Annotated in this window: 50 protein-coding genes and 1 pseudogene (1 of these 51 running past the window's edge); 22 read left to right on the top strand and 29 right to left on the bottom strand. The window is 70.2% G+C overall.

Annotated features, from left to right (window positions below; genetic code table 11):
* Window positions 1-1,055, bottom strand: the 5' portion of a protein-coding gene (locus QSK17_RS12730; RefSeq protein WP_285704870.1) for an RNA polymerase sigma factor. 193 nt of this gene lie to the left of the window's left edge; 1,055 of the gene's 1,248 nt are visible here — the first part of the coding sequence; it begins with the start codon at window positions 1,053-1,055; the stop codon falls past the left edge of the window.
* Window positions 1,052-1,420 carry a YciI family protein gene (locus QSK17_RS12725; protein WP_285704869.1) on the bottom strand — a complete coding sequence of 123 codons (369 nt, stop codon included), beginning with the start codon at window positions 1,418-1,420 and terminating at the stop codon, window positions 1,052-1,054. Before QSK17_RS12725 ends, QSK17_RS12730 begins: the two co-directional genes overlap by 4 nt.
* 357 nt (window positions 1,421-1,777) lie before the next feature.
* Here QSK17_RS12725 and QSK17_RS12720 point away from each other — a divergent pair, with 357 nt between their 5' ends.
* Window positions 1,778-3,454 (top strand): MFS transporter, encoded by a 1,677-nt coding sequence (locus tag QSK17_RS12720; RefSeq protein WP_285704868.1) that lies wholly within the window; start codon window positions 1,778-1,780, stop codon window positions 3,452-3,454.
* A gap of 40 nt (window positions 3,455-3,494) precedes the next feature.
* On the opposite strand, the gene QSK17_RS12715 is transcribed toward QSK17_RS12720, so the two are convergent.
* Together QSK17_RS12715 and QSK17_RS12710 are read right to left on the bottom strand one after the other, a co-directional pair.
* Window positions 3,495-4,451: a LysR family transcriptional regulator gene (locus tag QSK17_RS12715; RefSeq protein WP_285704867.1), complete on the bottom strand. Its 957-nt coding sequence runs from the start codon at window positions 4,449-4,451 to the stop codon at window positions 3,495-3,497.
* A 306-nt stretch (window positions 4,452-4,757) separates the two neighbouring features.
* Entirely contained in the window at window positions 4,758-5,882 is a 1,125-nt protein-coding gene (locus tag QSK17_RS12710; RefSeq protein WP_285704866.1) for a DUF418 domain-containing protein, read from the bottom strand.
* Here QSK17_RS12710 and QSK17_RS36135 point away from each other — a divergent pair.
* Both QSK17_RS36135 and QSK17_RS12700 read left to right on the top strand, forming a co-directional pair.
* A pseudogene (locus QSK17_RS36135) lies at window positions 5,854-6,675 on the top strand (histidine kinase dimerization/phosphoacceptor domain-containing protein); the annotation flags it as partial. The gene QSK17_RS12710 and the pseudogene QSK17_RS36135 overlap by 29 nt on opposite strands.
* 481 nt (window positions 6,676-7,156) lie before the next feature.
* Complete coding sequence (locus tag QSK17_RS12700) at window positions 7,157-7,822, top strand: response regulator (protein ID WP_285704865.1); 666 nt, start codon at window positions 7,157-7,159, stop codon at window positions 7,820-7,822.
* Window positions 7,823-7,891: 69 nt separating this feature from the next.
* Here QSK17_RS12700 and QSK17_RS12695 read toward each other — a convergent pair whose 3' ends face one another.
* A complete protein-coding gene (locus tag QSK17_RS12695; RefSeq protein WP_285704864.1) occupies window positions 7,892-8,359 on the bottom strand; it encodes an NUDIX domain-containing protein in 468 nt (155 codons plus the stop codon).
* A gap of 122 nt (window positions 8,360-8,481) precedes the next feature.
* Window positions 8,482-10,563, bottom strand: a complete 2,082-nt coding sequence (locus QSK17_RS12690; protein ID WP_285704863.1) for a HelD family protein — start codon at window positions 10,561-10,563, stop codon at window positions 8,482-8,484.
* Window positions 10,564-10,627: 64 nt separating this feature from the next.
* On the opposite strand from QSK17_RS12690, the gene QSK17_RS12685 reads away from it, so the two are divergent.
* Window positions 10,628-11,371: a TetR/AcrR family transcriptional regulator gene (locus QSK17_RS12685; protein WP_285704862.1), complete on the top strand. Its 744-nt coding sequence runs from the start codon at window positions 10,628-10,630 to the stop codon at window positions 11,369-11,371.
* Window positions 11,372-11,539: 168 nt separating this feature from the next.
* Here QSK17_RS12685 and QSK17_RS12680 read toward each other — a convergent pair whose 3' ends face one another.
* Together QSK17_RS12680 and QSK17_RS12675 are read right to left on the bottom strand one after the other, a co-directional pair.
* On the bottom strand, window positions 11,540-11,698 hold the full coding sequence (locus QSK17_RS12680) for a rhodanese-like domain-containing protein (protein ID WP_285704861.1): 159 nt from the start codon (window positions 11,696-11,698) through the stop codon (window positions 11,540-11,542).
* 161 nt (window positions 11,699-11,859) lie between these two features.
* Window positions 11,860-13,056, bottom strand: coding sequence for a neutral zinc metallopeptidase (locus tag QSK17_RS12675; protein WP_285704860.1), 1,197 nt, complete (start codon window positions 13,054-13,056; stop codon window positions 11,860-11,862).
* A 200-nt stretch (window positions 13,057-13,256) separates the two neighbouring features.
* Here QSK17_RS12675 and QSK17_RS12670 point away from each other — a divergent pair, with 200 nt between their 5' ends.
* From QSK17_RS12670 to QSK17_RS12660, 3 genes are all read left to right on the top strand, one after another.
* A complete protein-coding gene (locus QSK17_RS12670; RefSeq protein WP_285704859.1) occupies window positions 13,257-14,204 on the top strand; it encodes a helix-turn-helix transcriptional regulator in 948 nt (315 codons plus the stop codon).
* 1,153 nt (window positions 14,205-15,357) lie between these two features.
* Window positions 15,358-17,211 carry a DUF222 domain-containing protein gene (locus QSK17_RS12665; protein ID WP_285704858.1) on the top strand — a complete coding sequence of 618 codons (1,854 nt, stop codon included), beginning with the start codon at window positions 15,358-15,360 and terminating at the stop codon, window positions 17,209-17,211.
* A gap of 116 nt (window positions 17,212-17,327) precedes the next feature.
* Window positions 17,328-18,452 carry an ADP-ribosylglycohydrolase family protein gene (locus tag QSK17_RS12660; protein ID WP_285704857.1) on the top strand — a complete coding sequence of 375 codons (1,125 nt, stop codon included), beginning with the start codon at window positions 17,328-17,330 and terminating at the stop codon, window positions 18,450-18,452.
* Window positions 18,453-18,637: 185 nt separating this feature from the next.
* Here the strand turns inward: QSK17_RS12660 and QSK17_RS12655 are convergent, their stop codons facing one another.
* The 4 genes from QSK17_RS12655 to QSK17_RS12640 form a co-directional block, all read right to left on the bottom strand.
* Window positions 18,638-20,932, bottom strand: a complete 2,295-nt coding sequence (locus QSK17_RS12655; protein ID WP_285704856.1) for a heavy metal translocating P-type ATPase — start codon at window positions 20,930-20,932, stop codon at window positions 18,638-18,640.
* Window positions 20,933-20,961: 29 nt separating this feature from the next.
* Window positions 20,962-21,984, bottom strand: coding sequence for a DUF8832 domain-containing protein (locus QSK17_RS12650; RefSeq protein ID WP_285705047.1), 1,023 nt, complete (start codon window positions 21,982-21,984; stop codon window positions 20,962-20,964).
* A 2-nt stretch (window positions 21,985-21,986) separates the two neighbouring features.
* Window positions 21,987-22,193 (bottom strand): heavy-metal-associated domain-containing protein, encoded by a 207-nt coding sequence (locus QSK17_RS12645; RefSeq protein ID WP_285704855.1) that lies wholly within the window; start codon window positions 22,191-22,193, stop codon window positions 21,987-21,989.
* 135 nt (window positions 22,194-22,328) lie between these two features.
* Window positions 22,329-22,610, bottom strand: a complete 282-nt coding sequence (locus QSK17_RS12640; protein ID WP_285704854.1) for a metal-sensitive transcriptional regulator — start codon at window positions 22,608-22,610, stop codon at window positions 22,329-22,331.
* Between the two features lie 371 nt (window positions 22,611-22,981).
* On the opposite strand from QSK17_RS12640, the gene QSK17_RS12635 reads away from it, so the two are divergent.
* Entirely contained in the window at window positions 22,982-23,857 is an 876-nt protein-coding gene (locus QSK17_RS12635) for a D-alanyl-D-alanine carboxypeptidase family protein (protein ID WP_285704853.1), read from the top strand.
* Between the two features lie 84 nt (window positions 23,858-23,941).
* On the opposite strand, the gene QSK17_RS12630 is transcribed toward QSK17_RS12635, so the two are convergent.
* Window positions 23,942-24,082, bottom strand: coding sequence for an SAM-dependent methyltransferase (locus QSK17_RS12630; protein ID WP_285705046.1), 141 nt, complete (start codon window positions 24,080-24,082; stop codon window positions 23,942-23,944).
* A 168-nt stretch (window positions 24,083-24,250) separates the two neighbouring features.
* On the opposite strand from QSK17_RS12630, the gene QSK17_RS12625 reads away from it, so the two are divergent.
* On the top strand, window positions 24,251-25,234 hold the full coding sequence (locus tag QSK17_RS12625; protein WP_285704852.1) for a BtrH N-terminal domain-containing protein: 984 nt from the start codon (window positions 24,251-24,253) through the stop codon (window positions 25,232-25,234).
* A 117-nt stretch (window positions 25,235-25,351) separates the two neighbouring features.
* Here QSK17_RS12625 and QSK17_RS12620 read toward each other — a convergent pair whose 3' ends face one another.
* Entirely contained in the window at window positions 25,352-28,249 is a 2,898-nt protein-coding gene (locus tag QSK17_RS12620) for an AfsR/SARP family transcriptional regulator (RefSeq protein WP_285704851.1), read from the bottom strand.
* Between the two features lie 204 nt (window positions 28,250-28,453).
* On the opposite strand from QSK17_RS12620, the gene QSK17_RS12615 reads away from it, so the two are divergent.
* Window positions 28,454-29,398 (top strand): M23 family metallopeptidase, encoded by a 945-nt coding sequence (locus QSK17_RS12615; protein ID WP_285704850.1) that lies wholly within the window; start codon window positions 28,454-28,456, stop codon window positions 29,396-29,398.
* A 96-nt stretch (window positions 29,399-29,494) separates the two neighbouring features.
* On the opposite strand, the gene QSK17_RS12610 is transcribed toward QSK17_RS12615, so the two are convergent.
* The 4 genes from QSK17_RS12610 to QSK17_RS12595 form a co-directional block, all read right to left on the bottom strand.
* Window positions 29,495-30,376 carry a carbohydrate ABC transporter permease gene (locus QSK17_RS12610; RefSeq protein ID WP_285704849.1) on the bottom strand — a complete coding sequence of 294 codons (882 nt, stop codon included), beginning with the start codon at window positions 30,374-30,376 and terminating at the stop codon, window positions 29,495-29,497.
* Window positions 30,376-31,281: a carbohydrate ABC transporter permease gene (locus tag QSK17_RS12605; RefSeq protein ID WP_285704848.1), complete on the bottom strand. Its 906-nt coding sequence runs from the start codon at window positions 31,279-31,281 to the stop codon at window positions 30,376-30,378. Before QSK17_RS12605 ends, QSK17_RS12610 begins: the two co-directional genes overlap by 1 nt.
* Window positions 31,282-31,371: 90 nt before the next feature.
* On the bottom strand, window positions 31,372-32,640 hold the full coding sequence (locus tag QSK17_RS12600) for an extracellular solute-binding protein (RefSeq protein WP_285704847.1): 1,269 nt from the start codon (window positions 32,638-32,640) through the stop codon (window positions 31,372-31,374).
* A 559-nt stretch (window positions 32,641-33,199) separates the two neighbouring features.
* Window positions 33,200-33,985, bottom strand: coding sequence for a DeoR/GlpR family DNA-binding transcription regulator (locus tag QSK17_RS12595; protein WP_285704846.1), 786 nt, complete (start codon window positions 33,983-33,985; stop codon window positions 33,200-33,202).
* Window positions 33,986-34,119: 134 nt separating this feature from the next.
* On the opposite strand from QSK17_RS12595, the gene QSK17_RS12590 reads away from it, so the two are divergent.
* From QSK17_RS12590 to QSK17_RS12570, 5 genes are all read left to right on the top strand, one after another.
* Complete coding sequence (locus QSK17_RS12590; protein ID WP_285704845.1) at window positions 34,120-35,043, top strand: 1-phosphofructokinase family hexose kinase; 924 nt, start codon at window positions 34,120-34,122, stop codon at window positions 35,041-35,043.
* A complete protein-coding gene (locus QSK17_RS12585; RefSeq protein ID WP_285704844.1) occupies window positions 35,016-35,846 on the top strand; it encodes a class II fructose-bisphosphate aldolase in 831 nt (276 codons plus the stop codon). Before QSK17_RS12590 ends, QSK17_RS12585 begins: the two co-directional genes overlap by 28 nt.
* 415 nt (window positions 35,847-36,261) lie before the next feature.
* Window positions 36,262-36,438 carry a hypothetical protein gene (locus QSK17_RS12580; RefSeq protein WP_285704843.1) on the top strand — a complete coding sequence of 59 codons (177 nt, stop codon included), beginning with the start codon at window positions 36,262-36,264 and terminating at the stop codon, window positions 36,436-36,438.
* A gap of 190 nt (window positions 36,439-36,628) precedes the next feature.
* A complete protein-coding gene (locus tag QSK17_RS12575) occupies window positions 36,629-38,299 on the top strand; it encodes a flavin monoamine oxidase family protein (protein WP_285704842.1) in 1,671 nt (556 codons plus the stop codon).
* Window positions 38,300-38,414: 115 nt separating this feature from the next.
* Window positions 38,415-39,485: a glycoside hydrolase family 18 protein gene (locus QSK17_RS12570; protein WP_285704841.1), complete on the top strand. Its 1,071-nt coding sequence runs from the start codon at window positions 38,415-38,417 to the stop codon at window positions 39,483-39,485.
* A gap of 79 nt (window positions 39,486-39,564) precedes the next feature.
* Here the strand turns inward: QSK17_RS12570 and aztA are convergent, their stop codons facing one another.
* Window positions 39,565-40,293 (bottom strand): zinc ABC transporter ATP-binding protein AztA, encoded by a 729-nt coding sequence (aztA, locus tag QSK17_RS12565; RefSeq protein ID WP_285704840.1) that lies wholly within the window; start codon window positions 40,291-40,293, stop codon window positions 39,565-39,567.
* A 48-nt stretch (window positions 40,294-40,341) separates the two neighbouring features.
* Between aztA and aztB the strand changes: the two genes are divergently transcribed.
* The 4 genes from aztB (at window position 40,342) to aztD (ending at window position 44,926) form a co-directional block, all read left to right on the top strand.
* The gene (aztB, locus tag QSK17_RS12560) at window positions 40,342-41,247 is read left to right on the top strand and encodes a zinc ABC transporter permease AztB (protein WP_285704839.1); all 906 of its coding nucleotides are present in this window, start codon (window positions 40,342-40,344) and stop codon (window positions 41,245-41,247) included.
* Window positions 41,244-42,506: an ABC transporter gene (locus QSK17_RS12555; RefSeq protein ID WP_285704838.1), complete on the top strand. Its 1,263-nt coding sequence runs from the start codon at window positions 41,244-41,246 to the stop codon at window positions 42,504-42,506. Before aztB ends, QSK17_RS12555 begins: the two co-directional genes overlap by 4 nt.
* Window positions 42,507-42,511: 5 nt before the next feature.
* Window positions 42,512-43,531: a zinc ABC transporter substrate-binding protein AztC gene (gene aztC, locus QSK17_RS12550; protein WP_285704837.1), complete on the top strand. Its 1,020-nt coding sequence runs from the start codon at window positions 42,512-42,514 to the stop codon at window positions 43,529-43,531.
* Between the two features lie 180 nt (window positions 43,532-43,711).
* A complete protein-coding gene (aztD, locus tag QSK17_RS12545) occupies window positions 43,712-44,926 on the top strand; it encodes a zinc metallochaperone AztD (RefSeq protein ID WP_285704836.1) in 1,215 nt (404 codons plus the stop codon).
* 32 nt (window positions 44,927-44,958) lie between these two features.
* Here aztD and QSK17_RS12540 read toward each other — a convergent pair whose 3' ends face one another.
* From QSK17_RS12540 to QSK17_RS12510, 7 genes are all read right to left on the bottom strand, one after another.
* Complete coding sequence (locus tag QSK17_RS12540; RefSeq protein ID WP_285704834.1) at window positions 44,959-45,129, bottom strand: hypothetical protein; 171 nt, start codon at window positions 45,127-45,129, stop codon at window positions 44,959-44,961.
* 33 nt (window positions 45,130-45,162) lie between these two features.
* Window positions 45,163-45,465 (bottom strand): hypothetical protein, encoded by a 303-nt coding sequence (locus QSK17_RS12535; RefSeq protein WP_285704833.1) that lies wholly within the window; start codon window positions 45,463-45,465, stop codon window positions 45,163-45,165.
* Between the two features lie 7 nt (window positions 45,466-45,472).
* Window positions 45,473-45,973 (bottom strand): hypothetical protein, encoded by a 501-nt coding sequence (locus tag QSK17_RS12530; RefSeq protein WP_285704832.1) that lies wholly within the window; start codon window positions 45,971-45,973, stop codon window positions 45,473-45,475.
* 101 nt (window positions 45,974-46,074) lie between these two features.
* On the bottom strand, window positions 46,075-47,973 hold the full coding sequence (locus tag QSK17_RS12525; RefSeq protein WP_285704831.1) for a DUF6571 family protein: 1,899 nt from the start codon (window positions 47,971-47,973) through the stop codon (window positions 46,075-46,077).
* 619 nt (window positions 47,974-48,592) lie between these two features.
* Entirely contained in the window at window positions 48,593-48,739 is a 147-nt protein-coding gene (locus tag QSK17_RS12520; protein ID WP_285704830.1) for a type 1 glutamine amidotransferase family protein, read from the bottom strand.
* 218 nt (window positions 48,740-48,957) lie between these two features.
* Complete coding sequence (locus QSK17_RS12515; RefSeq protein ID WP_285704829.1) at window positions 48,958-49,785, bottom strand: nitroreductase/quinone reductase family protein; 828 nt, start codon at window positions 49,783-49,785, stop codon at window positions 48,958-48,960.
* Between the two features lie 526 nt (window positions 49,786-50,311).
* Entirely contained in the window at window positions 50,312-51,700 is a 1,389-nt protein-coding gene (locus QSK17_RS12510) for a family 2B encapsulin nanocompartment shell protein (RefSeq protein WP_285704828.1), read from the bottom strand.
* Between the two features lie 407 nt (window positions 51,701-52,107).
* On the opposite strand from QSK17_RS12510, the gene QSK17_RS12505 reads away from it, so the two are divergent.
* The 3 genes from QSK17_RS12505 to QSK17_RS12495 all read left to right on the top strand — a co-directional run bounded on the left by QSK17_RS12505 (window position 52,108) and on the right by QSK17_RS12495 (window position 54,299).
* On the top strand, window positions 52,108-53,010 hold the full coding sequence (locus QSK17_RS12505; protein WP_285704827.1) for an IclR family transcriptional regulator: 903 nt from the start codon (window positions 52,108-52,110) through the stop codon (window positions 53,008-53,010).
* 218 nt (window positions 53,011-53,228) lie between these two features.
* On the top strand, window positions 53,229-53,843 hold the full coding sequence (locus QSK17_RS12500) for an HAD-IA family hydrolase (protein ID WP_285704826.1): 615 nt from the start codon (window positions 53,229-53,231) through the stop codon (window positions 53,841-53,843).
* Window positions 53,844-53,957: 114 nt separating this feature from the next.
* Window positions 53,958-54,299, top strand: coding sequence for a hypothetical protein (locus QSK17_RS12495; protein WP_285704825.1), 342 nt, complete (start codon window positions 53,958-53,960; stop codon window positions 54,297-54,299).
* 122 nt (window positions 54,300-54,421) lie between these two features.
* On the opposite strand, the gene QSK17_RS12490 is transcribed toward QSK17_RS12495, so the two are convergent.
* The 3 genes from QSK17_RS12490 to QSK17_RS12480 all read right to left on the bottom strand — a co-directional run bounded on the left by QSK17_RS12490 (window position 54,422) and on the right by QSK17_RS12480 (window position 56,927).
* Window positions 54,422-55,684 carry a cytochrome P450 family protein gene (locus tag QSK17_RS12490; protein WP_502889196.1) on the bottom strand — a complete coding sequence of 421 codons (1,263 nt, stop codon included), beginning with the start codon at window positions 55,682-55,684 and terminating at the stop codon, window positions 54,422-54,424.
* A gap of 20 nt (window positions 55,685-55,704) precedes the next feature.
* A complete protein-coding gene (locus QSK17_RS12485) occupies window positions 55,705-55,848 on the bottom strand; it encodes a hypothetical protein (RefSeq protein ID WP_285704823.1) in 144 nt (47 codons plus the stop codon).
* A 68-nt stretch (window positions 55,849-55,916) separates the two neighbouring features.
* Complete coding sequence (locus tag QSK17_RS12480) at window positions 55,917-56,927, bottom strand: MaoC family dehydratase (RefSeq protein WP_285704822.1); 1,011 nt, start codon at window positions 56,925-56,927, stop codon at window positions 55,917-55,919.
* Between the last annotated feature and the right edge of the window lie 258 nt (window positions 56,928-57,185).

The following is a 57,185-nucleotide window of genomic DNA, read 5'->3' as shown; positions in this document are numbered from 1 at the left end:
AGGTCGAGCCCCGCCTCCGGCCCGGCGGTCATCGCGACGGCGACCGAGCGGTTGAGCGTGACCATCGGGTTGGGCGCCACGCGTTCGAGGATCTTGTAAAGGACGGCGATCTGCCTCCAGTCGGTGTCCTCCGGCTTGGCGGCCTGGACGTGGACGGCCGCGATGGCGGCCTGCAACTGGTACGGCCCGAGCGGGGACCGGGCCATGGCACCGGCGACCAGCGCGGCGCCCTCCTCGATGGACGCGGCGACCCACAGCGCGCGGTCCTGCTCCGCCAGTGGAATCAGGGTGCCGTCGGCCGTGGTGCGGGCCGGGCGCCGCGCGTCGGTGAGCAGCATGAGCGCGAGCAGCCCGGCGACCTCTCCGTCGTCGGGGAGCAGCCGGCGCACCGTTCGGGCCAGCCGGATCGCCTCGCCGGTCAGTTCATGGCGGTGCAGGTCGGGGCCGGAACTGGCGGCGTAACCCTCGTTGAAGATCAGGTAAAGCACGTGCAGCACCACGCGCAGCCGCTCGGCCCGCTCGCCCTCCGGCGGCATCGCGAACGAGGCGCCCGCGGTCCTGATCTGCTTCTTGGCCCGGCTGATGCGCGGCGCCATGGTCGCCTCGGGAACGAGGAAGGCGCGGGCGATCTGCGCGGTGGTCAGGCCGCCGACGGCCCGCAGGGTCAGCGCGACCTGGGAGGCCGGGGTGAGCGCGGGGTGACAGCACAGGAACAGCAGGGTCAGCGTGTCGTCCCCACCATGCGGGAGTTCCTCCTCGGGCCCCGGCACGAGGTGGTCGTCGGAGGGGGTTCGGGCGGCCACGGCGGCCTCCCTGTCCCGGCGCGCCTGCTCCCCGCGCATCTGGTCGATCACCCGCCGGGTGGCGACCGTGGTCAGCCAGGCCTGCGGGTTGCGGGGCCCGCCCTCCTCCGGCCACTGGAGCGACGCGGCGAGCAGCGCCTCCTGGACGGCGTCCTCGCAGGTCTCGAACTGGCCGTACCGGCGGACGAGCAGGCCGAGGACCCGCGGCGCCAGCTCGCGCAGCAGGTCCTCGATCTCCACGCTCGTCGTCACATATCCATCCCGGCCGAGAACATGACCGGCCGTACCTCGATGCCCAGCCCGGGAACCGCGGCGTCCGGGATCATGGCCGCCAGCTCGACCGCGCGTTCCTTGCTCTCGCAGTCGACCAGATAGAAGCCGGCGAGATACTCCTTGGCCTCCAGGTACGGTCCGTCGGTCACGGCGGGGTTCCCATCACGGACGCGGACGACCGCGCTGGTGGACGGGTCGGCCAGCGCCTGGGTGCCGATCATCTCGCCGGACTCCTGGATCGTCTTGATGAACCCGCCGTGGCCGTTCATCACTTCCTGGCGCTCTTCCTCAGTCAGCGCGTCCCAGATCTGGGGGTTCATGTGCATAAGAAGCAGGAACTGCACGTTGTTCTCCTCGTTGTCGCTCGTACGACCTGTCGTGACCTGTCGTGACCTGTCGTGGCATGTCGTGGCGCCCCGGATGGGCGCCCTCGTGAATGAGTCGTGGCGGGCGGCGCGGTTTTGACATCCCCCGCGAAATCTCCCGGCCCATCCTCGTGTTCCTCGCCGCATCCATGGCGGCATCTCTCCGAACGTCCTCGGTACATCTCCCGGAACAGCACCTCTCGCACGTCCTGTGAACCCGCACGTCACACGCCACGCTTCCCGCGACCGCGTGCAAGATCCGGCGTCCCGCTCCGACTCCATACGGGGGACCGCGTAATCCCCCGGACCATTCGAGTCAGCGAGGAAGGACATCTCATGTCCCACGTTCCGAAGGCGGGCCGCCGCGAATGGGCCGGACTGGCGGTGCTGACGCTGCCCACGTTATTGGTGGCGTTGGACATCAACTCGCTGTTCCTGGCCCTGCCGCATCTGAGTGCGGATCTCAGGACCAGCGGCACGGAACAGTTGTGGATCACTGACATATACGGGTTCATGGTCGCCGGTCTCGTGGTCACGATGGGCACCCTCGGAGACCGGATCGGGCGGCGCAGGCTGCTGATGATCGGCGGGGCGGCCTTCTGCCTCACCTCGCTCCTGGCCGCGTTCTCCGTCAGCCCGGCGATGCTGATCGGCGCCCGAGCCCTCCTGGGCGTGGCCGGGGCGACCCTGATGCCCTCGACGTTGGCGCTGATCGGCTCCATGTTCCGGGACGCCCGGCAGCGCGGTACGGCCATCGCGGTGTGGGCGACCTGCCAGTTCGCCGGGGCGGCTCTTGGACCCGTCGTCGGCGGGGTCCTGTTGGAGCACTTCTGGTGGGGATCGGTGTTCCTGCTCGCCGTACCGGTCATGGTCCTGCTGCTGCTGGCCGGGCCCTTCCTGCTGCCCGAGTTCCGCAACCCGGCCGCCGGTCGGCTCGATCTGGCGGGTGTCGTCCTCTCGCTGCTCGCGATCCTGCCGATCGTGTACGGCATCAAGCGGCTCGCGGCCACCGGCGCCGGTCCGTCTGTCGTGCCGCTGACCGCGATCATCATGGGAGCGGCCTTCGCGGTGGCCTTCGGGCGCCGCCAGATGCGGCTGGACGATCCGATCCTGGACCTGCGGCTGTTCGCCCGGCGTTCGTTCCGTCTGGTCCTGGCCGCGCTGGCGCTCGCCGGAGTGGCCATGGCCGGGATCGGCCTGCTGGTGACCCAGTACCTCCAGAGCGTCCAGGGGTTCGCCCCGGCGGAGGCGGCGCTGTGGTTCGCGCCCATGGGGCTGGCCGTGGCGCTGGGCACGACGCTCACGCCGGTCGTCGTCCGTTCGGTCTCCCCGGCCACGGCCATCGCGGGCGGGCTGGCGCTGTCCGCGGCCGGAGCCGGGCTGCTCGCCGTGGTCACCCGGACCGCCGGCGACGGGCAGGGTCCCGTCCTGATCGTGGTGGGCATCGCCGTACTCGCGCTGGGCACCGGTCCGCTGTTCGCGCTCGGCACCGACATCGTGGTCGGGTCGGTGCCGCCCGAGCGGGGCGGTTCGGCGGCGGCGATGTCGGAGACGAGCAACTACCTCGGGGGGACGCTCGGCGTGGCCGTCCTCGGCACCGTCGGCGCCGCGCTCTACCGCGACCGCATGGCCGGAGCCGTCCCCGCGCGGGTCCCGGCCGAGGCGGCACGGCTCGCCCGCGAGACCGTGGCAGGCGCGAACGGCGCGGCCGCGGCACTGCCCCCGGACGACGCGGCCCGGCTCCTGCGCGCCGCGCACGACGCGTTCACCGGCGGGCTCGTCACCGTCGGCCTGATCGGCGCCGTGCTCTTCGCCTTCCTCGCCGCCCTCATGACGCGCCTGCCGCGGCGGCCCGGGCACAACGACGGCGAGCAGGAGGGCGTCGTCCAAGACGGCACGGTTCACGACAGCACGGTTCACAACAGCACGGGTCACGACAGCACTGCGTACGGTGCGCCGCGCGAGCCCGCTCCGGCTACCGGGCGGGGACGGGGCGCACGCCGGGACGCTTGACGGCCCGGCCGACGATCATTTGGAGGTGCCGGGGCCGGTGTCACAGCAGCGGATGCACCTCGGGGTGCGCGCGCCACCAGCGTCCGAAGTCGGGATTGTCGTCCACATGGTCGGTGAAGGCGGCGGCCAGGCCGCGATAGAGGGCCCCGGCGGTCGCGTCGCCCAGGCGGTCCCTGCGCCACGCGACGAGCAGCCGGCCGACCTGCGGCTCTCCGGCGAGGGGCCGTACGGCGGTCCCCTCCGGCGCGGGCCAGGAGGGATCGACCAGGCGCACGCCGTACCCGTCCGCGATCAGGGGCCGGGCGGCGCCACTCGGGGCCTCGAAGCGCACGTCGGGCTCGAAGCCGGCCGCCCGGCACGCGGCCCGCAGCGCGGCGAGGGAACCGTCGTCGGCGCCGGGCGGGCTGATCCAGGACTCGTCCTTGAGGTCAGCAAGCCGGATCTCGTCGTCACGCGCCAGCGGGTGCTCCGCCGACAGCGCGACGAATATCGGATATCGGGGAACCAGCGTGCGGCTGACGACCGGTGCCGCCAGCGTGACGTCGAACCCCTCGATGACGCCGAGCAGCGCCGCGTCGAGCCGGCCGTGCGTGAGCGCCTCGGCGAGCAACACCGCGGAGGGCTCGATGCGCAGTGAGATCTCGTGTCCAGGAAGCACGTCGCCGACTCGGTTGACGATGCTCCCCACGCAGGCCACGTGCACCGAGCCCAGCCGGAGCGAGCCGCCTGTGCCGGAGGGCCCGCGCAGGTCACCGAACAGCGCGTCGACCTCCGACAGGACGATCCGGGCGCGGGCGATGACCTGGTTGCCCAGCGGCGTCGGCTCCACGCCGGAGCGGCTGCGGACGAACAGCTGGCCCCCTACGAGATCCTCGACCCGGCGCAGCAGGTTCGTCATGGCCGGCTGGGAGAGCCCCACCTGGGCCGCCGCCCTGGTCAGGCTGCCCGACTCCGCTATCGCACAGATCATACGGAGATGCCGGATATCGAGATCCATAACGAGGAATTATGCGACAAGTAATAGCTGGCGGCCTGATTCTCGGGACAAACTTCCGGCTGTCTCTCCCTTTGCCCGCCACTTGCCCGCCACCGTTTCGCCCCGCCCCACTCCCGGCCCGCCGATTCCGGCCCCGGCGGGGGTCGCCCGGAGATGTGGGCCTACCGGCTGCTCGACGGCGCGGCCGTCCGGCTTCCCGCCTCGGACGTGATCGAGGTCGTCGAGCGGACCGTCCGGCACACCGAGGAACGCGCGACGGTCTGCTCCCTGTGACCTGCTCCCTGTGACAGGCCCGCCGCGTGCCCCCTACGAAAGGGCACGCAGGGGCGGGCGGCGACCCCAGGTGGCCCAGCGCCAGAGCCACTCAAGGGGGCCGAAGCGATACCGGCGCAGCCAGAGGGTGGACCACACCCACTGGAGCGCGAGGATGACGCCCGCGGTCAGGAACATCGCGGTCCACGACCGGCCGACCGGCACGCCGAACAGCCGCGCGGCCACCAGGACGAGGACCGTGGCGGTCAGGTAGTTGGTCAGCGCCATCCGGCCGAGCGGCGCGAAGACGACCTGCAGCGCGGCCCGCAGCGGCGTCCGGAGCAGGACGAGGATCGCGCACACGTACAGGCCCGCGAGCAGCGTCCCGGACACGGAGAGGGCGGAGGACCACAGGCCGCGCGTGCCGTCGGTCCGCGACGTGATCTGCCACCAGAGGGCGGGCGCCGCCGCGACAGCGAAGACCAGGCCGAGCGCGGCGGGCACCCGGGTCGACCGCTCGATCCGGTCGACCACCCCGTACCGGGTCAGCGCCGAGCCCACCAGGAACAGCCCCGCGATCAGCAGGAATCGGTCGCCGTGCATGACCCACGACGCCGCGAAGAACACGGGAGAAAGGGCGGCCACGGCCCATCGGGGCAACCAGGTCGAGGGCAGCAGCACCAGCAGGCCCATCACGGCGTAGGTGCTCAGGATGTCGCCCCGCCACAGCAGCAGGAAGTGCGCCACGCCCATCGCGAGCAGGATCAGGAGCCGGCGCAGCAGGAGCCGGCGCGGATGGGCGACGCGGCCCCCGGCCGACTCCAGTAGCAGCGAGAACCCGATCCCGAACAGCAGGGAGAAGATCGGGAAGAAGCGCTGCTCGACGAGTAGGCCCATCCACTCCTCCGCCAGGCCGCCCGCCGACCCGGGCGCGGCGAGGTCGACGACGCTCGCGATCGGCTGAACGTTGGCGAGCAGGATCCCGCACAGGGCGACCCCGCGCACGACGTCGAGCGCGGCGATGCGGGGACGCCCGGGAGAAGCACCGGGAGAGGCGCCGGGAGGGGCGGGCGCGGGGCCGTCCTGTGCGCCGGCTCGGGCGGGGTCCGCCGGACGCCCGCCGCTGTGAGCGCCGCTACCTTCGATCCGGATGCTCGAAGAACGATCTACATGGGACATGGCGCTCATCCTGGGCGCGCCGGACCGGCGGCGGCACCGGCCGAAAGGGCGGTTCTCGGCCCCGGGATCGTACTTTCGGCCGGTACGGCCGACCGATGATCATCTCGTAGCCTCGACGCTTGTGAACGTTCCCGAGTGTCTGGCCAAGCGGGCCAGGAACGCGTCCGATATCGGGCTCGCGGTCGTCTTCGCCGCGGTGCTCGCGTTCTGGGCGTCCCGGATCGCGGAGAGCTGGGGAAGCGGCTACTGGCAGTTCAGCTGCGTCGCCGGGGCGGTGGTGTGCCTGATCGCGCTGCTGCGCCGGCGTGAGCGGGCGTGGGCGGCGATCGCCGGGCTGGCCGTGGCGGCGGTCGCGATCCCGGCCGCCCTCTTCGGCGGGCTGCCCGCCGAACCCGGCCCCGCCATGGCCCTCGGCCTGTGCGTGCTCGTCGGTTCCGCAGTCAAAACGCTCCCGGCCCGCTCGGCGGGCGCGATCGCGGCGGGCGGGCTGGCGGTGGTCGCCGCGAGCGTGTTCAACGCTCGTACGCTCGCCTTCGGCGTCCCGGCGGTCACGATGCTGAACGGCGCGGGATGGCTCGCCGCGGTCGCGGCCGGGCTGGCGCCGCGGCTGCTCGCCGCCCGCCGGAGAGCGGCGGCGGACAAGGTGCGCCGCGACGAGCGCCTGGCGCTGGCCAGGGAACTGCACGACGTGGTCGCCCACCACGTCACCGGCATCGTGCTCCAGGCGCAGGCGGCCCAGCTCGTGGCGCGCAAGCGCCCCGAGAAGGTGGACGCGTCGCTCGCGGGCATCGAGGCGGCCGGCTCCGAGGCGCTCGCCGCGATGCGCCGCGCGGTCGGCCTGCTGCGGGACGCCGACGGCGCGGCCCCCGCGACGCGCTCCCCCGAGCGCCTGGAGGATCTCGTCGAACGCTTCGGCGGCGACGGCCGGACGGTGCGCCTGCGACTGCCGGACGACGACGAGGCGGCGGCGTGGCCGCCCGAGGTGGCGAGCACCGTCTACCGGGTCGTACGGGAGTCGCTGACCAACATCGCCCGCCACGCCCCGCAGTCCCGCACCGTCACGGTCGGCGTCGCGCGGGATCGGGACGCCGTGACCGTCGAGGTCACCGACGACGCGCCGCGTCCGTCCGCCCGGTCCCCCCGTCGCCGCGGGTACGGCTCGTCGGGATGCGGGAGCGCCTCGAGGCGCTCGGCGGGACGCTGCGCGCCGGACCGCGCGAGGACGCCGGCTGGTCCGTACGCGCCACCCTGCCCGTCCCGGCGCGGGAGCGGCGATGACCATCAGGGTCCTGCTGGCGGACGACCAGGCGATGGTCCGCGGCGGCCTGCGGCTCATCCTGGAGGACCAGCCCGACATCAGCGTGGTCGCGGAAGCCGCGGACGGCGCCGAGGCGGTCGAGCTGGCCCGGCGGCTGCGCCCCGACGTGTGCCTGGTGGACATACGGATGCCCCGTCTGGACGGCATCGACGTCACCCGCGCGCTGGCCGGCCCCGGCGTCGCCGACCCGCTCCGGGTCGTCGTGGTCACCACCTTCGACCTCGACGAGTACGTCTACGGCGCGCTGCGCGGCGGCGCGGCCGGCTTCCTCCTGAAGGACGCGGGCCCCGCGCTGCTGGTCGAGGCCGTACGGGCGGCGCACGCCGGCGACGCCCTGGTCTCCCCGTCGGTCACCGTCCGGCTGCTGCGCCATCTGACCGCCGGCCCGGCCCCCGGAGCGGTGAGATCGGCCGCGCCCGACCGGCCACTGTCCGACCGGGAGATCGAGGTCGTCCGGGCGATCGCCCGGGGCCGGACGAACCAGGAGATCGCCGCCGAACTGTTCATCTCGCTGAGCACGGTCAAGAGCCACGTGTCCGCCATCCAGGCCAAGCTCACGGTGCGCAACCGGGTCGAGATCGCCGCCTGGGCCTGGGAGCACCGCCTGATCGGCCCGAAATAGCGCCGGGACGTACGCCGCGGGGCCGGGCGGCGACCCCCTGGAACGGGCCATACCGATCGGTCCCGGCCCTCACGGCGTGGCGGGCCGGGCGGTCTCCCCCCTGATCAGCAGGCGGTGCCCCTCCTGCAGCTCTTCCGGGAGGTCGTCGGGCGAGAACCACCCGGCCTCCAGGATCTCGAAGCCGTCGGTCCTGAGCGTGCCGCCGACGAACTCGGCTTCGTAAGCCACCTCCACCCGCAGCCGGAAGCCGCTGCGGAGACGGACGAGCCGGTTCGCGCGGACGACCAGTCCGGTCTCCTCGCGCACCTCGCGGGCGACCGTCTCCTCGAAGGTCTCCGACCGCTTCGCGTAGCCCGAGGGCAACCCCCACTGGCGGCCCTCAGGCCACAGGCGGTGCTTCAGCAGGAGCACCCGCCCCTCGGAGTCGCGTACGACACCGGTGACACCGACCATGAACGTGGCATGGACCAGCCACAGCAGGCGCCATTGCATCGGGCCGCGGATGGCCCGCCACAGGCGGGCGATGATCCTCTTCACGACGTACACCTCAGGTGGTCCGGACGATCACGGGCGCGTCCACGATGGCGTAAGCGCCGCGCGTTTTCCACTCGGCGCTTACGGAGCCGTGAGCCGGACGACCTCCTGATCCCCAGGTCGCGTCAGGCGTCCACCGATCGGGGGAACCCCGCCGGCAGCGGGCGGGAGTGCAGCACGTCGAGCCGGGACACCGCCCGGGTCAGCACCACATAGAGCCGGTTGAGCCCGCGCTCCTCCGCTTCGACGATGTCCGCGGGCTCGGCCACGATCACGTGGTCGTACTCCAGGCCCTTGGCCAGCGACGCGGGCAGCACGGTGACCCGGGCATGACCGTCCGCCGCGTCGGCGGGTCCCGCTACACCGGCGGGATCGGTCGTACCCGGCGGGCCGGGCGCGGCACCGTCGCCCGTCAGCGCGGTCGTCAGCGCGGTCGTCAGCGCAGTCGTCAGCAGGCCCACCAACGCGGTGGGGGCGATCACGGCGATCGATCCGTCATGGTGCAGTGCGTCACGCACCGCGGCGACGGTCGCGTCCGGAAGATCGGACACGCGGGTGACGCGGACACGGCCGTCCGTCCGGAAGGAACGCGTCGGCGGCACGTCCGCCTCCAGCGCGTCCAGCAGGTAGTTGGCGAGCCGGGCCACCGCTGCGGGCACGCGGAAGCCGGTCGTCAGCGCGATGACCCGCGCCTTCGGCTTGCCCAGGTGCGCGAGCAGGTCGTGCCAGTCGCGGGCGGCCCACGGCGTCGTGCCCTGCGCCAGGTCGCCGAGCACGGTGATCGAGCCGTACTCACTCCTGCGTGCGATGACCCGGCACTGCATCGCCGACAGGTCCTGCGCCTCATCCACGATCACGTGGCCATAGCCCTGCGTGCGCTGGAGCAGTCCGGCGACCTCGTCGATGAGCACCGCGTCGGCGGTGGACCATCGGGCGCTCTTGAACGTGCGCGGCGGCCTCGTCCGGCGGATCGCCGCCTGCTCGTCCGGGGTCAGGACGCCGTCGGCGGCCCGCATCAGAACGGCGGGGTCGCCGAGGACCTCCGCCACGACCTCCTCCGGCCGTACGGCGGGCCACACCGCGTCGACGGACGGCTCGGCGGCGCGGGACATCCGGCGCGTCCAGGCCGCGTTGAGGTTCTGGCCCCGGGCCTCGGCCTGCCGTCCCAGCACGGAGACGACCCGAGACAGCACCCGCTCGCGTCCCACGGCGTACGGCGTGGCCTCGCGCCGGGTGTCGTCCACGATGCGACGGAACTCCTCCACGGTCACCCGCCAGCGGTATGAGCCGTCGGGAACGGTGACCGGCTCGACCGGCTTGCGCACGCGGCCGTAGAGCGCCCGGCGCAGCACGGCCGCCATCCGGACGTCGTGCTTGACGGCGGCCGCCGCCGCGCTGTCGTCGGCCCGCGCCGGGCTCCCCGCGAGCAGGTGCTCCAAGGTGGTCTGCTCGACGTCCACCTCGCCGAGCACGGGCAGCACGGCCGAGATGTACCGCAGAAACGCCGGGTTGGGACCCAGCACCAGGACTCCCGAGCGGGAGAGCCGCTGCCGATGGGCGTACAGCAGGTACGCGGCGCGGTGCAGGCCGACGGCGGTCTTCCCCGTGCCGGGAGCGCCCTGCACGCAGATCGACTCCTCCAGTTCGGCGCGTACCAGATCGTCCTGCTCGGGCTGGATGGTGGCCACGATGTCGCGCATGGGACCGACGCGGGGGCGCTCGATCTCCGTCGCGACGATCCGGCTCGCGCCCGCCAGGTCCTCGCCCTGGTCGAGGTGCTCGTCCTCGTATCCGGTCAGCTCGTCCTCCGCCCAGCCGAACCGGCGGCGTACGGCGATGCCCTGCGTGGAGCGTGCGCCGGCCCGGTAGAACGAGCGGGCGACCGGGGCGCGCCAGTCGATCACCATCGGCTGCTCGCCGACGCCGCCGGAGATGTGGCGGCGGCCCATGTAGTAGCGCCGGCCTCGATGATCGCCCGCGTCCGCGCCGGCGCCGAAGTCCATCCGGCCGAAGAACGGCGGCCCTCCGGTGTCCTCGGCGAGCTCCTTGGCCAGGCTTTTGAGGTGGCGTCCGAGCCGCTCCGCGCTGTACCGGTCGCCCGCCACCTGCTCACCGATGACGACGTTCAGCCGGGCACCGTCCAGCATCGCGCGCAACGCGGTCCCGCATCGCGCCGCGTAGGCCCTCTCCTTTTCGAGTTCGCTCATCAGGCCAGCTTAAGTTAACTCAGTTAATACATTAACCGGGTTAATAGTTTGGTATGCTGGGTGGGTGACAGGACTTCGTCGGCTCAAGCGACAGCGCATCCATGAGGCGATCTCCGCGGCGGCGATATCGCTGTTCCTTGAGCGGGGCTTCGACGAGGTGTCCGTCGCCGAGGTCGCGGCGGCGGCGGAGGTCTCCAAGCCCACGCTGTTCAAATACTTCGCGACCAAGGAAGACCTCGTCCTGCACCGGATCGCCGACCACCAGGGCGAGGCCGCGCGCGTCGTACGGCAGCGCGCTTCCGGGGTGGACCCGCTGACCGCGCTGCATCATCACTTCCTGGACGGGCTGGCGCGACGCGATCCCGTCACCGGCCTCAACGACCACGAGGAGGTGATCGGCTATCACCGGATGGTCTTCTCGACTCCCAGCCTGGCGGCCCGGCTGTTCCACCACATGTCCATGGACGAAGAAGCGCTCGCCGACGCGCTCCGCGAGGCCACGGACGATCTCACCGCGCGTGTCCTCGCCGGTCAGGTGATCGCGGTCCAGCGGGTGCTGGCACGCCGCAACTGGTCGGCGATCGCGGAAGGAACGAGTACGGAGAAGCCAAGCACGGGGGAAACGAGCACAGGGGTAGTGAGCACAGGGGTAGTGAGCACAGGGGAAACGGGCGCCGAGGGGACCGGCACGGAGCGAGCAAGCGCGGGAACAACGAGCGCGGATGAGGTGTACCCGTCGGCCGTCGCCGCCGCCGACCGCGCGTTCGCCCTGCTGCGTGACGGGATCAAGGACGTCGTGTGGACGTGACCGCACTCAGGCGGGCGCCCGACGACATCTTCGGCTACGTGGCCGACCGGCGGGCTGACCTGTAGGCGCGGTGACCGACTCGGGGACCCGCGGCCCGGCACATGTCAGCGGCGGGTCTGAGACCGGGCCGTGTGACCGCCGGTTATCGGCCGGTGGTCGGCGGGGCGATCAGCCGACGTCGCGTGCCGCGCGGGCGGCAACAAGGTCGGGGACGCCCGCGCCGTCGAGCACGACGGGGCGGTAGCCCTCGCGGGCCAGGAGCGTGGCGGCGATGGAGGACCGGCGACCTGAGCCGCAGGCGACCAGTAGCGGCCGGTCTTTGTCCAATCCGGCGGGGACGCCGTCGGTGACGAGCTCCGTCTCGGTGGGGCTGGCGCTGCTGGTCGTGCTGGAGTCCCTTACCCCTGCCGAACGACTGGCCTTCGTGCGGCGCGTCTCCTGACATGAAAGGGGGCCGGCCCGGCGACCGGCCCCCGATGTCGGCAGTGCTAGTGAGCGTCCGGCTTGACGATGATCGGCAGCTGGGCGTCGAACAGGTTGGCGAAGGTCATCGAGGGCATGATGTGGCCCTGCTTCCGCTCGTCCTGCGCCAGGTCGACGGCCCACGACGAGCTGGCCAGCCGCTGGTTCGGCGTGCCGTGGTGACCGTCGCTGGAGAAGGAGCAGTCGCCCACCTCGAAGAAGGACTGGACCGCGGGAAGCAGGCGCTTGGCGTTGAGTGTTCCGCCGCGCTTGTGGGTGAGGAAGTACCCGGCGAAGGCGTCGGCCATGAGCTCGGTGCGGCGGGTGGCCTCGGGGCCGGTGAGCGGGCTGTCGAAGAGGCCGTCCTCGAACTGGACGTGGTGCCCGAACTCGTGGCCCAGGATGGACTTGGTGGCCACCTCGCCCAGGCCGATCCCGTCCATGCCCTTCATGATGCCGTCACCCATGACGATCTTGTCGGGGATGCCTTGCACGATCGGGTCCGGGTCGCCCTCGGCGGTGAAGGCGAAGGCGTTGAACGTGAAGATCGGGTTGTCGGCGTTGAGCACCGGGTCGGCGGCCAGCACCTCGATCAGCAGGTCGGCCAGGTCCTTGCCCTCACCGGCGGGCAGTCCCCACAGCACCTCGAGGACGCGGGCGGTGCGGTCGGCGTCCTTGAGCACGTCGCCGTGCATCGCGACGCCGCGGATGTCGTCGGACTTGATGTCCCAGAACTTCTTCAGATCGCGCAGCTCGTGCGTGACGGTAGTGGTGTATTCACCGTTCTCGCCGTAGCTCTGCGGGGTGTCGCCCGAGTTGAAGAGCAACGCGTCGTACGCGGGGATGTCCAGGCCGCCGAGTATCACCACGATCAGGATCGTGAAGAAGTCCGCGCCCTCGAGCCGCTCGTCGAGCCACGCGCTCAGCCTGGTGTCCGCGCACTTGTAGTCGTTCGGATCGATGGCGCTGAGCGCCAGCTCGTTCCAGGCAGAGCCGGTGACGCCCAGCCCGGCCTTGAACCGGGCGGCCCGCTCCTGCCAGTCGGCCGGCAGAGCCTTGATGGTCTCGAGGTAGCGCGCCTTGGTGGCGTCGTCGACGTGCAGAGAGTTGATCGCGCTCTCGAGCGCGGAGGTGGGGGATGTCGCCTGCGCCGAGGCCGGGGCGCCGATCGTGAGGGCGGCGGCGACGGCGGCGGCGGCCAGCAGGGCCAAGGGCTTACGCAAAAGGGCTCCTTCGACGTGAAAGCACTTGGCGAAAGTCTCCAGACTATTGACATCGATTGTGAACGGTCCTGACGTGTCATGATCCGGCATGTCCGGAATATGACAGAAAACGGAAAGACGAACCCACCAGGGAGCGCCCTCGGTTGCGTCCGCGATCTCCTCGGGGCTCCTCGGGGCTCCTCGGGAAGGTGAGCGACACGGTGAAGCCCTTACAGGCGCTCGGCCTCTCGCCGACGGCCGAAGCGATCTACTTCTCCTTGGCCCAAGCCGGCCAGAGCCCCGTGGAGGCCCTGCCCGCGCTGCGTGAAGACCTCGAGCGGGCGCTGGCCGAGCTGGAGGCACTGGGGCTGGTCACCGTGGCCGACGGCCACGTGTCCCCGCTGCCCCCGCTCAGCGCCCTGGAGTCCTACGCCGAGCGCCGCGCACGCGAGGCGCTGCTGGCCAGGCAGAGCGCCGCCGTACTGGCCAGGATCTGGCAGGATCACCAGCGGTCGGCGAGCTACCTCGAAAGCGTGGCCACCGCGGACGGCACGGCGGCGATGGAGCGCCGGCTGCTCGACCAGGCGGAGCGCGAGGTACGAGCGCTGGTTCTCGGACCGGTCGAGCGTCCCGAGGAGACCCCGCGGGTGGCGGCGGGCACCCTCGAGGCGCTGGCCCGCGGTGTCGTCATCCGTGCGGTCTACGGAGCCGAGATCCTGCGCCGGCCCGCCGCGCTCGCCGCCCTGCGCGCCTGCGTCGAGGCCGGCGAGCAGGCCCGTGTGTTCCCCGACATATCCCTCCACATGCTCGTCGGCGACGACCGCGAAGCACTGCTGATCTTCCGGGGAGACGGCGAGACGCGCCACGCCATCGCGGTCCAGCCGTCGGGCCTCCTGACAGGACTCGCCGGGATATTCGAGTCGTTCTGGAAAATGGCGGTGCCGCTCGCCGCCACCGTGGAGGCCGACGACCTCGACGCCGGTCCCACCGCCGGGGAACGCAGGCTGCTCAGCTACCTCAGCGCCGGGCTCACCGACGAGTCCATCGCCCGCGAGCTCGGGGTCAGCGAGCGCACCGTCGCCCGCAGGATCGCCAGGCTGCAGGAGGTCCTCGGCGCCCAGACGCGCTTCCAGCTCGGCGTACAGGCCTCCCGGCAGGGCTGGATCTAGGGAGTGTTTCGTGGATCTTTGCCGTAGCGAGGATGCCGCCGAACAGGAAAAGGGGCTGCGCCAAAGGGGCAAACCCCCCAAGACGACAAAGATGGGGACGAGGACCGAGGCGAACGGCGGCGATTACGACTGCGACGCCGGATCTGGCTGACGGCAGCCAAGCCGGGCCGCTCGCGGGGTGGGCCGACCAGCAAGGTCCACCTGTCCGCCGATCGGCGATGTCGTCCACTGCCCTTCGTCCTCATCCCCGCATCCGGCACTGCGGACGCATCCGGGGCGCCACGGACGCGGCTCTCGCACCGCCGAAGGCTGGCGACCGACTGCTCGTAGCTTCGCCCAGGGATCCCGCGAGAACCTCGCGGACGGACACGCTGAAGATAACGCCCGATATTTCCCGACATAGGATATCGATATTCACTTCGAAATTATTTGCGAATTCGACTTGCCTGCGACAGGCATTCCTGACATCATTCATACAGGCGTTCTAATTATTGATCGGGGGTGGAGCGTGGCCAAGCTCTTTGGACCTTCCGGGTTCTTTTCGGACGAGCCACCAGCCCGCTCGGAGTCCGGCCCCTGTAATTCCGACTGGTGGGATCGAGTGACCATACCCGGAGCAGCCGAAATTTCCGGAATGCCCCACTGGAGTACAGGCCTCGCAATTGACGACTTTCTTCCTCATGTTCGCGACATCGACCATTCGATCCCGCCCAGATCAGTCGCGCCCGAAATATCGCTTTCCCTCCCTGGACGGCCAAGGGAAAAGCCAAACTCTTCGGACCGGAACGTCGCGCCCCTATCACCCGAGTCAGGTGCCACGACGTCGCGCATGAGCGATTCCACCCTTAGTGGGGCAGAATTCGCCGCCACCCCGGGCGTTTCCCTCACGAACGACAGCACCACAAAGGATCACAGCGAGCGCGGTCGCTCCCAGATGAGCGGCGCTGCCGATTACCGACGCAAGCCCCGCATGTCACGCAGCACCGCCAACAGCACCGGTGAGCCCGACACTTCGGACCCGAGCGACACCGCCAGTGATCGCAATGAGCGCGATGCCACTGCCATGGGCGAGGTTCCCGGTGCCGGAAATGCGCCAGGTGCGGGGAACCCGTCTGACGGGCCGTCACCCTCCTCTTCCTCCAGCACGGGTCGGGTGTCGTGGCCGTTGGTGGCCTCGGTCCGGGAGACGGCCTCTGCGCTGGCATTGGCGGTGGTGCCTGACTCGCCGGGGGTGTGTCTGGCCGAGGCGGAAGACCTGCTGTTTGCGCGGGATCGGCTCATCTCCGCGATCGCGGCGCGGGTGGAGCGGGTGCATGCCGCCGGTGAGGCCAAGGCGTGCGGGCATGCCTCCACCAAGTCCTGGCTGCGTACCGCTGCCGGGATGAGTGTCGCGGGCGCGGGCCGGATGCTGGCGCTCGCGGTGGAGCTGGCCCGCCTACCCACGGTGCGGGCCCGGTTCGCCGACGGCAGCCTGGCGGAGGGGTATGTGACGGCGATCTGCGCGGCGACCGGCCGGTTGACCGATGAGCAGGCCGCGCTGGCCGAGCCGATCCTCCTCACGCTCGCCGAGCAGGCGACTCCGGCGGAGATCGCCCGGGCCGGCCGCTACCTGCACGCGGTGCTGAACCCTGATGGGGAGGCCGATGACGCCGAGGCCGACTACCGGCAGCGTTTCCTGCTCGTGCGGGAAAGCTCCACCGGCGGCCTGGAGGGGGAGTTCCGGCTGCCCCGGGAGGCGGGCGCGCGACTGCGCGCACTGCTGGATGCCTACGCCAAGCCCAAAGCCGAGGGTGATGACCGGCCGCTGCGGGTGCGGAACGCAGACACGCTGATCGCCCTGCTGGAACACCAGATCGGCACCGAGTTGCTGGTTCTGATCAACGCCGAGTCCCTCCCCGACGACCCCCCAGCCGCCCCCGGCAACGACACCCCGGCCCGGCGCACCGACACGCAAGAGGCGGCCACGCACGACATGGCAGCCCCGGACAGTGCCGACCACGACAGCATCGGCTCCGAGGAGGCTGCCCGCGACTCGGCTGCCGATGACACCCAGACGCATCACACGGCTGCTCACCTCAGCGACGCAACCACCACGGCCGCGAGTGCGGCTGGCGCCAGGACCGAGAGCGGACCTCCCGCTACAGCCTCGACATCAGACACAGATGAGCCGCCCACAACACGACAAGAGCCGGTCAAACCACGGCGCGAACGGGAGCCGTCCACAAGCGGGCGGAACACGCCCGGACAGGAACGCAGGCCGTCCCGCAAGGGTCGTGGCACGACCCGGGATGAAGCGCGCGCGACAGCGGACGAACGAGACCGGACGCAAGCCACGGGCGGCCCATCGCGAGTTACAGCGAGTACGTCACGGGACAGGCGAAGCACACCGCAAAACGCAGGCGGCGCGCCGCGGGATAGGCGAAGCACGTCACAAGACGCAGGCGGCCCATCGCGGAATACAGCGAGTACATCGCGGGACAGGCGAAGCACGTCACGGGATACGGCGAGTGGGCCGCACAGTAGGCGGAGCACGTCGCGGACGGGGCGGGTGTCTGACTGGGTGACCCCTGGCGGGCTGATCTCGGGCCGGACGCTGCCCGGCCTACTGCTGGCCACCGGACAGTTCCTCCCCATCACCGACATCCACCGCCTGGCATCAACCTCCAGCCTCACCCGCCTGGTCATGAACGCCGAAGGACGGGTCCTGGACGTCGGACGCACCGTCCGCCGCGCCACCAGAACACAGCGGCGAGCCATCCTCGCCCGCTACACCACCTGCATGGTCGACGACTGCCACCTACCCGCCCACCTCTGCCAGATCGACCACGTCCAAAACTGGAGCGACGCAGGAGCCACCGACCTCGACAACCTCGGACCCACCTGCCAATTCCACAACCGCGACCGCTACCAACACCCCGACCGCTACCAACTCCACCGCGTCGGCGACAACCGATGGGCATTCACCTACATCGGCCCCCGCCCCGGACGCGTATCACGCGCCAACTGATCACAGCGGCCCGGCCGCGCCGACGACTGGCAGGCGTTCCTCCGGCCGGAGGCTCGCGCCAGACATGTCATCTTTCGCTACGGTCGGAGCAAGCCGTGTGAGAGGAGATCACCGCTGTGGCCGACAGCGCGACGACGGATACCGGAACGGGCGAGCTGTCCTTCGGGGGCAGGGTACGCGGCTGCCTTCTGGGCGGGGCGATCGGCGACGCGCTCGGCGCGCCGGTGGAGTTCGACTCGATCGCTGCCATCCGGCGCGTCCACGGTGACGCCGGACTGACCGACCTCGTCCACGACTGGCGCGGCGCCGTCGGTCTGATCACCGACGACACCCAGATGACGCTGTTCACCGTGGAAGGGCTGATCCGCGCACGCCTGCGCGCTCGGAACAAAGGCATCGGCGGTGCCGAGGTGACGATTGTCCGCAACGCCTATCTGCGCTGGCTGGACACCCAGAACCACCGCCTGCCGCCACCTGGAGACGATCTCGTGCGCACCGGCCGGCTTCGTGAGGAGGCGTGGCTGTACTCCCGCCGCGCTCCCGGCAACGCCTGTCTGTCCGGTCTGCGTACCGAGATGGGTCCTCTGGCCGCGCCTGGAATGCCGGGACCGGTCAACCCCGATTCCAAGGGCTGCGGCACCGTCATGCGGTCAGCGCCGTTCGGTCTGGCCGCTTCCGACGCACGTCACGCCTTCCGGCTGGCGGCGGAGTGCGCCCAGATCACTCATGGGCATCCCACCGGTTACCTCGCCGCCGGAGCGTTCGCTGCGCTCGTCTTCTTCCTCCTGCGGGGTGCACCACTGGAGCGAGCCGTACAGGACACCGTGGACCTGCTCGCCGAGCAGCCCGCACACGAGGAGACCACCACCGCGATACGGGCGGCCGTCGCGCTGGCGGCCAAGGGGAACCCGTCGCCCGAGGCGGTGGAGTCGCTCGGTGGCGCGTGGATCGCCGAGGAGGCGCTCGCGATCGCCGTCTACTGCGCTCTGCTCGCCGGAGACTTCGCCGCCGGGGACGACGTGGAGCGTTCGCTGCTGCTGGCCGTCAACCACTCCGGTGACAGCGACTCCACCGGAGCGGTCTGTGGCAACATCCTCGGCGCGCGGTACGGCGAAGCCGCCCTGCCTCGACGATGGCTGTCGCGGCTCGAAGGCAGGGAGGCCATCTCCCGGCTCGCCGACGATTTCGTCACTGCGTTCACCGGCGGCGACCTCCCGTCTGACGCGTACCCCGGCTGCTGACACCGCCCACCGCACTGAAGACCCGGGACCCCTGGGAACCCTGCAGGCCCTCGGGGCCTCGGGGCCTCGGGGCCTCGGGGCCTCGGGGCTGAGGATCGTCAGAAGCACGAACGACGGCCCTCGGAACACTCCGAAGGCCGTCGTTCACTTGCTGCCTCGTATCGCTCCCGACCGGTGGGCAGATTTTACTTGAAGCCGCGCAGCCGGAGGCTGTTGCTGACCACGAAGACCGAGGAGAACGCCATGGCGGCGCCCGCGATCATCGGGTTGAGCAGCCCGGCGGCGGCCAGCGGCAGAGCGGCCACGTTGTAGGCGAACGCCCAGAACAGGTTGCCCTTGATGGTGCGCAGGGTCCGCCGCGACAGCCTGATCGCGTCGCCCGCAGCCCGCAGGTCACCACGGACCAGGGTGAGGTCGGACGCCTCGATCGCCGCGTCGGTGCCGGTGCCCATGGCCAGGCCGAGGTCGGCCTGCGCGAGCGCCGCGGCGTCGTTGACGCCGTCGCCGACCATGGCGACCGTACGGCCTTCGGACTGCAGGCGCTTGACCACGCCCACCTTGTCGGCGGGCAGCACCTCGGCGATGACCTCGTCGATGCCGACCTCGGCGGCGACCGTACGGGCGACGGCCTCGTTGTCGCCGGTGAGCAGCACCGGGGTCAGTCCGAGCGCGCGCAGCTCGCGGATGGCCTCGGCCGAGGTGGCCTTGACCGTGTCGGCGACGACGAGCACGGCACGGGCCGCGCCGTCCCAGCCGACCGCGACAGCCGTACGGCCGGTGGCCTGGGCCGCAGTGAACGCCCGCTCCAGCTCGACCGGCAGGTGCTGAGACCACTCGGCCAGCAGCTTCGGCCGTCCGACCAGCACCGCGTGGCCGTCGACGACCCCCTGGACACCGAGTCCCTCGACGTTGGCGAAGTCCTCGGGCGTCGGGAGCGTGCCGACCCGCTCGGCCGCGCCCCTGGCGACGGCCTGCGCGATCGGGTGCTCGGAGGCGTGCTCCAGCGCTCCGGCGAGCCGGAGCACCTCGGCCTCGGCCTCGCCCTCGGCGGTGTGCACCTCGACGAGGGTCATCCTGCCCTCGGTGACCGTGCCGGTCTTGTCCAGGACGACCGTGTCGATCTTCCTGGTGGACTCCAGCACCTCGGGTCCCTTGATCAGGATGCCGAGCTGGGCTCCCCTGCCGGTCCCGACCAGAAGCGCGGTGGGCGTCGCCAGGCCGAGGGCGCACGGGCAGGCGATGATCAGTACGGCGACCGCCGCGGTGAACGCCGCCCCCACGCCGTCCCCGGTGCCGAGCCAGAAGCCGAGCGTACCGAGGGCCAGAGCGATCACGACCGGGACGAAGATCCCGGAGATCCGGTCGGCCAGCCGCTGGACCTGCGCCTTGCCGGTCTGTGCCTCCTCGACCAGCTTGGCCATCTGGGCGAGCTGGGTGTCGGCCCCGACCCGGGTGGCGCGGACCACCAGGCGGCCGCCCGCGTTGACGGTCGCGCCGGTCACCGCGTCGCCGGGCCGTACCTCGACGGGTACGGACTCGCCGGTCAGCATCGAGGCGTCGACCGCGGAGGTGCCCTCCTCGATCACGCCGTCGGTGGCGATCTTCTCACCGGGCCGGACCACAAACCGGTCCCCGACCACGAGCTGGTCACTCGGGATCCGGACCTCGCCGCCGCCCCGCAGCACCGCCACGTCCTTGGCGCCCAGTTCGAGCAGGGCCCGTAGCGCGGCGCCGGCACGGCGCTTGGACCGCGCCTCGAAGTAGCGCCCGGCGAGGATGAACGCGGTCACCCCGGCGGCGGCCTCCAGGTAGATGTTTCCGGAGCCGTCACTGCGCTGGATCGTGAAGTCGAACGGGTGCGTCATGCCGGGGGTGCCGGCGGTGCCGAAGAACAGCGCCCACAGCGACCATCCGAGCGCGGCGATCGTGCCGAGCGACACCAGCGTGTCCATGGTCGCCGCGCCGTGGCGCAGGTTGGTCCAGGCCGCCTTGTGGAACGGCCAGCCCGCGTACACCACGACCGGCGCGGCCAGCGTCAGCGACAACCACTGCCAGTTGGTGAACTGCAGCGGGGGGATCATCGCCATTGCGATCACCGGAACCGCCAGAACCAGGGCGGTGATCAGCCGGGTGCGCAACGGCTGGAGCTCGTCGTCCGGCTCCTCCTGCCCGCCGCCGCTCTCGTCCTCCTCGCGGGGCGGTGCGGGCAGCGCCGCGGTGTAGCCGGCCTTCTCCACCTCGGCGATCAGGTCCTGCGGGAGGATCCCGTCGGCGAAGGTGACCTTCGCCTTCTCGGTGGCGTAGTTCACCGTCGCGGTCACGCCGTCCATCTTGTTGAGCCTGCGCTCGATCCGGTTGGCGCAGGACGCGCAGGTCATGCCGCCGATCGAGAGCTCGACCGAACTGTGGACCCGGTCGTCGGTGATGGAAGACCCGGTGGTGGAAGACCCGGTGACGGAAGACCCGGTGACGGAAGACATCGTCTCTCCTTTCTCGCGTCGCGCCCGCGTCAGTGCGTGTGCTCGCCGTGCCCGCCGGACCCCGACTGGGACTCATCGTGGTCACCGGAGTGGCCGCCGGGCCGCTCACCGGACGCCGGGGCGTCGTTCGCGTGGACGGTGAAGTCGGTGGTGCGCACCTCGCCGTCGTGCTGGAAGTCGAGGAAGAACCGGTAGTCGCCGCGGCTGGGGACCTCCGCGTAGAAGACGATCTCCGGGCCGGGCCGGGTCTCGCCGTCGCCCGGCTCTCCGTCGGGGTGCACGTGCAGATAGGCGAGGTCGCCGCCGCGCAGCGCCACCAGGTGGCCGTACGCGCCGAGGTAGGGCTGGAGGTCGGTGACGGGCTTGCCGTCCTTGCTGATCGTCAGGGTGACGCGGCTCGCCCGGCCGGGGACCAGGTCGCCGTCGAGGGTGACCGTGTATCCGTCCACCGTCGCCGTACGGCCTGCGCTCGGCAGGGCCTTCGGAGCGTACTCGCCCGCGGCGTACAGGTCGGCGCCGAGGGTCATGCCCTTGCCGCCTTCGGGGGCGAAGTCGGCAAACATCCGGTACGCGCCGGCTGAGGGAAGGGTCAGCGGAACCGACCACACGCCGTCCCCGGCCTCGACCGGGTGCAGGTGCTGGAAGTGCGCGAGATCCCTGGAGACGAGGATGAAGTGGAGCTTCTTGTCGTGCTGCACCTGGTAGCCGGTGACCGGCTTGCCGTCGGGCCCGGTCACCGTGAACCGGAAGTCCACGCTCGTGCCCGGCTCGACCGTCGTGGTGAGCGGAGTGAGCGTGTAGCCGTTCTGGGACACCTGAAGCCCTCCCGGGATGGACGCGCCGGCCGGGGTCGCCTGCGCGGAGGGGGTAGGGGAGCCGCCGGAGTCTGAGCCGCCGGAGTGACCAGCGGCACCGGTTTCGCCGTGGGCGGTGTGCTTCTTCGCGACCGGCGGGGTGCCGACTCCGCCCACGGCGGTGCCGACGCCGAAGGTCGCGCCGAAGACCACGGCGAGGCCGAGGGCATAGGCTCCGAGCTTGGCGGGGGTGTTCATCATCAATCCACCACTTCGTATCCGGCCTCTTCGACGGCGGCCGCGATCGTCGCCGCATCGATGGGGCCGTCGCTGTCGACAGTCACCAGGCCGGTGGCCAGGTCCACCTCGACGTTCTTGACGCCGGCGACCTCTCCGACCTCCTCCTTGACCGAGCTGACGCAGTGACCGCAGGTCATGCCCTTGACGGTGTACGTGGTGGTGGTCATATCGATCACTCCTGTCATCAGAGATCCATGTGGAACGTTGTTCTGTTAGAACTGTGCGATTAGAACTGTGCTGGCAGGCCTGTGCCGACGTGACCGCTCCGCCGAGGCCGACGCGTCGCGGAGAAGTGACACGGATCAGGAACGGACGAGGCGGGCGACGGCCTGGGAGGCTTCCTTGATCTTGGCTTCCGCCTCAGCGCCGCCCTTGGCCGTCGCTTCGGCCACGCAGTGTGCCATGTGCTCGTCGAGGAGGGCGAGGGCGAAGGACTGCAGGGCTCGGCTGGCCGCCGACACCTGGGTGAGGATATCGATGCAGTATTTGTCCTCTTCGACCATCCGTTGCAGGCCACGGACCTGCCCCTCGATTCGGCGCAGCCGCCGGAGGTGCTCCTGCCTGGTGTCGCTGTATCCGGCCATCTCTCCACCCCTCTCACTCGCACTGCACCGACTATAACACCATACCCCCCTATGGTATTTCCGCGGGTGTCGGAGCCTGTGCCTTTTCCGCCGCACTGGGCCGGCGCGAACACGGCGAGGGCAATGCCGACGCAACATACCCCCTGGGGGTTTACAAGCGGCAGCCGATCAGAGCTCGATCGCCCAAAGGTCTCCACTCTGGGCCCGGCCGTCGCCGTAGCCGCGCCAGTCGCGACCGACCTCCGATACGACACCTGGCGACACCTGGCCGAAGTGGGCGCCACGGCCCCTTTCCAGCCGGCGGCAAAGTTTTACCAATAGGGACACGCTTTTCGTCAAAGGCACTGTCAAATGCATGGCAACCTGGGGAAATGCACAACGGGAAAGTTCGACTCACCGTCTGCGCAGCCCTCCTCACCTTCGCCGGCGGGCTCGCCACGCCCGCGGTCGCGCAGGCCACTCCGACACGGATTCCGGTCACCGAGACCGCGTACAACGCTCCCGCCGTCTACGGACGCGCGGCATATCTGATCGACGCCACGACCGGCAAGGTCCAGCTCAGCAAGCAGGCCTCCAAGCGCATGCCGGTGGCGAGCCTCACCAAGGTGATGACGGCATTCGTCGTCCTCAAGGAAGCCAAGCTGACGGACACCGTCACGATCACCTCCGCCGACGTCGAGCACGCCGATGACAACGGCGCCACGAGCGCCGACCTGCGGCCCGGCGACAAGGTCGCGGTCAAGGACCTGCTGTACGGCCTGATGCTTCCCTCGGGCGCCGACGCGGCTCACGCGCTGGCCCGCACGTACGGCCCCGGGCTCGACGGGTTCGTCGCCAAGATGAACGCCACCGCGCACCGGCTCGGCTTGAAGGACACCCGGTACGTCAACGCCGACGGGCTGCCCATGTCCGGCGGCGACGGCTACTCCACCGCGCGGGACCAGGCGCGGCTCGCGGAGGTGGCTCTCCGCGACGCGACCTTCACGGCCGTCACCTCCTCCCGGAGGCACCACGTCCCGAGCACCGCGGATCACCGTTCCTACACGTGGATCAACACCAACAAGATGCTCGACACGCCGGGCGCACTCGGCGTGAAGACCGGTTTCACCCAGGCGGCGGGCTTCTGCCTGACCTTCGCCGCCGACCGCGACGGGCACCGGCTGGTCGGCGTCATCCTCGGCGAGTCCGTCTCCAACCGGCGGTTCGAAACCGCTGCAAACCTGCTCGACTGGGCCAGGACGGCATAGCCGGGAGTTCCAGCACCACGGTCGACGAAAGGCGTCGTCGGGGCCCCGTTACGGGGCTGCCCCGGCGACGCCTTTTGTACGCGATCACAGGAGGCGGGCGACGCCTCCGAGTACAGTGGGCCTGCTCAGATCGACCTCGGCGTCCCTGCCCCGGCCCGGCCGCCAGGCGCCCACCGGCACGAGGCCGGGTTCGAGCAGGTCCATGCCGTCGAGGTAGGTGGCGATCCCCGTTCAAACCAGCTCCCGAAGCCGCCGCTGCCCTGTCGTGCGGCTGGACTCTCCCACTGTGGGAGGCCTCATGCTACTCCCAGCGGTCCCCAATGGTTGATCATGAAGGTATCTGGGACGGGGACGGCGTGACCGTTTGCCACGTCAGCATGAGGAGAGCGACGCATGACCATCGTGAAGGACATCGAGGCTCGCGGTATGCACCACTGCGAGACGACGGCGCTGGGGGTGCTGTTACGGCATGAGGGACTTGATCTGTCCGAGCCCATGCTGTTCGGGCTGGGCTCGGGCCTGTCCTTCATCTATTGGGACAGCAAGAGCATGGCGTTCCCCTTTCTCGGAGGCCGCGTCAAGCCTTTCGACCTCACCAGGAACCTGGCCGCCAGGCTGGGGCTGACGTTAATGGTCGAGGAGACCACCTCGCCGCGCAAGGCGTGGGAGAACGTGGCCGCCCCCATCGATGCCGGTCGGCCGGTCGGCCTCCAGCTCGACTGCTATCACCTGGACTATTTCCGGTCCAAGGTGCACTTCGGCGGCCATGTCGTCGCCATGTACGGCTACGACGAGCACGACGTCTACCTCGTGGACACCGACCAGCAGGGAGGAGCGGTGCGCACCAGCCGGGCCGGCCTCGCCATGGCACGGGCCGAACGCGGCCCGATGACCGCCAGGAACCGATCCTTCACCATCACCCTGCCAGCTCACCCGCTTTCCTGGCAGGACCAGATCATCCCCGCCATCAAAGACTGCGCCGACGCCTTCCTCGCCGCTCCCATCGCGAACCTGGGCCACCGCGGCATCGAGAAAGCCGGCAAGCAGGTGCCCAGATGGCTGCTACGCGCCGGCGAGCCGCAGCAGGACCTGCCGCAGGCCGCCCTCCTCATGGAGAAGGGCGGCACCGGCGGTGCCCTGTTTCGCTCCCTCTATCGCGACTTCCTCGACGAGTGCACCCGGCTGATCGACGACGGCAACCTCCGCGCCGGTCACAGGCTGTACGCCGAGGCCGCCGTCCTGTGGACGGACGTGTCCACCTTGATCACGAAGGCTGGAGAGAGCGGCGACGCGGGGTACCTGGAGCAGGCCGGCGTCATCCTCCACGATCTTTCGCGCCTCGAGAAGGACGCCATGCAGGCGCTGCGTCAGTTGTAGAAGCCGTTCTGCTGCCGCAGGTCGTCCCGCATGTCGATTTCGCCGGGGTACGCCGCCGTTACGAGGGCGAGGCACAGCTCGGCCGGGTACGGCGGGCATAGGAACGCGCGGCCACGATCAGCCAGATGCCGTTCCCGCTCCGGCGCGGAGGCCGCGGCGTAGGCAGACGGCCCGGTCGAGGTAGTCCCTGGCCAGGCCGGTACGGCCCGCCGAGCGGTGCAGCTCGCCGAGCATCTGGCTGCTCGCGGCGGCGCCGCTCAGATCGCCGAGCTGCTGGAAGATCGTCAACGAGCGTTCGAGCTGGATGGAGGCGTGCCGGAAGTCGCCCCGTGCCGCCTGGATGCCGCCGACTCCCTGCATCGCGTAGGCCCCGCAGTGCCGGTCGCCGAGACGCTCGAAGATGTCCAGCGCCCGCCCGTGGAAGCGCATCGCCGCGTCCGCGTCTGCGGAGAGATCGTGCAGCCGTCCGACCTGCATGGAGACGCACCCCTCGCGGTGGGCGTCACCCATGTCCCTGGCCAGCCGCATCGCGCCGTCCAGCCATTCCGCCGCCTGCGCGAGATCGCCGGACCTCAGCAGGACACGGCCGACGGCCTGGCGGGCGTACGCCTCGCCCTGCCGGTCGTCCAGACGGAGGAACATCGCGAGGGCCTGCTGGAAGTAGCGGAACGCGGTGGCGTGGTCGTTGCGGAACTGGGTGACCGCGCCCAGCCCGCAGATGGAGATCGCCTCGCCTCGGGTGTCTCCCACCTGCCGGAACATTGCGCGGGAGCGCCGGAACATCTCGGCCGACTCACGGTAGCGGTCCTGGTAGAGGCACACCTGCGCGAGCCCGCGGAGCATTGCCGCCTCACCGTGCCGATCCCCGGCGGCGCGGGCGGCGTCGAGGGCCGCCTGGTGCGTGCGCTGCCACGCGTCGAGGTGGCAACGCAGGTCGAAGAACGGCACGAGGACCGCGGCGAGTCCCCAGGCTGACCCGGCCAGCCCGGCCTCGGCGGCCAGCTCGACCGCCCGCAACAGGGCGTCCTGTTCCTGGTCGAACCAGGAGAGCGGGTCCTCCGCGAGCCGCCCGAGCGCGTCATCGGCCGGGGTCCAGCGCGCCGCCGCGGTGGGCGTGACACTGAACAGGGTGGTGGGCAGTCCCGCCGCGGCCTGCTCCGCCGCCACCAGCCAGGCGCCGACGACACGGGCCAGGGCGTGCGGCTCCGGATCGCGTTCCGCCCGTTCCCTGGCGTCGCAGCGGACCAGGTCGTGCAGCCGGTACCGCGGCCGGCCGAGCGTGTCGACGCCGACCGGCCGCAGCAGGCTCTCGTCGACGAGGACGTCCGTCACGTCGTCCGCGTGATGCCGGTCGAGAATCGCGTCCACCACCCAGGCGGGGAGGGGGTGCGAGCCGAGCGTCCCGAGCGCCCGCAGGGCCCGCGCGGCGTCGGCGGGCAACAGGCGGTAGCTCCGGTCGAGGCTCTCCCGTACCTCAAGATCCCCCACGCACAGCTCGCCCAGCCGGGTGGACTCGTCCGCCAGGCGCTGTTCGAGCACGCGCAGCGGCCGGCCGGGTCGTCCGGCCAGCCGTGCCCCGGCGATCCTGACGGCGAGGGGAAGGCACCCGCAGGCCTGCACGATGGCCGTGGCCGACTCCGGCTCGGCGCCGACCCGGTCGGCGCCGGCGATCCTGCCGAGCAGTTCCACGGCTTCGGAGCGGGGCAGCGCGTCCAGCTCCACCAGCACCGCACCGGGGATCTCGGTGATCCGCCGCCTGCTCGTCACGAGTACGGCCGAGCCGGTGCCGGGCAGCAGGTGCCGGACCTGGGCGCCTCCGGCGGCGTCGTCGAGCAGCACGAGCATGGGACGCTCGGCCAGCAGCGACCGGTAGAGCGCCGCCCGCTCGTGCAGTCCGTACGGCAGGGCCGCCCCGGCGGCCCCGAGCGCCCGCAACGCCTCGGCGAGCAGGTCGGCGGGCTCCGCGGGCGCGCCGGACACGCCGCCGAGGCACAGGTAGAGCTGCCCGTGGGGGAACCGGTCGCGTACAGCCTGCGCGCAGTGGACGGCGAGCGCCGACTTGCCCACGCCGGGCGGTCCGACGATCACGGCGATCGCCGGAGGCCCGTCCGGGGACTGCGGCGGGGGCGCGAGAGTGAGCGCGTCCAGGAGGGCGGCGACGGCCTCCGCGCGGCCGGTGAAGTCCGGCACGTCCGGAGGAAGCTGGCGCGGAGCGAGTACGGCGACCGCATTGTTTGATGAGGCGTCTGATGAGGCGGAGGCGGGTTCCGGGAGGGCGGTCGTGTTTCCGGACAGGATCGCCAGGTGGACCCGCCGCAGCTCAGGGCCCGGTTCGACGCCGAGCTCGGCGACCAGCTGCCGCCGGATCTCGCCGTAGCAGCGCAGCGCTTCGGCCTGCCGGCCGCTCCAGTGCAGCGCGAGCATGAGCCGCTGCCAGAGGTCCTCCCGGAACGGATGCTCGGCGAGCAGGCCGCGTAGCTCGGCGATCGCCGCCGGGTACTCCCGTGCCGCCAGCCGCCACGCGACCGAATCCTCGGAGGCGCGGAGCCGCGTCTCGGAGATCTCCTGGATGCGGCGGTCCCACAGGGGGCTGCCCGGCAGGTCGGAGAGGACGGGGCCGCGCCACAGCGCGAGCGCGCGGCGCAGGTGGGCCGGTGCGTCCGCCGGGTCCCGCCCGGCCCGCGCGACCAGCTCTTCGAAGATCAGGAGGTCGAGGTCCCCGGGAGGCACCTCGATGGCGTAGCCCCCGGGCCGGGCCTGGACGACGGCGCCGGTCGGGCCGAGAGCGGCGCGGAGCGCGCTCGCGTAGGTGCGCAGGTTCGCGACGGCCGAACGCGGGCGGGACCTGGGCCACAGAACGTCGACGAGCAGCTCCGTGCCGACCGTCCGGTTGGCGTCGAGCAGCAATGTGGCGAGCAGCGTCCGCGGTTTCGGGCCACCGATCCGGAGGGGCCGCCCCGCCGGTCGGACGTCCAGTGAGCCGAGGACTCTGTGCGTTGGCTGATCAAGCGTCATGATCGCCTGCTCCTCTGACAGAGGCACTGCCACCATTTATCGCCTTATGTCAGATCTTCGCTAGCCCCTTGTATGGATTTTGGACGTTCCATGTGCGGCCAATCCTGACCCTTGATTCCCATCAGCACCTTTCAGGTGGGCTCCACAGTCAGTTCGCGGCCTCCGTCAGGAGAATCCGGCGGTCGTCCGCGAGGAAGGATCCGCGTGAGACTCACATCCATCGTCAAGGCGGGGCTGGCACTGCTGCTCGGCATCACCGCCGGCTCCTCGACCGGCTTCGCCGCCGCCACCGCAGCCTCAGCCGCCACCTCCGCGACCGCTGGCGCCTCCGTCGCGGCGGTCATGGCTGAGCCCTTCTTCCAGCTGCCCTTCCCCTGCGGCCAGACCTGGACCGGCGACTCCAATGCGAGCAGCGCCCACCAGTCGTGGGAGATCGACTTCAACCGGGGCAGCACGCCCGACGCCGACCTGGGCGACCCCGTGGTCGCCGCCGCCTCCGGCACGGTCGTGATCTCCGCGCACCAGGGCTCGGCGAACGGCTTCGGCAACCTGATCAAGATCGACCACGGCGGCGGCTGGTACACCTACTACGCCCACCTGCGCATCCGCTCGGTGAGCGCGGGCGCCACCGTCAGCCAGGGCCAGAAGATCGGCGAGGTCGGCAACACCAGCAAGCCGGGCAACAACATCTCACCGCACCTGCACTACGAGGTGCGCACCGACGCCACCACCTACCCGGCGAACATCCAGAAGGCCAAGTTCAACGGGGTCACGTTCGGTTACCCGGTCCAGACCGTGACGTCCAAGAACTGCGGCGGCAGCACCAACCCGTACACGCCCGAGCAGGTGTGCGGCAGCGGCTACAGCGTGATCGACTCCGCCGCCCTCGGCTCCGCCGGAACCGTCTACCTCCTCTACAACACCTCCAACGGCTACAACTGCGTCACCACTCTCAAGAAGACCTCCCTGGGCACCGCGACCGCCACCAGCGCCTACCTCGAGGTCCAGGGCAAGAGCCGCATCACCGACTCGGGCAACTTCGGCTACTACGCCGGCCCCGTACGGGCCTCCGCCGCCGGCACCTGCGTCAAGTGGGGCGGCAGCGCGGGCGGCAACAGCTACAACAGCCCCTTCGAACACTGCGGATAGCCGCTGGTCCCCCGCGAGGCCGAACCGCACGCGTGCCGCGGGGCCCGTTCCCTGCCGGGAGCGGGCCCCGTGGCGTGCGCCGGGGCCGTACGCGGGCTACTTGATGGATCCGGCGGTGAGGCCGGAGACGACCTTCCGCTCGATCAGCGCGAACAGGATGATGACCGGGATGGTGGCGATCACCGAGCCCGCGAACAGGTTCTGCCAGTCGACCTGGTACTGCCCGATGAAGGAGTTCAGCCGCACGGTCAGCGGCTGCCGCTCGGGCGAGGTGGTCAGGGTGAGCGCGACCACGAACTCGTTCCAGGCGGCAATGAACGTGAAGATCAGCGCGGTGACCACACCCGGCGCGGCCAGCGGAAGCGTGATCCGGAACAGCGCCCCGAACCGGCCCGTCCCGTCGATGAACGCCGCCTCCTCCAGCTCGCGCGGGATCGAGGAGAAGTACGCGTTGAGGATCCACACCGCGAAGGCCAGGTTGAACCCGCCGTTGACCAGGATCAGCGACCAGATCGTGTCGGCCAGCCCGAGCTGGGTGAACTCGCGGTGGATCCCAACGAGCATCGCGGTCGGCTGGAACATCTGGGTGACCAGCACCAGGACCAGGAACGCCGTGCGGCCGCGGAAGCGGTGCCGGGCCGTGTAGTACGCGGCGGGCATGGCCACCAGCAGCACCAGGATCGTCGATCCGGCCGCGACCTGCAGGGTGACCAGCAGGTTCCCGGACAACCCGCCCGACCAGAAGTTGACGAAGTTCTCCCAGGCGAACTCCGTCGGCAGGTAGGCCGGCTCGCGCAGCTCCCGCTGGGGTCGCAGCGCGGTCAGGATCATCACCAGGTATGGGAACAGGAAGAGGAACGCGATCAGGTACGCGGCGGCGGCGACGACCACCGTCCTGGTCCGCGGCAGCCGCCGGGCGGGACCGGCGCTCGCGGCGCGCGACGGCGCGGCGACCGGAGAGGTCTCGGTGGCGGTCATCACGACACCTCGTTCTTCCACTTGCTGACCTTGAGGAAGATCGCCACCAGGACGATCACCATGCCGAAGTTCACGACGGACATCGCGGCGGACTCGCCGATGTCGGAGCGCTTGAGGATGAACATGAAGATCGTGGACGTGGCCGTCGAGTAGCCGGGCTGCCCGTGCGTCATCACCCAGATGATCGGGAAGTTGTTGAAGACGTTCATCACGTTGATGAGCGTCGCCACGGTCAGCGCGGGCCGCAGCAGCGGCAGCGTGATCGACCAGTACGTGCGCAGCCGGGAGGCGCCGTCCGTCTTGGCCGCCTCGTAGACCTCCGCCGGGATCGTCGACAGCCCCGCGAGTAGCGCGTACGTCGTGAACGGCAGGGAGACGAAGACGGCGACGGCGATCAGCCAGGGCATGGCGGTGGCCGCCTGGCCGAGCTGGTCGGCGTCGGCGCCGCCGAGGGCGTCGATCAGGCCGAGGTCGCGCCGCACCATGTTGAGGAGGCCGACCTCGGGGTCGAGCATCCACCTGAAGATGATGCCGGTCATCAGCACCGACGCCGCCCACGGCGCGATCATCGCCCAGCGGGCGAGGCGGCGGCCCGGGAAGCGCTGGTTGAAGAGCTGGGCGAGGGCGAGCGAGAGCAGGATCGTGATGGCGACGACCGCCACCACCCAGATCACGCTGCGCGCCATGACCCCTGGGAAGTCGGGCTCCTCGAACAGCTTGGTGTAGTTGGCCGTGCCGTTCGAGCCCTGGACCACGCCGGACCGGTTGATCTTCAGGAACGACGACTGGATCATCGCGACGACGGGCCACACGACCACGACGGCGATCAGCACAATGGCTGGGCCGATCCATGGGAGCGGCGCCAGCGCGCGGGCCGTCCGCTTCAGGGGGGAGGTCTGCTGCATTACTCCTGCTTCCTGCGAAGAGGTACGGCCGAAGCCATACGGCCGCAGCGGTACGGCCCGCGCCTCCGGGGCGCGGGCCGTACCACCGGATCATCCGGCCGTGGCGACCTTCTGGATCGCGCCGAGGACCTTCGCGGGGTCACCCGTGACGGCGCCGCCGATCGTCTGCTTGATCTGCGTGTTCACCTCCGACCACTTCGGGTCGGTGAAGGGGTAGAAGGTGGCGTTCGGCAGGGCGTCGAGGAACGGCTTGAGCTTCTCGTCGCTGGACAGCTTCTCGATGCCCGACTTCGTCACCGGGAGCAGCTTGTAGGTGTCGCTGATCTTCTGCGCGGCGGACGAGGCATAGAAGAAGTCGAAGAACTTCTTGATCTCCTCCTGGTGGCCGTTCTTGTTGAAGGCCATGATCCAGTCCTCGACGCCGAGGGTGGTCTCGAGCGGGCCGCTCTTGCCGGGGATCGGGGCGACGCCGTAGTTGGTCAGGCCGCCCTTCTCGAAGATCGGCATCGACATGGGACCGCCGTTGGCCATGCCGACCTTGCCGGCCGCGAAGTCCTCCCAGACCGTCTTGCGGTCCTTGGTGCCGGGGTTCGGCGTGGTGAGGCCGGCCGCGGTCAGCTCCTTGAGGAACGTGAAGGTCTCGACGTTCTGCGGGGAATCGATCGCCCACGTGCCCGAGGCGTCCTTGTAGCCGCCGCCGTTGCCCATGAACCACAGGAACGACTCGCCCTGGGCCTCCTCCTGTCCGAGCGGCAGGCCGAACGGCTGGGAGACTCCGGCCTTCTTCAGCTTCTCCGCGTCGGCCTTCAGCTCGTCCCAGGTCTTGGGCGGCTCGCTGATGCCGGCCTTGGCGAACAGGTCCTTGTTGTAGAACAGCGCGCGGGCGGAGGAGACGAACGGGATGCCGTACGCCGCGCCGTCCACCTTGCCGAACTCGGCGAACTTCTCCAGCAGGTCGGACTGGGTGTTCGGCGAGAGCACCTCGTCGACCTTGTACAGCAGGCCGTCCTTGACGAAGCCCGAGTAGTCGCCCGTCTGCAGGATGTCGGGCATCTGCCCGTTCTGCACCATGGTGGCGACCTGGGTGTCGATGTCGTTCCAGTTGATGACCTGGACGTCGACCTTGATGGACGGGTTGGCGGACTGGAACTCGTCGACGACGCCCTTCCAGAACTTGTCGCCGCTGTTGTCCGCGGTGGGGCCGTCGCCGTAGTCGGCGGCGACGAGCTTCAGCGTCACCGAGCCGCCCGCGGCCTTGTCGCCTCCGGCACTGTCGCCGCCGCCCGACTCGCCGCAGGCGGACAGGGCCAGCGTGGCGGCCACGCCGAGGGTGACCACCCCGGCGATCCTCTTGCTCATCACGAATACCACCTTGCTTTGGGGATGACTGGTCTGTACCGGTTGAGAGCCGAACAGCGGATAAGCCGCGTACATGCGACTTGGGAGCCAAGGGTAAACAGGAGGCAAAGGGCCGGTCTATACCGGCAAATATCGGATTTACAACGAAGGGACTTCGGGAAAACGGCGGCGGTCTATACCGGGCAGGCCGCACTCGGAGGCGGCGGCGCCCCGGCCGGACACATCCACCGGGCACCACCCCGGAGCCGCCCCCGCCCCCATTCGAGGGAAATGCGCACAGCGACCGCACCATGACCACACAGTGACCGCATCATGGCCGCACGGCAGCCACAGGTGGCCCAACAGCGGGCACCGCGATGCGCAATGTTGCGCACACTAGCCCCATATTGCTCGTATATGAGCTATCAGGCTATGCCAAAAGCACACATACAGTCACGCGCCACGATCCAGGATCGCGCGATCACGTGAAGCGAGAGGCGTGCGGTGACCCCACTGGGACCCCACTGTGACCCCGCTGTGACCCCGCTGCGACCCCGCATCAGGCGGCGCGGGGTGCGGATCAGGCCTGGACCACCTCGACGCCGGCGTCCCGGAACCGCTGGACCATGTCGGCGGGGGCGTCCCGGTCGGTGACCAGGGTGTCGATGGCGGAGCACGGGCAGATCCGCGCGAATGCCCGGACGCCGAGCTTCGAGGAGTCGGCGACGACGATCACCCGTCCGGCCCGCGAGGCCATGAGCCGGTTGATGCCCGCCTCGCCCTCGTGATGGGCGAACGCGCCGCCCTCCGGGTCGAGCGCGTCCACGCCAAGGATCGCGAAGTCGAGTGAGATCTCGCGCAGGACACCGTCCGCGAGCGGACCGATCAGCTCGTACGACGCGGGCAGCGCGACGCCTCCGATCACCACGATCTTGACGTGCCTGCGGACCACGAGCTCGTTGGCGATGTTGAGCGCGTTCGTCACCACGGTGACGCTCGGCTCGCCGCCCTGCCGGTCGAGGTCCGCGCGGCTGGCGAGGGACCGGGCGACCTCGGTGGTGGTGGTCCCGCCATTCAGCCCCACGATCGATCCGGGCGGGAGCAGCGCCGCCGCGGCCGTGGCGATGCGATGCTTCTCCGGGGCGTGCCGGGCCGCCTTGTACTGCAGCGGAAGGTCGTAGGAGATCGCTCCGGCGACGGCGCCGCCCCGGGTCCGCGTCAGCATCTGCTGGCGGCTCAGGTGGTCGAGGTCGCGCCTGATGGTGGCGGCCGACACGCCGAGCTCGACGGCCACGGCGTCCACCTCGACCTTGCCGTCCCTGGCCAGGATCGCGAGCAGCGCGTTCCACCGTTCATGGCTCGACATGGGGGTCTCCTCGCCTCTTCGCCGCTTCCGCCGTTCTCGCTCCGCGAAGCGTATCCGACCTCCGGCTTGCGCATATTTGATTGCTAATGGCATATTGTGCACAGAAATACGCATCAGGAGGCCGGGTTCGCGACATGATCCTCACCGTCACCCTCAACACCGCTCTGGACGTGACGTACGAGGTGGACGAGCTGGTGCCGAACTCCAGCCACCGGGTCACCGCCGTCCACCAGCGAGCCGGAGGAAAGGGCGTCAACGTGGCCCGCGTGCTCGCTTCCCTCGGCGCCGACGTCCTCGTCACCGGGCTGGTCGGCGGCGGCACCGGAGCCGAGATCGCGGACGATCTCTCCCGGGCCGGGATCGCGGCCCGCTTCGGCGCGATCGCGGGCACGTCCCGGCGGACCGTCACGGTGGTGTCCGGCGACGCCACGGTGTTCAACGAGCCCGGCCCCGCCGTCACCCCACGGGAGTGGCGGCGGTTCCGCGCCCTGTTCCACGAGCTGTGCCGGGACGCCGCGGTCGTCGTGCTGTCCGGCAGCCTGCCGCCGGGGATCGGCGCGGACGCCTACGCCGAGCTCACCGCGGACGCCCGGGCCCGCGGCGCGCGAGTCCTGCTCGACGCCGACCACGAGGCGCTCCGGCTCGGGCTCGCGGCGCGGCCCGACATCGCCAAGCCGAACGCCGCCGAGCTGGCCCGGGTGGCCGGGCCCGGCCCCGCCGAGGATGCCGCGCGGCGGCTGCTCGCCGCCGGGCCCGCCGCCGTGGTCGTCTCCCGGGGCGCGGACGGCCTGCTCGGCGTCACCCCCGACGGAACCTGGGCCGTACATCCGCCGCGGCGCCTGTCGGGCAACCCCACCGGAGCGGGGGACGCGGTGGCCGCCGCACTGGCCCGAGCGCTGCTGTCGCCCGGACCGCTCGACTGGCCCCGCGCCCTCGCCGACGCGGCCGCGATGTCGGCCGCCGCCGTCCTCTCCCCCGTCGCCGGGGACATCGACCCGACCGCCTACCGCGACTTCCTGCAGGAGATCACATGCCCCTCGCCACGACCGCCTCGATAGTCGCGACCGCCCCCGGCGGAGTGTGCGCGTTCAACATCATCACCCTGGAGCACGCCGAGGCCGTCGCGGCGGCGGCCGAGCGGGTGGGCGCTCCGGTGATCCTGCAGGTCAGCGAGAACGCCGTCCGGTTCCGGCTCGGCCGGCTTCACCCGCTCGCCGCCGCGGCGAGCGCCATCGCCGCCGCCTCCGCCGTGCCGGTCGCTCTCCACCTCGACCACGTGACCGACGACGCGCTGATGTACCAGGCCGCCGACACCGGGTTCAGCTCCGTGATGTACGACGCGTCGCGGGATCCGTACGAGGTGAACGTCGCCAGGACGAAGGCCGCCGCGGAGTGGGCGCACGAGAACGGCCTGTGGCTGGAGGCCGAGCTCGGCGAGGTGGGCGGGAAGGACGGGGCGCACGCGCCCGGGGTCCGCACGGACCCCGTCGAGGCCGCCGCGTTCGTCTCCGCCACCGGCGTGGACGCCCTCGCGGTCGCGGTCGGCAGCTCACACGCCATGACCTCCCGCGTCGCGCGGCTGGACCACGAGCTGATCGCGGCTCTGCGCGCGGCGCTGCCGGTGCCGCTGGTGCTGCACGGCTCCTCGGGCGTGCCCGACGACGAGCTGCGCCAGGCCGTCGCGGCCGGCATGAAGAAGATCAACATCGGTACCGCGCTGAACGTGGCCTTCACCGAGGCGATCAGCGGGTCGTTCGCGGAGAACCCGTCCGGCGCGGACCCCCGGCCCCGCCTCGCGGCCGCCAGGGACGGCATGATCGACGCGACCGCCCACCTGCTCCGCACGGTCTGCGGGGTCTAGACCCGACGGCGCCGAGCCCGACGTCGGCCGCGATCCCGGCCCGCCCGGCCGGCCACTCCCGAACATTCACGCGGTTGAGGCTACGAGAGCTCCACCCGCACGCGGAGCCGGCCGAAAGGACGAATCCCGATCCGGGAAGCCGGCCCCATCTGGGGAACCCCGACCGAGGCGAGGTGGTCTGGACCAGTCGCGCGAGCATCCCGCCCGGCGCCGGCCGGTCGATCTGGACGCGCCCCGGACGCGCTGCGGACGCGCACGTGTCCGGCCGTACGCGGGGGAACCGCGTTTGACCTGGGCGAACGGGGGCAGCGGCGGGCACGACGGAGAAGGCCCCGGCCTGCCCGTTCCCGGCCTGCCCGTACGGCACGGGCCGGGTTCGCGGCCGGGTCCGACCGAGCGCTGTTTGGGGGAAGCAATGACGAACATCTGGGTACCGGGTAGCCGGCCCCCGCGTGGCGGGGATCTGGACTGGCTGCCTCCGCTGGCCCAGTCCCCGGACGCCGAAGGCGATCCCGAGGACGGCCCGTGGCAGGGCTGGTACGTGCCGGGCGCGGACGCCTCCGACGACGTGGAGGAGCCCACCCCGGAATAGGCCGGGGTTGGTAGCGGCCAGGGGCTACGTCGGGGTGCTCTCGCCTCGCGCGCTTATCACATCGCCGACTGCGAGGCGCGCTCCGTCATGTCAATTGATTCCTGTGATCAGCTACAGGTTGCCAGCTTCTCGCGACGACTCCGGATCTCCAGGCTGGGCTGCGGCAAAATGATCAGGAGGAACACCCCCCATGGCCCGAACCTCTTCACTGCGTGCGCTCCAGCGACTGGCGTCTGAACACGCCGACGCCCGCAGGTTGGGCATCCCCGTCGACGAACTGCGCGGCCTGCGCGCCGAAGCCGCGGCCGAGCCGCGGGGCATCGCCCGGCGCGAGTTGCTCCGGCGCGCCGCCGTCGTGGGTCTCGGCGCGGCCGCGTTCGCCGCGCTGCCACGGCCGGCCCGCGCCGACGACGTCCTCGCCGCAGCAGCCAAGCCGCCCCGGCCCGCCAGGGTCGCCGTGATCGGCGCGGGCATCGCCGGCCTGACCGCCGCGCTGACCCTGCGCGACGCCGGGGCCACGCCGATCGTCTATGAGGCGAACCCGTCGCGGGTCGGTGGCCGCATGTACTCGCAGCGATCGCTGTGGACGGGGGGACAGATCTCCGAGATCGGCGGCGAGCTGATCGACCAGGGACACAAGAAGACCCTCGGACTGTGCCGCCGATTCGGCCTGTCCACGGTCGACTTCGCCGGATCCGGGCCCAACAGCTCCGCGGAGATCCTGCGCTTCGACGGCGGCTACTACCCGCGTGCCCAGGCTGACGCGGACTTCAAGGAGATCTACCAGACCCTCCACCGCGACCTCATGGCGGCCGGTGAGGTGAAGTGGAACCGCACCACGCCCGAGGGCACCGCGCTGGACAACATGTCCCTGTACGAATGGATCGAGTCCCGCGTGCCGGGCGGGCATTCCTCCAACCTGGGCCGTTTCCTCGACGTCGCCTACAACGTGGAGTACGGCGCCGACACCGTGGACCAGTCATCGCTCGCCCTCATCCTGCTGCTCGGCTACCAGCCCAACCCCGGGCACTTCAACGTTTGGGGCCTCTCTGACGAGCGCTACCGCATTGTCGGCGGCAACGACCAGCTTCCCAACGCCATCGCCGCCTCGCTGCCCGCGGGGTCGATCCAGATGGGCTGGAAGCTGCTGGCGGTGCGGGCCAACGCCGACGGCACGCAGACCCTCACCTTCGACAACGGAGGCACCACCAAGACCGTCACCGCCGACCACACGATCATCACCGTGCCGCTTCCCATCCTGCAGGGTCTCGACCTGTCCAGAGCGGGGTTCGACACCCGGATGACCAGCCTGCTGCGCGACGCCCGCATGGGGCACTGCACGAAGCTCAACATGCAGTTCTCCAGTCGCCCGTGGGTCGGCACAGGTCCCTGGCCCGGTGTGTCGGCGGGCGACTGCTTCACCGACATGCCCTTCCAGCAGTGCTGGGACACCACCAAGGGGCAGGCGGGATCGTCCGGCATCCTCATCCAGTACGGCGGCGGCAGGCTGGCCCGCGCGCTCGAACCGTCGTCCCCGTTCGCGACCGCGGACGACCCCTATGTCCGCTCGCTGGTGGCCTCGACGCTCACCCAGGTCGACCAGGTCTTCCCCGGCACCAAGGCCGCCTGGACAGGACGCGCGCAGCTTTCGGCGTGGCACAAGAACCCCTACTCGCTGGGCGCCTACGCGTGCTGGCCCGTCGGCTACGTGCACAGGTACGGGGGCTACGAGGGCACCGCCCAGGGCAACGTGCACCTCTCCGGAGAGCACACGTCCTACGACTTCCAGGGCTACATGGACGGCGGCGCGACCGAGGGTGCGCGCGCCGCCCAGGAGGTGCTCGCCGCACTGCGCGCCTGACCGGGCTCCCGGCCCCTCCGGGGGCCGGGAGAAGGCTGTGTCCTCGCGGCCAGGGACGGCACGCCCATCTTAAGTTAACCTTCTTTCCAATTTCTCCGCGTACGGAGGTATTGGCATGCGTCGTCTGGCCGCACTCCTCTGTCTGCTCCTGCCCCTTCTCCTCCCCGCCCCCGCCGGGGCCGCGGCGACCCCGCTCCAGGTGTACGGCGCCTGGCACTGCGGGGACGACGCCTGCGTCTGGGGCGCCGTCCGCGACACCGCCGAGTTCGACTCCAAGAACCACTGGCTGATCGACCGCGGCGACGGCCGCCCGTCGGTCAACGTCGTGGTGCTGAGCTTCGTCCACCCCGTCAAGCTGCTGCGCAAGACCACCGACGCCCAGACCCTCGACGGCGTACCACGAGGCATGACCCCCGGAATCGTGAGCTACTTCGCGAGCCGCGGCATCCGGGTGATGCTCTCCATCGGCGGCATCACGTACACCGACGCCTGGAACACCGCGCTGGCCGAGAACGCCGCGCAACTGGGCCGCAACGCGGCCGAGGTCGCCCGGCGGCTCGGCGTCGGCATCGAGATCGACTACGAGGAGAACAGCGGGCCGAACCTCACCGGACTCCAGTCCTTCATAGACGCCTACCGCGCCGTCCTGCCGTACGACGCGAGCGGCGCCGACCAAGCGGCCCGGCTCACCATCGACCTCGCCGCCGGCGCCCGCTGGCTCATCGCCATCGGCCGGAAGGCGACCGCGGACTGGCTGCGCACCGACACCCCGGTCCTGGACTACGCCAACGCGATGGTGCCCGCCCGCCAGCCCAGCATCTCCGGAGCCGTCGCCAACTGGCAGGAGCACATCGACGGAAAGCCCACGTACGCGCCGCCTATCCCGCCGCTGGCCCCGGCCAAGTTCACCGGGTCGCTCTACATCGCCGAGGGCAACAAGGTCCGGACCGAGTGCACGGACTTCGCCGCCTCCCTGCAGAACTCCACCGGATCGTTCGTCCGGTCGGCCGCGCCGAACGGCGCCGGCACGACCCCGGGCCTGCTCGGGTACATGTTCTGGGCTGCCGAACGCCCGTCCACCCGTGGCGTGACCACCGCGCCCCCGAACTCCTGCGAGGGCGGAGTGGGCGCCGGTGCCACGGCCTACGCCGTCCCCATCCCGATGCCCGCCCTGCGGCAGAGCTGACCTTCGCGGGCTGACCTTCGCGCGCTGACCTTCGCGCGGGGCCGGAGCTCCCGGCCCCGCGCGGCGCGCCGTGCCTTCCTCAGGGGGCGAGCGCGTTCCCGGGGGTCGGCCCCCAGAGGTGTCCGAGGGTCTCCGAGGTCAGGATCTGGCCGGGCGAACCTTCCGCGACGAGCCGGCCGTCATCGAGCAGCAGGCAGTGGTCCGCACGCCTCGCCGCGGCGAGATCGTGCGTCGCGTGGACCACTGTGACGCCGCACGCCGTCATGTCGTCGAGCACGTCGGAGACGTACCGCCGCGCTTCGAGGTCGAGCCCTGTCGTCGGCTCGTCCAGCAGGAGGAGGTCGGGCTCCTGGGCGAGCCCCTGCGCGACGAGGGCGCGCTGGCGCTGGCCTCCCGAGAGGGCGCCCAACTGGCGCGCGGCCAGGTCGAGAACGCCGAGGCGTGCCATGCAGTCGTCGACGACCGCCTGGTCCCGCGCGGACAGCCGCCGCCACGGACCGCGATGAGCCCATCGCCCCATCGCGACCGCCTCCCTGACCGTGATCGGCAGGCTGTCGGAGACCGCGCTGCGCTGCACGACGAAGCCGGGACGTCGTGTGCTCGCCCGTTCGACGGAGCCGGACACCGGGCGGATGACGCCGGCGAGCACGCCCAGGAGCGTGGACTTCCCCGAGCCGTTCGGGCCGACCACCGCGGTCACGCGACAGCGCGGGATGCGGGCCGTGATCTCGCGCAGGGCCGTCCGCCGCGAGTATCCCGCGCTGACGCCGTGAATCGCGACCGCCGCGTCCTCGTCGTTCCGCACCACGACACCTCCATTGAAAATGGTAACCGTTTTCATTGTAGAGTGTTGACCATGCAATGGTTGCTCAGCCCCTTCGAGGTGTCGTTCGTACGGCAGGCGTTGTGGGGCGGGATCCTCGTGTCCCTGATCTGCGCCCTGGCCGGGACCTGGGTCGTCCTGCGCGGCCTGGCCTTCCTCGGCGACGCGATGTCTCACGGGATGCTTCCCGGGGTGGCCCTCGCCTCGCTTTTCGGCGGCGACATCCTGCTCGGCGCTGCGGTCAGCGCGGGCACGATGGCCCTCGGCGTGACGGCGCTCGGCAGGTCACCCCGGTTGTCGCACGACACGAGCGTCGGCCTCCTCTTCGCCGGGATGCTCTCCATCGGGGTGATCGTCGTCTCGCACTCCCAGTCGTTCGCGGTTGACCTGACCGGGTTCCTCTTCGGCGACGTGCTCGCGGTCCGCCCGCGTGACCTGCTCTGGCTCGTCGCCGCCCTGGTGGTCGCCGCCGTGGTCGCGATGCTCGGCCACCGGTCCTTCGTCGCCCTCGCCTTCGACCCGCGCAAGGCGCACACCCTCGGGTTGCGGCCCGGCACGGCTCACGCCGTGCTGCTGGGGCTCGTCACCCTCGCCGTCGTCTCCTCGTTCCACGTTGTCGGAACCCTGCTCGTCTTCGCCCTCCTCGTCGCCCCACCGGCGGCCGCGGCGCTGTGGGCCCGGCGCATTCCGACGATCATGCTGGGGGCGGCCCTGCTCGGCGTCGGCTCGACGGTGACCGGCCTGATCGTGTCGTGGCATCTGGGCACGGCCGCGGGCGCGACGATCGCCGCCGTCTCCGTGTCCCTGTTCTTCATGTCGGCGGCATGCCTGCGGGCGTTCGCGTCGGCCCCGGCGGGCTCGCCGCGGCTCCGCCGTACCGGATCGGACCCGTCCGCCGCCGTCGCCCACCCCCGTACGGAAGCCGAGCACCCGTCATGACCTGGAACAGGAAGGCGAACGCGGCGCTCGCCGCGACCGTGTCCGCCGCGATGCTGCTGGCCGGATGCGCCAGTGTGAACACGGCCGATGTGAACGCCGCCGGAACGCCTGTGCAGCGGGACGAGGCGACCCCCCATGGATACGTCGAAGGCGCCGAGGAGACCGCGGAGCCGCAGGCCCGGCTCGTCATCGCCGACGGCGACACGGGGTCGGCCTATGTCCTCGACCCGAGCACCGGAAAGGTCGCCGCCGTGGGCGGCGCGGGGAGCGCGGACGGCGGTGCCGTGGGCGCGGACGGCCGGTTCGCCTATCTGACCGCTCCCGGCGGCAGGGCGACCCGCGTCATAGACAGCGGCGCCTGGACCGTGGACCACGGTGACCACTCCCACTACTACCGTGCCGACGCGCGCGAGGTCGGGATCGTGACGGGAGGGCGCCCGCGAACCGTCTTCGGAGACGCCGGCGCCATCGCCCTGACCTTCGACGACGGCACGGCGAAGGTCCTCGACCGCGTCGCGCTCGACCGGGGCGACGTCGTCGAGACCGCCGCGCTCGTCGTCGGCGGGCGCTACGGCGCCGTCGTGCCGTACGGAGGGCATCTGCTCGTGCCCGGCACTGGTCCCGGCGGCGGGGCGGCGGATCGTGTGGAGGTGCGCGGCAGGGACGGCGGCCCCGTGGCCGGGATCGGCGAGCCGTGCCCGGAACCCCGCGGCGCGGCCGTGACACGGCGAGGTGCCGTGTTCGGATGCGCCGACGGCGCGCTGCTTGTCACCGAGCGCGGCGGCGTGTTCTCGGGAGAGAAGCTCCGCTATCCCGGGAATCCGTCCGAGGACGACCGCGTCCGGGAGTTCGCCCACCGCCCAGGGAGTACGACGCTGGCGGGGCGGACCGGTGACAGGGGCATCTGGGTGCTCGACCTCTCCGCCAGGAAGTGGACGCTTCTGAAAACCGGCCCCGCGGTGGCCGTGACCGCCATCGGCGACGGAGCACCGGTCCTCTCCCTGACCGCGGACGGCGTGCTGCACTCGTACGACGCCGGATCCGGTGAGGAGATCGCGACGGCCAAGCTGCTCGCCGCACCGTCGTCCGGATCCGACGAGCCGCCGGCGCCGACCATCCAGGTGGATGCCAGCCGGGCCTACGTCAACGACCCGGTCGCGAAGGCGGTCCACGAGATCGACTACAACGACGACCTGCGGCGCGCTCGCACGTTCCGGCTCGGGTTCACGCCCACGTCCATGGTGGAGACGGGACGGTGACCACAATGACGGCTCGACATCGGGCGGCGTCGCGGCGCGCCGCCTCCTTTCTCATCGCGATCGTCCTCGGGACGTGCGTCACGCTGGCCGGGTGCGCGGGCACCGGCGAGCACCGTCCGGCCGTGGTCGTCACCACGAACATCCTCGGAGACGTCACCCGCCGCGTCATCGGCGACGAGGCCGAGGTGACCGTGCTGATGAAGCCGGACTCCGATCCGCACTCGTTCGCGATCTCGGCCCGCGAGGCGGCCGGGATCGAGAAGGCCGCGCTGGTCGTGTACAACGGCCTCGGCCTGGAGGAGGGAGTCCTGCGCCACGTCCAGGCCGCACGGGACGCCGGGGTTCCGGCCCTGGCCGTCGGCGACGGGATCGACCCGATCCGCTACACGGCCGGCCGTTCCGAGAGCGAGACCGATGCCGACGCCCGGAACGCCGGTGCCGACACCGGGAGCCCTGGAAATGCCGGGAACGACATGGCGGGGCGGCCGGACCCGCACTTCTGGACCGATCCGCGCCGGATGGCCAGGGCCGTCGATCTGATCGCCGAACGGATCGTCGCCGAGGTTGACGGCGTCAACGCCGCGGTGATCCGGGCGAACGCCGCACGCTGTCGCGCGGCGATCGAGGAGCTCGACGCGTGGATGGAGGCGCGGTTCGCGGCCATCCCACCCGGCAGGCGCAACCTGGTGACCAACCACCACGTCTTCGGCTACCTCGCCTTGCGGTACGAATTCAGGGTCGTCGGCGCGGTGATCCCCAGCGGAACGACGCTGGCCTCCCCCAGCGCGTCCGATCTGAAATCACTCGCCGACGCGATACGCGCGGCCGGAGTGTCGGCGATCTTCGCCGACTCCTCCCAGCCTGACCGGCTCGCCCAGGTCCTGGCCTCAGAGGCTGGGCTGGAGGTCCGGGTCATCCCGCTGTTCTCGGAGTCGCTGAGCACGGTGAGGAAGGGCGCGTCCAGCTACGTAGAGATGATGCGCTCCAACACCGAGGCCCTGGTCAGCGGCCTGAGCGAGGGATGACGCCCGTTCCCCGCGCGCCCAATTCCCGAAGCACCTATCTACATCTCCACCCCATCCATCTCCACCGCATCCATCCCCACCGCGCCGGACTCCCCGCGCCCCTATCCCCCAACCCGCGCCATCCTCCGGCGCGGATCCCCGACCGGAAACACAGATACGCACAGAAAGGTGCACAACAACATGAATGCCTGGCCCCGTACCAGAGTGGCGGCGCTCCCCGCGCTACTCGTCGCGGGACTTCTTCTCAGCGCCTGCACCTCGCGACAGGCCGCAACCCAGACGGCGGCCGAATCGGCGCAGAACGCGGCGTCTCCGGCGGCGTCTCCGGCGGCGTCCGCGGCGACATCCGTGGCGAATCCCCTCGTCACGACGTGCGACGGCGGACTGTACGTCCTCGACGGTGAGACCCTCCAGATCGCCGGCGACATCCCGCTCCCCGGCTTCAACCGGGTCAACCCTGCGGGCGATGACCACCACGTGCTGGTCTCCACCTCCACCGGGTTCCGCGTGCTCGACGCGATCTCGGCCACGCTGAAGTCCGACGAGTTCGCGGGGGCCAAGCCCGGCCACGTCGTACGGCACGCCGGCAAGACCGTGCTCTTCTCCGACGGGACGGGCGTGGTCACCGTCTTCGACCCGAAGGATCTCGCGGCCGGCCTGCCCAAGGGCGAGACCTACACGTCCGCGGCGCCCCACCACGGAGTCGCGATCGAACTGGCGAACGGCGAACTGTTGACCACCCTCGGCACCGAGGAGAAGCGGCTCGGCATCCTGGTGCTCGACCGGGAGCGCAAGGAGATCGCCCGCAGCGAGAAGTGCCCGGGCGTCCACGGCGAGGCCGCTGCCAAGGACGAGGCCGTCGTGATCGGATGCGAGGACGGCGTCCTGCTCTACAAGAACGGGACGATCAGCAAGATCGACAGCCCGGACCCGTATGGGCGGGTCGGCAACCAGGCCGGCTCCGAGGCGTCGGCGATCGTTCTCGGCGACTACAAGACGGACCCGGATGCCGAGCGGGAATACCCCGAGCGGGTCTCGCTCATCGACACGGAGTCCGGTTCCATGCGGCTGGTGGACCTCGGCACGAGCTACACCTTCCGTTCCCTCGCGCGCGGGCCGCGCGGAGAGGCCCTCGTGTTGGGGACCGACGGCAGGCTCCACGTGATCGACCCCGAGAAGGGGAAGGTCGTGGACCGCATCGAGATCATGGCCGAATGGCGGGAACCGCTGGAATGGCAGCAGCCCCGCCCGACCCTCTTCGTCCGCGGCCATACGGCGTACGTGACCGATCCGAGCAGGAAGGAGCTGCACGCGATCGACATCGAGTCGAGGAAGAAGCTGCGGACCGTGACACTGCCGCAGGCCCCGAACGAGCTCAGCGGAGTCAGCGGCTGACGGACTGACGGGCCACCAGGATCACCCGAGGATCAACGCGGGCGGAGGTAGTCGCCGATCGCCGCCCGCGCCTCGGGCGAGGCGATGACGTCGACCTGGTTGGCGATCTCCGCCTCCAGAGCCTCCGCCCGGCCGGCGTCCCAGGCCGCTCCGTGCAGGGTCGTCCTCGACCTCGCATTCGCCGGGAGACGCTTTCCCCCCATTGCCCGCCCGCGTTCCTCGCCAACGGAGGGAACTCAGGGCAGGCCGTACCTGATCTTGATCGTCCGGGCTTGCTCCTCGGTCACCTCGCGCGGGGTGCGAGCCAGTGTCTGGCGGAGGTCGAAGACGATCCTGTCCCCCGAGTTGCGGACACGCGTGCGGTGGTGGGCGAGCTGGGCGTCAAAACGTTTGGCGGCCGGCCCCGTCCACACCTTGCCGGAGTGGAAGTCCTGGTAGGGCGCTTCGATGCCCTGCTCTATCTCCTGGACCATCGGCTCCACCGTCCGGAGGGCGTCCCCCAACGCCTCGTACAACGGATTGGGCACCAGCTCAGCCATGACCTGATCAACCCTTCGTCGGAGAGGGCGACTCCATCTTCGGTGACGGGCTCCCCGACGGAGCACTGGCATCCGTGATGAGCTTCGGCGCGATCAGCTTCATCAACGCCGCCACATCAGCCGCGTTGTCCCGCCCAGAAGCACCGATCTGTAACTGAATGCTTATTGTGGCCTCACCACGTACGAGCACCGCAGATGCGGAGTTGCTCTTCCCGTCGGCGCCCTTGAAATACGATCCCTTGGCCCCGGGGATGATCTCCGGCAATGGGGAGGCCCCAAGCCTGATGTTTTCCTCGACCATCTCCGTATAGCCTCTCGGCATGAGATCAATCTGCAACACCTTCTGCCGATCACCGTCTTGTCGATAGGCCGCACAGTCGCCGATTCCGAGCCCATCAGAGGTCGTGAGATCAAAATAGCCACGAGCTAGCGGGTCATATACCCCTGTCATCAACGCCACCGCTTTCAGCGGAATATATCCGCAAATGTACGGAGGGGCGGCCACCACGGGTAACGGAGTGCGGTCGCTTGGCGTATTGCCACTATGACAAGCCGTTGACAGGACCAGAGCGCACGTTAGGGCAGCCACGCGGGCGACGGCCATCCCCATCATGACGAGAACTGACTGAAGCCATTGCTGAACCCTATGTCCAGAGGGTTCTCCACATTGCTCCAAGCCTTTCCTGACGGCCCTTGGTGGAGCCATTGCCGATAGGCCAAGAGCCTTCGGTATTTATCAGCGGGGTCAGTGGCCATTTTGTCGATCATCTCGTCCTTGGTCATCAGCGTTCGGCCATCTTCCTTGAGAAAATTGTTGGGATTGTCGCGGGGATCGTCTCCCTTCTTCAAGCCTTCCAGTGAGGCCCAGGGGTGGGTTGCGGCGGCAGGCTCGACCGTACCGAACAGGCCATGCTTGAGCATTGCCTGAGCAGTGAGATCATGCACGAGGTCCTGGGTCTGTCTGACGACGGAATCAGCTTTGCTGCGGGCTTCGGTCTCCGCGTTGCCCTTGGCAGCGTCCTCGATCAGCCACGTCCACGACCCCACCATGCCGGCGCTGATCGCCCCCGCAGCCTTCTGCGGGACAGCAAGGCCCATACCGACCAGGGCCGTGAGAACCTTCATGTTCCGCTCCTGCTTTTCGTCTAATTCCTTTCCTTTCTCGATCTTCGCCAGACCTGCCGCATCTGTGATCATGCCGAAGCTTCGACCTATCTGTTTAGCATTCGTCATGAGCGTGTTGTCGCCCCGCCCGGCGGACATCTCTGCGGCACCATAATCGAGAAGCTGACTCGTAAACACCGTCTGGGCCGCAAGTACGGTAGTGAAGGCGGTGGAATCCTCGAACGCCTCCTTCATGACCTGACGCAGTTGATGAGTATCAAACAACGCACCCCAGTTCTCTACGCCAGGCAGACTGGGATCGTTGTTTCCTCGAACTCCCGATTCAATGATATTGGCGTCGAACTGCGCGGTGAAGTTCACGTCGCCGACGTACCCGGCGAGGATGCGGCCTGTGCTCTCAGGGTTCACGAAAGACTTGGGGGGATAGCCCTTGTCGATACGTTCGGCTTCCAGATGGACGAACTCCGAGGTCAGCTTGGCGGAGAGATAGCCGCGCGAAGGGTTCTGCGGTGATCCGTCGTGGTCTCTGAAGGTGAGCATCGCGGCCTCCAGGGCCTTGCCCAATGCCACACCATCGTCAGCCATGCGCCCCTCCGTCAAGTAATACTTCAGCGCGGTGGGATCGCCGGCGAAGAAGTCCTGAGCCGCCGCGGGATCACGGCTGAGCGCTTCCATGAGAGTTCTCATGACGCCCGGTTCCACGGCGATGGGCTTGGCCATTACGCGATACAAGGCATCCAACTTCTTGGCGACGCTCAACAGGAAGACAGTGGCGAAGGTGCCGTGCTTGAGCGCCAAGGAGACCGCGTAGGCCTCCCTCCAGTTCAGCACGAGATCGGATGTGAGGTCATCGCGCCAGGTGTTGCTCAGCCGGGAGCTTGCAGTACCCAGCGTCTTACCGAGCGCGGCCTGGAGCCGCCTCACTTTCTTGTCGTCATCCTTTACGGTCTTCGCCATCAGACCGCGGAACTTCTTCGCGCCCATCGCGTTCATCAGCGCGACGGCGAATGTCGCGTCCCCGGTCCGCTTTTCCAGCTCCGCGAGGGTCTTGGCATCGACCTTGCCGCTTTCCGCCGCCTCAGTGATCTTCGTGACCGCGGCGTATATGTCAGGGCCGGCGGCCTTGCCGTACAGCGCCTCGTCGAAGGTGGTCAGCCCTCCGGGGAGGCCGGAGGAGGTCCCCCACTCCGTGACCTCGGCGCGGATCGTCTCACTGCGACGCCGCAGGTCGGGGCGACTGGTCTCGATCCAACTCCGCGCCTCACGCAGGACGTTCAACCCCGAGGTGTCGAGGTCGAGCTGCTGCAACGTGCGACGGATCCGCTGCTCGTTCCGGCCGAGCGCGTCCTCGGCCCGCCCGAGCCCTCGCTCGAAGTCGTCCATCAAAGCGGGGTTGATCCCCGAATACTCGCCGTCTACTCCCTGGGAGGGGTACGGGGTCGGCTGCGGGACCAGTGGACGTCCATTGCTGGTGGACGCCGTTCGGTCGTCCTTGACAGGAGAGGGCGGCGGAGCACTCGGCGACGACTGATGAGTGGGAGACGGTCCAGAGGTCGGCGTCTTCTCCGGAGTCGGCGACGGCTGGGTGCCCAGTGACCGCTCGACAGAAGGGGACGGCTGGGAGGTCGGCGAGGGTCTGGGTAACGGATGAGCCATCAGGGCGGTGGACTCCATGGGCCGGCGAAAATCGACAACTCGGCGGCCAGCGTATTTTCAATCATTCGCTTAGTAAAGGTCTCCGTCAGATCGGATACGTCATCGCAATTATGGACGGCACCAAATCTGATGGAGATCGGATCCTTTAAGAGGATCGAGTTACGACTCACCCACCCCCTTCATCAAGTTGGGCGACCAGGAACGCGAACACCACAACGGCGGCCCTCCGTCCTCTCGAGAGCTCGCTCCAGCTATTCCAAGAGCAGGAAAATCGCGCGAATCGCGACAGAGCGCGCCGGTTGGAATATCCCGGCGAACTTTCCGTTAAAACGCTGGCCCTTCATGATCACTGGATCGGCGGTTGCGGGTCGTACTGCATATTGCGGCGGACCTGCCTGGCGCGCTCGGCCCCGGCCAGGCGGGCGACCAGGTACAACGCCATATCGATCCCGGCCGAGACGCCCGAAGAGGTGACCACGTCGCTGTCGTCCACGAACCGGTGTCGTCAGGCCGTACCTCGGCAGCCTGGACCTGCTCGCGGAACTCGACCCGACCATCCCGGTGCGTGGTCGCGGGACGCCCGCACCGGCCGCGCGGGCGTCCCGCCGTTTCGTCCTTGCGCTACCCGCTCGGCCAGGCACCGCCGCGCCCACGCGGTTCTGTGCCCCCCTACGCTCGGCGGGCCGTGGCGCTCGCGGTCGGCTCAGTGGGTCAGGCGTCGAGGATCGGGATCAACTGCTCCTCCTCGTAGGTCAGATGGATTTCGAGCTCGTCCGTGAGTCGCTCGACTTCGGCGAGCACCAGCAGGGGATCCGCGCCGTCGGCGGAGATGACCTTCCGCAGGTCGTCGACAAGAGCCGCGATCTTCTCGTGTTCCCGGCGCAGCCGGTCCAGGGTCGGGGCGAGCTCGGGATAGCGCTCGGCGAGCATCACGAACATCCCGGCGTCCTCGCCCGTGTGGTGGTTGTGCAGCCCTTGGCAGAGGGTCAGGCAGTTCACCCTGAGCTGCGCGCCCAGTCCGGGACCCGACTCGGAGATCTCATTGCGGATCAGGACGAGCTCCCTCCGAAACGCGTCGTGGATCAGCTTGAGCGCCGCGCCCCAGGACGCCGCGTTCGGCGGTCCGCCCGTGACCGCCGTGAGGGCGACCACGGGGATGACCCGCGTCGTCCTGGCCTGGTAGGAGGCCCACCCGGGGTCGGCCTCGACCGCGCGGGCGAAGGCGCGGTCGCGTTCGGCGCCCTCCAGCACGACGGCCTCCGCCTCGTAGGTGAAGACACCGTCCTCGACCGTGACGCGGGGATTGGCCACCAGGTTGTGGAACCAGGCCGGATGCCTCGGCGCGCCACCGGCCGAGGCGATGACCAGGACACGTTCGCCGCCGTCGGGAAGATAGCCGACCGGGGTCGTGTGCGGAGCGCCGGACCGCGCTCCGGTGGTGGTCAACAAGAGCAACCGGGCTCCCTCGAACGGGCCGCCGACCCGTCCGCCGTTGGCGCGGAACTCCTCGATGATCTGTTGGTTGAAATCGTTCGGCATTCTCAGTTCTCTTCTCCAGGATTGTGATCCCGCGGGCCGTTCGCGGGCATGACGAAGAACCGCCTGGCGGGGCGGAACGAAATCACCACGGGACGATCTCGACCGTGGTGCGGGATATATGAAAAGGGCGCGCCGGATATCCGGCATCGTCGGTGTTCACCGACCAGGCCGGCTCATGAATGGCTCACGAAGACGACAGCGAACGGCACCGCCGTACAGGTGGAAAACGTCACGCGAAGCGCGCGGAAAGAAAGAACGGCGGGCCTCTCGCCCGCCCGGCGGTCACGCCGTGGCCGGGTGCCTCACTCGCTCTTGGCCCATGGCCGACCCGGTAGTCACAACATCAAACCCTAATGCCATGAACGCGCCGAGACAAAATCGATTTCCCTGCCGGTACGGGAGAACGCGTTAAGGCCCTGCCGCAAAGCACCACCGGAGCACGACGGCGCCCGCCCCACCGGCATCACACCGCGCATCACGGCGGGACACCGGCAGGGCGATTTCGCGAGCGTACTTCGCCGTGCCGTCAGCCGACCTCGACGCTGTCGAGCACGCCGATCGCGTCGGGCACGAGGACGGCCGCCGAATAGTAGGCGGTGACGAGATAGGAGGCGATCGCCTTCTCGTCGATGCCCGTGCACCGGACCGACACGCCGGGCTGGTACTCGTCCGGCAGCCCGGTCCGGTGCAGCCCGATCACCCCCTGGTCCTCCTCCCCCAGCCGCATGCCGATGATCGAGCTGAGCCCCTGCCTACTGACGGGGATCTTGTCGCACGGCAGGATCGGCACCCCGCGCCAGGCCGTGACCGTCGACTCCCCCACCTGCACGGAGTCGGGATAGATCCCCCGGCTGTTGCACTGCCGGGCGAAGGCCGCGACCGCCCGAGGGTGGGCCACGAAGCAGTGCGACTTCCTCCGGCGGCAGAGCAGCTCGTCGAGGTCGTCGGGGGTGGGCGGGCCGGTCCGGGTGTGAATCCGCTGCCCCAGATCCGCGTTGTGCAGCAGGCCGAACTCACGGTTGTTGACCAGCTCGTACTCCTGCCGCTCCCGCAACGCCTCGACCGTCAACCGCAACTGCTGCTCGGTCTGGTTCATCGGCTCGTTGTACAGATCCGCCACCCGCGTGTGAATCCGCAGGATCGTCTGCGCCACACTCAGCTCGTACTCCCGAGGCTCGGCCTCGTAGTCCACGAACGTCCCCGGCAGCGCCACCTCCCCCACATGACCCGCCGCCAGCTCGATCTCCGCCTCGCCGTGGGCGTTGACGGCCCGGCTCTCGGCCGGCTCCATGTTGTCGAGGTACTCCCGCAGCTCCGGCGACTGGGCGGCGATCTCCTGGAACGCTCCACGCGACAGGATCAGCGCCGTGCAGGGGGTGATGGCCTTGGCCGTGAAGTCCCACACGGCCGTCTCCTCGGTCAGGCCCCGGTCGCCGAGGTGGTGGCCGTCGGCCAGGACCTCGGCGACCGTCTCGGTTCCGTACGCGCCGGCCGCGATCTTGTTCACCTTGCCGTGGGCGATCAGGATCACGCGGTCCGCCGGCGCGCCCGCGCTGACGATCACCTCGCCAGGTTCGAACTCCCGCTGGGTGAACCGTCCGGCGATGGCCTCCAGTACGTCGCTGTCGTCGAACCGGCGCAGGGTGGGCAGCTCGCACAGCTCGGCCGGGATGACGCGTACCTCGGCTCCGGTGGAGACGAACCTGATCCGCCCGTCGCCCACCGCGTAGCTGAGCCTCCGGTTGACCCGGTACGCCCCGCCGACCACCTGCACCCAGGGAAGGACCCGGAGCAGGTGCCGCGAGGTGATCTCCTGCATCTGCGGCACGGACTTGGTCGTCGTCGCCAGGTTCCGCGCCGCGGCGGTGCCGAGGCTCAGCTGCGGCTGGTCGTTCGAGGAAACGGTTTCCGTCATGACGTGAACCACCTGATCTCTCTCGGGTTTCCTGGGCGTGCGCGCGAAACGCGCGGCGAGGAGGCATCGTGATCTCCCGGCGCGCGGTCAGGGTTTTCGCGCGGGTGTGGCGGGAGTACGGGGCAGGGCTACGGGGGCGATGTGCCGGGGATGGAATGCCAGGGAAGGGGTTCCAGGGGCGGGAAGCGCCGGGCTCGCTACCGGGTGCGATGGATGAGGCTGTCGGCCAGCATGGCCAGCCCGGCCTTCGCGTCGGTGTCGATCGGCGCGGCGCCGAGGACGTGGAGCGCCTCACGGGCGCGCTAGATACGCAGTGTGGTGATTCATCGCCATGGGTAATCATGGTCTTGCGAATCCCCCAGCCGGAGCATGTCCCCATATCGCCCGTTAGGTGACACACCGACAGAATGCCGCGAACCATCACCCATAAGGGATCACCCCTGACGCGACAGCTGCCCCCCGTCCAGCCGCAGAGCGGCCTTGAGAAGCCGAACGGCCTCCAGCGACCGAGCAGCCTGGAGAAGCCGAGCAGCCTGGAGAAAGCGATCACGATCCTCACCTCACTGAGCGCGGCCGTCCAGCCGATGAGCCTCGCCCAGCTGTCCAGGAGGACCGGCCTGCCGAAGACCACGACGTACCGCCTGCTCGGCGTCCTGTGCGCCAAGGGCTTCGCGCAGCGGATCGGCATCGACTACGCCATCGGCGACCAGCTGGTCACCCTGGCCCGCCCGGCGCCGAGGATGATCCCCGGCACGCGCCCCATCGTGCTCCCGCACATGATCCGCCTCTACGAGCTGACCCGGCAGACGGTCAACCTCGCCGTCCCCCGAAGCCTGGAGATCGCCTACGTCGAGCGGGTGTACGGGCACAGCCGGGTGAGTTCACCGTCCGACGAGGTCGACCGCGCGCCCCTGCACTGCACCGCGGGCGGCAAGGTGCTGCTCGCGTTCGATCACGAGCTCAACGCCGCCTTCCACGACCGCGGCGCCCTGCGGCGGATGACCCGGCGCACCGTCGTCGGGCACGCCGCCCTCGACCGGGAGCTCCGCATGGTCCGCCGCCACGGCATCGCCTATTCGCGGGAGGAGTTCGCCGAGGGCGTCGTCTGTGCGGCCGCCCCGGTGTTCGACGCCGACGGCAGGGTCCGCATGGCGGTGAGCGTGGCAGGTTCCTCGCCGTCCGCCGTCTCCGGAGAGGTCGCGGCCATGGTCAAGCAGACCGCGCACGCCATTTCCGTCACCATCGTCAAGGCGCTCTCCGCGATGACGGTGCGGCCGCGTGCCGACGGACCACCCGCGTCCTTCCTCTGACTTCCTCTGACCTTCCTCTCGCTGCCCTTCCCCCGAGTCAGCACGCGTGGGGCAGCCCATCAGCGCGCAGGCGGGCATGATCGGCCAGGATGGCAGAAGGCCGCGCGTGCCCGGCGACCGAGCATCGCGCGTCCCCGGTACGAACGGCTGTCCCCTGTGTATCCCCCGAGCACGGCCGGGTCCCTGGCGGGATCGGCCGTCCCCCGACAAGGAGAACTGTGACGGTGTCCTTCGACGCGGTGTTGTGCGACTTCGACGGTGTGCTCCGGTTTCACGACCCGGCGGCGCAGGCGCGGATCGACGAGGCGTACGGGCTGGCGCCCGGCACCGTCCTGAAGACCGCGCTGAGCCCGGCGTTGATGGGCCCCGCCACGCTCGGCCAGATCACCTGCGAGGAATGGGAGGAGTGGCTCGTCACCGCGTTCGCCGAGGTCCTGGGCTCACCCGAGCGTGCCGCACGGCTGGTCGAGGAGTTCGCCGCGGTGCCGGCGTGGATCGACGAGGGGGTGCGCGACCTGCTGGCCGAGGCGCGGCGGCGGGTGCCGGTGGTGCTGGTCACCAACGCCACGACCCGGCTGGAGGAGGACCTCGACCGGCTGGGAATGGCCGGCTTCGCGAACGCCGTCGTGAGCAGCGCCCGCGTCGGGATCGCGAAGCCGGACCGGCGGATCTACGAGATCGCCGCCGGACTCGCGGGTGCGGTCCCGGAGCGGTGCCTGTTCGTGGACGACCGGCCGGAGAACGTCGCCGCCGCCGTCGCGCTCGGCATGACCGGGGTCGTGTACGGCGAGCTCACCGACCTGCGGACCGCGCTGGCTCCTCTCGCCGAGTGACCGCTGCGCGGCCGGCGCCGATCGGTGCGGATCTTCCCGCGCGGCGAGACCGGGCTCGGCCGTCTCCATGTGCGAGCATGATCGCCGGGGGGCTCCAGAGTGTTCGGGGGAGAAATGCTTCGCAGGTTCGTGTTGGCGGCGGCCATCGCCGCCGGTCTGTCCGTGTCGGCGGCGGCACCGTCCTGGGCGGCCGACGACTTCACATCGGCGGCGTCAGCCGTGTCACCTGTGTCATCCGTGTCATCTGTGTCCGCGACGTGCGCCCCGGGCTCGCCCTGCGCGGCCGCGCTGTGCCCTCCGGGCACCGTCTGCGTCCCGTCGCCCAAGCAGTGCTTCACCACGCCGTGCCCGCAGTTCGACTGCGTCCCGGTGTCCCAGGTCCCGCGGGTGCCCCGGGTGCCCCGGGTGGCCTCGCTGGTCAACTTGCTCCTGTCCTTGAACCTGCGGCTCGTGTAGCGCTGCGCAGGCCGGTGTGCAGGCCGGGCCCCTCTCCCCGAGAGTGTCGGGAAGAGGGGCCCGGCCATGTACGCCCAGAGTGGACGGGCCGCGCCCGGCTCGCGTACGGGCGCAGCCGTCCGTCAGGAGTGCAGGCGGACGGGGAGCCGCGCCAGACGCCAGGAGCCGGGCAGGAGCTGACGTTCCAGATCTTCGGGCGCCACGGCCAGACGGAGATCGGGGAAGCGGCGGGTGAGCGCCCGGAACGCGACCTCGCCCTCCTGGCGGGCCAGCGCCGCGCCGAGGCAGTAGTGCAGGCCGTGCCCGAACCCGACGTGGACCTCGCGGCGCCCGTCGGGCTCACGGGTGATGTCGAGCCGTTCGGGGTCGTCGAACCGGCGGGGGTCATAGTTGGCCGATACGAGCACGGCCATCACCGGCTCGCCGCGCCCGATCCGCGTCCCCTCGATCTCCACGTCCTCGGCCGCGTACCGGATCCTGGTGCCCTGCACGGGCCCGCACCAGCGCATCAGCTCGTGGACGGCGCGGGGCGCCAGCTCGGGATCGGCGCGGAGCGCGGCGAGCTGGTCGGGGTGGGTCAGCAGCGCGACGGTGCCGTTGCCGATCAGGTGGGCGGTGGTCTCGTGGCCGGCGAGGACCAGGGTCAGCACCATCGTGACCATCTCGGTGTCGCTGAGCCGGCCGCCGTCCTCGTCATGGGCCCGGATCAGCCCGGTGAGCAGGTCACCGGTCGGCTGCGCCCGTCGGCGCTCGATCAGGTCCTGGATGTAGGTCACCAGCTGGCGCAGCGAATCCGCCATCGCCCCCGGCCGCATGGACACCAGGGACCTGCCCCAGTCGCGCCACTGCGGGCGGTCCTCCTCCGGGATGCCGACCAGCTCGCAGATGACCGTGATTGGCAGCGGATAGGCGAACCCCTCGATGAGGTCGACCACGCCGTCCTCGGCCAGGTCCGGAAGCCGGTCGAGGAGGTCTTCGGTGATCTCCTCCACACGCGGCCGCAGCTCCGAGACCCGCCGCGCGGTGAAGGCGCGGGAGACCAGCCTCCGCAACCGGATGTGGTCGTCGCCGTCGGCGTCGAGGACGCTGTCGAGCACGTACTGGGCGTACTCCCGCGGGAGCCCGCGGGCCTTGATGACTTCCTCGCGGACGTTGTGCACGTCCATCCCCGGCACGTTGGCGGGGTTGTTCACGAAGCGCTGGTCGCTCAGCACGGTTTGGACGTCGTCGAACCGGGTCACCAGCCAGATCGGGGTGCTCACGCCCGCGAAGACGGCGCGCGTGACCGGCGCCTGCTCCCGGATGCGCGAGTACCCGCGGAACGGATCCCGCAGCAGGTCAGGGTCCATCATGTCGACGGGACCGACAGTGCTGGGAGTGCTCATCATTGCCTCCATCGGACGTGTCAGATGCGTTTCTGCCTGCTGTTCTCCTCGTTCAAACGGTCGAGCGGGATCTGGTAGAGCGCTGGCACCTGGGGCGCCACCCCCGCAGCGGCCTCCTCGGCGCCGGGGATCTCGAAGGCGGAGCGGACGACGTGGGCGACCATGCCGGCCCTCTATACCCCGTGACCAATTCGAAGAATCCGGTCAACGAGTCAAAGTTCCGGCGGCGTTCCTACGCCATGACGGCGACGAACCTCCAGTCGAGGACGTTCCGCGGCTCGCCGTCGCCCACCGCGGCGACCAGTGAACGGAGGTGGACCAGCCCGCCTCCGCCGGGCAGCGGGCTGCGGCGCTCCACGACGATCTCACTGCACAGCGTGTCCCCTTCGTGGACGGGACCGACGTGGTCGCAGCCGTGCCAGGCCACGACCGTGACCAGGTTCGGCAGCACCCTGGCGGCCTGGGACAGCGCGAGGCCGATGGTGTGCCCGCCGTACACCAGCCGCCGCGAGCCTCCGGCGGCGCGCACGTCGTGATGCACCTGCGCGATGTTCAGGGTGAGCCTGGCCAGTTCCGGAGCGCCGGACACCACGTCTCCGCCGCCCACCTCCCACCTCTCGCCCTCGGCCACGTCGGAGAAGTGCCGGCCCGCGACCCGGTCCCTGAACCGATCGAGGCGCCAGCCCGCCAGCGCCCCCGTGGCCGCCTCGACGAGATCCACGCCCGCGGCGGCCGCACCTACCGAGTCGAGATCGGCGTCATGGCCGGTCACCACCTCGGGATTCCGGAGCGGCAACATCGCGCAACGCCAGAAGTCGAGCACCGGCGTCCCGTCCTGATCCATCGTGCTGATCCGCAGCACCGCCAGCCCGGTCGGACGGCGGCCCGGTTTCGGCCGGTTCTGCCGCAGCGCCACCACCTCCGTGGACGTGCGCAGCGTGTCCCCGATCACCGGCAACCGGCGAAAGACGAGCCCGCGGTAGAACAGGTTCGCCTTCACGTGATGAGTGACGAGCGTGGACTGACCGATCGCCACGTCCCAGACCAGCGCCGGATGCGCCGGCGTCGCTCCCCCCGTGACCTCCCCGCAGAGATGCTCGTCCAGCGGCAACCGCAGCCGATCACCCACGACCGCCTGATGGACCGCGGCGTGTCCCGCCGTGAGTGTGACTCCCGGCGCACCGTCGAACACCTGCCCGGCCGCCAGCTCCTCGAAGTACGGCCCTTCCGCGATCGCCGTCACCGGCCCACTCCTTCTCCCCGCTCCGTAACGCGTCCGGCCACCACCGCGACCCCCTCGTCGAACATCTTTCCCTCGGGCTTCACGGAACACCCCGCAAATGTTTAATCTACCTTCAGTTAAATACCGTGGACGGCGGCCGACCGCGTATGATCGCTCCGTGCCCAGGAAAACCGGCGAACCCACCCCGGAAGAAAGCTCCAAGTCAGCCCGCACACGCCAGCGCATCCTCAACGCCGCGGCACACGTCCTCAGCCGCAA

This window comes from Microtetraspora sp. NBRC 16547, assembly GCF_030268965.1.
GTDB lineage: Bacteria > Actinomycetota > Actinomycetes > Streptosporangiales > Streptosporangiaceae > Microtetraspora.
Note: the sequence above shows the minus strand (reverse complement) of the source record. Positions and strands in the feature narration are given on the sequence as shown.

Coding starts and splice junctions, on each gene's coding strand:
- QSK17_RS12720 (WP_285704868.1), top strand. CDS start 1,778: ATGTCCCACGTTCCGAAGGCGGGCCGCCGCGAATGGGCCGGACTGGCG.
- QSK17_RS12715 (WP_285704867.1), bottom strand. CDS start 4,451: ATGGATCTCGATATCCGGCATCTCCGTATGATCTGTGCGATAGCGGAG.
- QSK17_RS12710 (WP_285704866.1), bottom strand. CDS start 5,882: ATGTCCCATGTAGATCGTTCTTCGAGCATCCGGATCGAAGGTAGCGGC.
- QSK17_RS12700 (WP_285704865.1), top strand. CDS start 7,157: ATGACCATCAGGGTCCTGCTGGCGGACGACCAGGCGATGGTCCGCGGC.
- QSK17_RS12690 (WP_285704863.1), bottom strand. CDS start 10,563: ATGAGCGAACTCGAAAAGGAGAGGGCCTACGCGGCGCGATGCGGGACC.
- QSK17_RS12655 (WP_285704856.1), bottom strand. CDS start 20,932: ATGTCTTCCGTCACCGGGTCTTCCGTCACCGGGTCTTCCACCACCGGG.
- QSK17_RS12650 (WP_285705047.1), bottom strand. CDS start 21,984: ATGAACACCCCCGCCAAGCTCGGAGCCTATGCCCTCGGCCTCGCCGTG.
- QSK17_RS12645 (WP_285704855.1), bottom strand. CDS start 22,193: ATGACCACCACCACGTACACCGTCAAGGGCATGACCTGCGGTCACTGC.
- QSK17_RS12640 (WP_285704854.1), bottom strand. CDS start 22,610: ATGGCCGGATACAGCGACACCAGGCAGGAGCACCTCCGGCGGCTGCGC.
- QSK17_RS12635 (WP_285704853.1), top strand. CDS start 22,982: ATGCACAACGGGAAAGTTCGACTCACCGTCTGCGCAGCCCTCCTCACC.
- QSK17_RS12625 (WP_285704852.1), top strand. CDS start 24,251: ATGACCATCGTGAAGGACATCGAGGCTCGCGGTATGCACCACTGCGAG.
- QSK17_RS12620 (WP_285704851.1), bottom strand. CDS start 28,249: ATGACGCTTGATCAGCCAACGCACAGAGTCCTCGGCTCACTGGACGTC.
- QSK17_RS12610 (WP_285704849.1), bottom strand. CDS start 30,376: ATGACCGCCACCGAGACCTCTCCGGTCGCCGCGCCGTCGCGCGCCGCG.
- QSK17_RS12605 (WP_285704848.1), bottom strand. CDS start 31,281: ATGCAGCAGACCTCCCCCCTGAAGCGGACGGCCCGCGCGCTGGCGCCG.
- QSK17_RS12600 (WP_285704847.1), bottom strand. CDS start 32,640: ATGAGCAAGAGGATCGCCGGGGTGGTCACCCTCGGCGTGGCCGCCACG.
- QSK17_RS12595 (WP_285704846.1), bottom strand. CDS start 33,985: ATGTCGAGCCATGAACGGTGGAACGCGCTGCTCGCGATCCTGGCCAGG.
- QSK17_RS12590 (WP_285704845.1), top strand. CDS start 34,120: ATGATCCTCACCGTCACCCTCAACACCGCTCTGGACGTGACGTACGAG.
- QSK17_RS12585 (WP_285704844.1), top strand. CDS start 35,016: ATGCCCCTCGCCACGACCGCCTCGATAGTCGCGACCGCCCCCGGCGGA.
- QSK17_RS12580 (WP_285704843.1), top strand. CDS start 36,262: ATGACGAACATCTGGGTACCGGGTAGCCGGCCCCCGCGTGGCGGGGAT.
- QSK17_RS12575 (WP_285704842.1), top strand. CDS start 36,629: ATGGCCCGAACCTCTTCACTGCGTGCGCTCCAGCGACTGGCGTCTGAA.
- QSK17_RS12570 (WP_285704841.1), top strand. CDS start 38,415: ATGCGTCGTCTGGCCGCACTCCTCTGTCTGCTCCTGCCCCTTCTCCTC.
- aztB (WP_285704839.1), top strand. CDS start 40,342: ATGCAATGGTTGCTCAGCCCCTTCGAGGTGTCGTTCGTACGGCAGGCG.
- QSK17_RS12555 (WP_285704838.1), top strand. CDS start 41,244: ATGACCTGGAACAGGAAGGCGAACGCGGCGCTCGCCGCGACCGTGTCC.
- aztC (WP_285704837.1), top strand. CDS start 42,512: ATGACGGCTCGACATCGGGCGGCGTCGCGGCGCGCCGCCTCCTTTCTC.
- aztD (WP_285704836.1), top strand. CDS start 43,712: ATGAATGCCTGGCCCCGTACCAGAGTGGCGGCGCTCCCCGCGCTACTC.
- QSK17_RS12540 (WP_285704834.1), bottom strand. CDS start 45,129: ATGGGGGGAAAGCGTCTCCCGGCGAATGCGAGGTCGAGGACGACCCTG.
- QSK17_RS12535 (WP_285704833.1), bottom strand. CDS start 45,465: ATGGCTGAGCTGGTGCCCAATCCGTTGTACGAGGCGTTGGGGGACGCC.
- QSK17_RS12525 (WP_285704831.1), bottom strand. CDS start 47,973: ATGGACGACTTCGAGCGAGGGCTCGGGCGGGCCGAGGACGCGCTCGGC.
- QSK17_RS12515 (WP_285704829.1), bottom strand. CDS start 49,785: ATGCCGAACGATTTCAACCAACAGATCATCGAGGAGTTCCGCGCCAAC.
- QSK17_RS12510 (WP_285704828.1), bottom strand. CDS start 51,700: ATGACGGAAACCGTTTCCTCGAACGACCAGCCGCAGCTGAGCCTCGGC.
- QSK17_RS12505 (WP_285704827.1), top strand. CDS start 52,108: ATGCCGCGAACCATCACCCATAAGGGATCACCCCTGACGCGACAGCTG.
- QSK17_RS12495 (WP_285704825.1), top strand. CDS start 53,958: ATGCTTCGCAGGTTCGTGTTGGCGGCGGCCATCGCCGCCGGTCTGTCC.
- QSK17_RS12490 (WP_502889196.1), bottom strand. CDS start 55,684: ATGAGCACTCCCAGCACTGTCGGTCCCGTCGACATGATGGACCCTGAC.
- QSK17_RS12485 (WP_285704823.1), bottom strand. CDS start 55,848: ATGGTCGCCCACGTCGTCCGCTCCGCCTTCGAGATCCCCGGCGCCGAG.